40 protein-coding genes, 5 pseudogenes and 1 other annotated feature (1 of these 46 running past the window's edge) are annotated in these 57,671 nt (G+C 59.0%); of the genes and pseudogenes, 35 read left to right on the top strand and 10 right to left on the bottom strand.

Going from position 1 to position 57,671, the window contains the following annotated elements; genetic code table 11:
* The 22 genes and pseudogenes from WS91_RS24125 to WS91_RS38255 all read left to right on the top strand — a co-directional run.
* Positions 1-1,467: the 3' portion of an EscV/YscV/HrcV family type III secretion system export apparatus protein gene (locus WS91_RS24125; RefSeq protein WP_059671182.1), read on the top strand. 612 nt of this gene lie to the left of the window's left edge; only the last 1,467 of its 2,079 coding nucleotides appear in the window; the start codon falls outside the window, past its left edge; it ends in the stop codon at positions 1,465-1,467.
* A gap of 10 nt (positions 1,468-1,477) precedes the next feature.
* Positions 1,478-1,885, top strand: a complete 408-nt coding sequence (locus WS91_RS24120) for a hypothetical protein (RefSeq protein ID WP_059577620.1) — start codon at positions 1,478-1,480, stop codon at positions 1,883-1,885.
* Positions 1,882-3,192, top strand: a complete 1,311-nt coding sequence (gene sctN / locus WS91_RS24115; RefSeq protein WP_059671181.1) for a type III secretion system ATPase SctN — start codon at positions 1,882-1,884, stop codon at positions 3,190-3,192. Before WS91_RS24120 ends, sctN begins: the two co-directional genes overlap by 4 nt.
* Entirely contained in the window at positions 3,189-3,653 is a 465-nt protein-coding gene (locus WS91_RS24110) for a hypothetical protein (RefSeq protein ID WP_059577628.1), read from the top strand. The genes sctN and WS91_RS24110 overlap by 4 nt, the downstream gene beginning before the upstream one ends.
* The gene (locus tag WS91_RS36245; protein ID WP_063889445.1) at positions 3,631-4,716 is read left to right on the top strand and encodes a SpaN/EivJ family type III secretion system needle length determinant; all 1,086 of its coding nucleotides are present in this window, start codon (positions 3,631-3,633) and stop codon (positions 4,714-4,716) included. The genes WS91_RS24110 and WS91_RS36245 overlap by 23 nt, the downstream gene beginning before the upstream one ends.
* Positions 4,713-5,675, top strand: a complete 963-nt coding sequence (gene sctQ, locus WS91_RS24105; RefSeq protein ID WP_059577631.1) for a type III secretion system cytoplasmic ring protein SctQ — start codon at positions 4,713-4,715, stop codon at positions 5,673-5,675. Before WS91_RS36245 ends, sctQ begins: the two co-directional genes overlap by 4 nt.
* Positions 5,665-6,345: an EscR/YscR/HrcR family type III secretion system export apparatus protein gene (locus WS91_RS24100; protein WP_059671180.1), complete on the top strand. Its 681-nt coding sequence runs from the start codon at positions 5,665-5,667 to the stop codon at positions 6,343-6,345. Before sctQ ends, WS91_RS24100 begins: the two co-directional genes overlap by 11 nt.
* Positions 6,346-6,378: 33 nt before the next feature.
* The gene (sctS, locus tag WS91_RS24095; protein ID WP_059577637.1) at positions 6,379-6,633 is read left to right on the top strand and encodes a type III secretion system export apparatus subunit SctS; all 255 of its coding nucleotides are present in this window, start codon (positions 6,379-6,381) and stop codon (positions 6,631-6,633) included.
* A 35-nt stretch (positions 6,634-6,668) separates the two neighbouring features.
* A complete protein-coding gene (gene sctT, locus WS91_RS24090) occupies positions 6,669-7,415 on the top strand; it encodes a type III secretion system export apparatus subunit SctT (RefSeq protein ID WP_059577746.1) in 747 nt (248 codons plus the stop codon).
* Positions 7,416-7,418: 3 nt separating this feature from the next.
* Entirely contained in the window at positions 7,419-8,645 is a 1,227-nt protein-coding gene (locus tag WS91_RS24085) for an EscU/YscU/HrcU family type III secretion system export apparatus switch protein (RefSeq protein ID WP_317135637.1), read from the top strand.
* 124 nt (positions 8,646-8,769) lie between these two features.
* The gene (gene sicA, locus WS91_RS24080; protein WP_059577641.1) at positions 8,770-9,291 is read left to right on the top strand and encodes a type III secretion system translocator chaperone SicA; all 522 of its coding nucleotides are present in this window, start codon (positions 8,770-8,772) and stop codon (positions 9,289-9,291) included.
* 18 nt (positions 9,292-9,309) lie between these two features.
* A complete protein-coding gene (sctE, locus tag WS91_RS24075; protein ID WP_059577644.1) occupies positions 9,310-11,184 on the top strand; it encodes a type III secretion system translocon subunit SctE in 1,875 nt (624 codons plus the stop codon).
* 56 nt (positions 11,185-11,240) lie between these two features.
* Positions 11,241-12,428 carry an IpaC/SipC family type III secretion system effector gene (locus WS91_RS24070; protein WP_059577647.1) on the top strand — a complete coding sequence of 396 codons (1,188 nt, stop codon included), beginning with the start codon at positions 11,241-11,243 and terminating at the stop codon, positions 12,426-12,428.
* A 135-nt stretch (positions 12,429-12,563) separates the two neighbouring features.
* Entirely contained in the window at positions 12,564-12,857 is a 294-nt protein-coding gene (locus WS91_RS24065; RefSeq protein WP_059577751.1) for an H-NS histone family protein, read from the top strand.
* 68 nt (positions 12,858-12,925) lie between these two features.
* Positions 12,926-13,864, top strand: coding sequence for an IpaD/SipD/SspD family type III secretion system needle tip protein (locus tag WS91_RS24060; RefSeq protein ID WP_059577649.1), 939 nt, complete (start codon positions 12,926-12,928; stop codon positions 13,862-13,864).
* A 157-nt stretch (positions 13,865-14,021) separates the two neighbouring features.
* Positions 14,022-14,776 (top strand): annotated as a pseudogene (locus WS91_RS34405) (IS5 family transposase).
* 350 nt (positions 14,777-15,126) lie between these two features.
* Positions 15,127-17,064 carry a hypothetical protein gene (locus WS91_RS36240; protein ID WP_156432459.1) on the top strand — a complete coding sequence of 646 codons (1,938 nt, stop codon included), beginning with the start codon at positions 15,127-15,129 and terminating at the stop codon, positions 17,062-17,064.
* Positions 17,061-17,342 (top strand): phosphopantetheine-binding protein, encoded by a 282-nt coding sequence (locus WS91_RS24055; RefSeq protein ID WP_059577654.1) that lies wholly within the window; start codon positions 17,061-17,063, stop codon positions 17,340-17,342. Before WS91_RS36240 ends, WS91_RS24055 begins: the two co-directional genes overlap by 4 nt.
* Before the next feature lie 98 nt (positions 17,343-17,440).
* Positions 17,441-18,736 (top strand): IS701 family transposase, encoded by a 1,296-nt coding sequence (locus WS91_RS24050; protein WP_059671185.1) that lies wholly within the window; start codon positions 17,441-17,443, stop codon positions 18,734-18,736.
* Positions 18,737-18,855: 119 nt separating this feature from the next.
* Positions 18,856-20,511, top strand: coding sequence for an inositol phosphate phosphatase SopB (locus WS91_RS24045; RefSeq protein ID WP_156432458.1), 1,656 nt, complete (start codon positions 18,856-18,858; stop codon positions 20,509-20,511).
* 13 nt (positions 20,512-20,524) lie between these two features.
* On the top strand, positions 20,525-20,872 hold the full coding sequence (locus WS91_RS24040; RefSeq protein ID WP_059577659.1) for a CesT family type III secretion system chaperone: 348 nt from the start codon (positions 20,525-20,527) through the stop codon (positions 20,870-20,872).
* Between the two features lie 72 nt (positions 20,873-20,944).
* A pseudogene (locus WS91_RS38255) lies at positions 20,945-21,204 on the top strand (IS701 family transposase); the annotation flags it as partial.
* Between the two features lie 456 nt (positions 21,205-21,660).
* On the opposite strand, the gene WS91_RS24035 reads toward WS91_RS38255, so the two are convergent.
* The 3 genes from WS91_RS24035 to WS91_RS24025 all read right to left on the bottom strand — a co-directional run bounded on the left by WS91_RS24035 (position 21,661) and on the right by WS91_RS24025 (position 24,467).
* Positions 21,661-22,134: an RES family NAD+ phosphorylase gene (locus WS91_RS24035; protein WP_059577662.1), complete on the bottom strand. Its 474-nt coding sequence runs from the start codon at positions 22,132-22,134 to the stop codon at positions 21,661-21,663.
* Positions 22,131-22,559 carry an antitoxin Xre/MbcA/ParS toxin-binding domain-containing protein gene (locus tag WS91_RS24030; protein ID WP_059577666.1) on the bottom strand — a complete coding sequence of 143 codons (429 nt, stop codon included), beginning with the start codon at positions 22,557-22,559 and terminating at the stop codon, positions 22,131-22,133. Before WS91_RS24030 ends, WS91_RS24035 begins: the two co-directional genes overlap by 4 nt.
* Positions 22,560-23,042: 483 nt before the next feature.
* Positions 23,043-24,467, bottom strand: a complete 1,425-nt coding sequence (locus WS91_RS24025) for an aminotransferase-like domain-containing protein (RefSeq protein WP_059577670.1) — start codon at positions 24,465-24,467, stop codon at positions 23,043-23,045.
* Between the two features lie 370 nt (positions 24,468-24,837).
* Between WS91_RS24025 and WS91_RS24020 the strand changes: the two genes are divergently transcribed.
* From WS91_RS24020 to WS91_RS24000, 6 genes and pseudogenes are all read left to right on the top strand, one after another.
* Complete coding sequence (locus WS91_RS24020; RefSeq protein WP_082717326.1) at positions 24,838-26,265, top strand: amino acid permease; 1,428 nt, start codon at positions 24,838-24,840, stop codon at positions 26,263-26,265.
* Positions 26,265-27,497, top strand: coding sequence for an NAD(P)/FAD-dependent oxidoreductase (locus WS91_RS24015; RefSeq protein ID WP_059577673.1), 1,233 nt, complete (start codon positions 26,265-26,267; stop codon positions 27,495-27,497). The genes WS91_RS24020 and WS91_RS24015 overlap by 1 nt, the downstream gene beginning before the upstream one ends.
* A 35-nt stretch (positions 27,498-27,532) precedes the next feature.
* Positions 27,533-28,681, top strand: a complete 1,149-nt coding sequence (locus WS91_RS24010; protein ID WP_059671178.1) for a branched-chain amino acid ABC transporter substrate-binding protein — start codon at positions 27,533-27,535, stop codon at positions 28,679-28,681.
* Positions 28,682-28,714: 33 nt separating this feature from the next.
* Complete coding sequence (locus WS91_RS24005; protein ID WP_059671177.1) at positions 28,715-30,094, top strand: ethanolamine ammonia-lyase subunit EutB; 1,380 nt, start codon at positions 28,715-28,717, stop codon at positions 30,092-30,094.
* A pseudogene (locus WS91_RS34395) lies at positions 30,091-30,309 on the top strand (ethanolamine ammonia-lyase light chain EutC); the annotation flags it as partial. The gene WS91_RS24005 and the pseudogene WS91_RS34395, both read left to right, overlap by 4 nt.
* 105 nt (positions 30,310-30,414) lie before the next feature.
* Positions 30,415-30,609: pseudogene (locus tag WS91_RS24000) on the top strand (IS110 family transposase); the annotation flags it as partial.
* Positions 30,579-30,701, bottom strand: a sequence feature (AL1L pseudoknot). It overlaps the preceding pseudogene by 31 nt.
* Here WS91_RS24000 and WS91_RS23995 read toward each other — a convergent pair.
* Positions 30,600-30,978: pseudogene (locus WS91_RS23995) on the bottom strand (transposase); the annotation flags it as partial. Its footprint overlaps the feature before it by 102 nt. The pseudogenes WS91_RS24000 and WS91_RS23995 sit on opposite strands and share 10 nt — an antisense overlap.
* A 355-nt stretch (positions 30,979-31,333) precedes the next feature.
* Here WS91_RS23995 and WS91_RS23990 point away from each other — a divergent pair.
* Positions 31,334-33,001 (top strand): sensor histidine kinase, encoded by a 1,668-nt coding sequence (locus WS91_RS23990; RefSeq protein WP_059577698.1) that lies wholly within the window; start codon positions 31,334-31,336, stop codon positions 32,999-33,001.
* Positions 32,998-33,711, top strand: a complete 714-nt coding sequence (gene btsR, locus WS91_RS23985) for a two-component system response regulator BtsR (protein ID WP_059577701.1) — start codon at positions 32,998-33,000, stop codon at positions 33,709-33,711. Before WS91_RS23990 ends, btsR begins: the two co-directional genes overlap by 4 nt.
* A 63-nt stretch (positions 33,712-33,774) precedes the next feature.
* Here btsR and WS91_RS23980 read toward each other — a convergent pair whose 3' ends face one another.
* The 6 genes from WS91_RS23980 to WS91_RS23955 all read right to left on the bottom strand — a co-directional run bounded on the left by WS91_RS23980 (position 33,775) and on the right by WS91_RS23955 (position 43,160).
* Positions 33,775-34,695 (bottom strand): formate/nitrite transporter family protein, encoded by a 921-nt coding sequence (locus WS91_RS23980; RefSeq protein WP_082758313.1) that lies wholly within the window; start codon positions 34,693-34,695, stop codon positions 33,775-33,777.
* A gap of 21 nt (positions 34,696-34,716) precedes the next feature.
* Positions 34,717-36,858, bottom strand: a complete 2,142-nt coding sequence (pta, locus tag WS91_RS23975; protein WP_059671175.1) for a phosphate acetyltransferase — start codon at positions 36,856-36,858, stop codon at positions 34,717-34,719.
* A 2-nt stretch (positions 36,859-36,860) separates the two neighbouring features.
* Positions 36,861-38,123, bottom strand: coding sequence for an acetate/propionate family kinase (locus tag WS91_RS23970; RefSeq protein WP_082717322.1), 1,263 nt, complete (start codon positions 38,121-38,123; stop codon positions 36,861-36,863).
* Between the two features lie 29 nt (positions 38,124-38,152).
* On the bottom strand, positions 38,153-38,956 hold the full coding sequence (pflA, locus tag WS91_RS23965) for a pyruvate formate-lyase-activating protein (protein ID WP_082717323.1): 804 nt from the start codon (positions 38,954-38,956) through the stop codon (positions 38,153-38,155).
* Positions 38,957-39,043: 87 nt separating this feature from the next.
* Positions 39,044-41,299 (bottom strand): formate C-acetyltransferase, encoded by a 2,256-nt coding sequence (pflB, locus tag WS91_RS23960; RefSeq protein ID WP_059577712.1) that lies wholly within the window; start codon positions 41,297-41,299, stop codon positions 39,044-39,046.
* Positions 41,300-41,348: 49 nt separating this feature from the next.
* Positions 41,349-43,160, bottom strand: coding sequence for a carbon starvation CstA family protein (locus WS91_RS23955; protein ID WP_059671174.1), 1,812 nt, complete (start codon positions 43,158-43,160; stop codon positions 41,349-41,351).
* 579 nt (positions 43,161-43,739) lie between these two features.
* Between WS91_RS23955 and WS91_RS23950 the strand changes: the two genes are divergently transcribed.
* From WS91_RS23950 to WS91_RS23920, 5 genes are all read left to right on the top strand, one after another.
* Positions 43,740-44,051, top strand: a complete 312-nt coding sequence (locus WS91_RS23950; protein ID WP_059577718.1) for a holin — start codon at positions 43,740-43,742, stop codon at positions 44,049-44,051.
* 183 nt (positions 44,052-44,234) lie between these two features.
* Positions 44,235-44,867 carry a glycoside hydrolase family 19 protein gene (locus WS91_RS23945; protein ID WP_059577723.1) on the top strand — a complete coding sequence of 211 codons (633 nt, stop codon included), beginning with the start codon at positions 44,235-44,237 and terminating at the stop codon, positions 44,865-44,867.
* A 557-nt stretch (positions 44,868-45,424) separates the two neighbouring features.
* Entirely contained in the window at positions 45,425-48,442 is a 3,018-nt protein-coding gene (locus WS91_RS34390) for a Tc toxin subunit A (protein ID WP_082717324.1), read from the top strand.
* A 54-nt stretch (positions 48,443-48,496) separates the two neighbouring features.
* A complete protein-coding gene (locus WS91_RS36235) occupies positions 48,497-53,257 on the top strand; it encodes a neuraminidase-like domain-containing protein (protein WP_156432456.1) in 4,761 nt (1,586 codons plus the stop codon).
* 141 nt (positions 53,258-53,398) lie between these two features.
* On the top strand, positions 53,399-57,671 hold a 4,273-nt coding region (locus WS91_RS23920), incomplete at its 3' end, for a SpvB/TcaC N-terminal domain-containing protein (protein ID WP_156432455.1).

The following is a 57,671-nucleotide window of genomic DNA, read 5'->3' as shown; positions in this document are numbered from 1 at the left end:
GTCGTTAACCTGATCGGCGGCATCTCGGTTGGTGTCGCGCAACACGGGATGACGATCTCCGATGCACTTACGACGTACACGATCCTGTCGATCGGCGACGGCCTCGTCGCGCAGATTCCTGCACTGCTGATTGCGATCGGCGCGGGTTTCGTCGTCACACGCGTGAGCGGATCAGGTACCAACCTCGGTGCGAGCATTGTCGGTGAACTGTTCTCAAATCCGTTCGTACTCCTCGTGACGGCAGTGCTCGCGCTCGCGCTTGGCCTGCTGCCCGGTTTTCCGTTTATCGTTTTTTTTCTGATGGCGCTCGCACTCGGCATGTTGTATGTACGCCGCGAATGGCGCAAGCGCGGCGAATCATCCGCGAGCGAAGGTGGGTTCGTCGGCAAGGTCACAGGTGCGCTGACCGGAAGTGGCTCAGCGAAGCTCTCGACGAGTGACGTTACGGTTGACATCGACATCGAAAAGCTGATTCCGGAAACGGTGCCGCTGATGCTGATGGTACCTGAAGCGGTGAAGCCGATTTTCGAACAGGATGACGTGATCGGCGCATTCAGACGACGCGCATTCGTCGATATGGGACTGAGATTGCCCGACATCCATGTCTCGTATTCGCCGCAAATGCACCCGCGTGAGGCGATAGTGCAGATCAATGAGATTCGCGCGGCAACCTTTGCGATCTGTTTCGATCGGCATCGCGTAATTGGTTCGACGCTCGCGCTTGAAGGGCTTTCGCTCGACGTCGTGCAACTGCCAGACGGCGCGGGTGGCGACGCCTTGTGGGTGTCGTCTTCGCAGACCGATGCGCTCGCAAAAATGGATGTACTCACACGCTCGGCGATCGACGACCTATACGGACAATTTCTCGCGGTGATGCTGAGCAACGTGACAGAGTTCTTCGGTGTACAGGAAGCGAAGCGCCTGCTCGACGACATGGAAAAGAAGTATCCGGAGCTCATCAAGGAAAGCTATCGGCACATTTCAGTACAGCGAATTGCCGAGGTGTTTCAACGCCTACTCACCGAGAAGATCTCGATCCGAAACATGAAGCTGGTTCTCGAGTCGCTCGCGCAATGGGGGCCGAGGGAGAAGGATTCGATTTTGCTCGTCGAGCACGTACGCGCAGCGCTTGCGCGCTACATCACGAACCGCTTCGCTGCGGGGGGAAAGTTACGTGCACTCGTTTTGTCTGCCGAATTTGAAGACACGGTCAGCAAGGGGGTGAGGCAGACATCGGGGGGGGCATATCTGAATCTGGAGCCTGCGATGAGCGAGCAACTGCTCGACCGGCTTGCTCTCGAACTTGCGCGTGCTGGCTTTTCCCAACGCGACATGGTGTTACTTGCTTCAATGGAGGTTAGGCGTTTCGTCAAGCGACTCATTGAGAGCCGCTTCCCGGAACTGGAAGTGCTGTCATTCGCCGAAGTGGCCGACAGCGTCGCAATCGATGTGTTGAAAACCATTTGAGGAGAGAACGATGAACGTGGACGTTGTCATGCTCGTCAAGGAAAGCATGGATAAGATGGGCTGCAGTAACGCGATCACCGGCGAGCTCGATGCGCATGCGCCGATTTGCATTGCATTTCATTCGATGCCTGAAATGTTTGTCGAACGAGAAGACGAGCATGTGACATTGTGGAGCCGACTCGACTACTCGGGCGAGAGCCAGCTTGCACGTTGCGCGTTCGATCTGCTCACGTATCAGATGCCGCGCGGATCGGATATGTTTGCATCGCGTCGACCGCTGCTGTCGCTCGTTGATGACGAGCTGATTTTGCATGGCCGCGTCGAGCCGCACTATCTCGCCGATACCGACCGCTTCATCGAGGCGCTCGAATTGTTCTATGAAGACCTGTGTGCGATCAACGGGATTCTTGAGCAATGAGCGCAGCCGGTGACCCTCTGAAATTGCTGAAGCGGCGTGCGCATCCGTGTCGCATACAGGGGCCGATTATAGAGGCGCCGCTGCCGCAGGTGGCTATTGGTGAGCTGTGCATTATCCGCGAGACGGCCGTAAGCGAACATGAGATCGGTCGCGCGCAAGTGGTTGGTTTTGGGCGCGATACTGCGATTTTGAGCACGCTTGGCAGTACGGCTGGCCTTTCGCGACAGATTGCGCTCGCGCCGACGGGCGAGCGAATGACGGTCGATGTGTCACCGATGATGCTCGGCACGGTCGTCGACGCGACTGGCGAGATAGTCGAGACGTTTAGCGCGGCGCGAGTAGCCGGCGATGCGTTACCGAGGCGGATGGCAGTCGATGCTGTACCGCCAGACTACGCGGAGCGGCGGCCGATTGCGAGCCGGCTTGCGACTGGCGTTCGCGCGATCGATGGTCTTCTGACCTGCGGCGTTGGCCAGCGCTTTGGCATTTTCGCTGCGGCGGGATGTGGCAAGACTTCGCTGATGAACATGATGATCGAGCATGCGGGGGCCGATGTTTACGTGGTCGCACTAATCGGTGAGCGCGGGCGCGAGGTGTCGGAGTTCGTTGAGCGACTCAAACACTCAGGGCGTCGGGATCGGACGATCGTTGTGTATGCGACGTCGGATCGATCGTCGGTGGACCGTTGCAACGCGGCGCTCGTCGCAACAACAATTGCGGAGTATTTTCGCGATCGTGGTTGCAACGTGATGCTCTTTCTCGATTCGATGACCCGCTATGCACGCGCGCTGCGCGACGTCGCGCTTGCAACGGGTGAAGCGCCGGCGCGGCGCGGCTATCCGGCGTCGGTGTTCGAGAACTTGCCGCGACTGCTTGAGCGACCGGGACGAACAAGCACGGGCAGTATCACCGCGTTCTATACGGTACTTCTTGAAAACGAAGAGGAACCCGATCCAATCGGAGACGAGATTCGTTCGATAGTTGATGGCCACCTGTATCTGAGCAGAAAGCTCGGTGCCAAGGGACATTACCCAGCGATCGACGTGTTGAAGAGTGCGAGCCGCCTGTTCGATGAGATTACCGACGCGCCGCATCGCGTGATGGCAAAGCAGTTTCGGCAGCACCTCGCACGAATCGACGACATGCAAATTTTCCTCGATCTCGGTGAATACCGTCGCGGTGAGAATCTGGAGAACGATGATGCGCTCGATCGGCGCCCTGTGCTCGATGCATTTCTGCGGCAGGAGATCGCGGAGGCATCGGCGTTCGACGAGATGCTTGAGCGAATGCACGAGGCTGTGTCGTGAAACGGCTCGGCGACGCACGGCGACTGATCGCGGTCCTTGAGCGGCGCGAATGGTCGGTACGCCAGCAGGCGGAGCGGGAGCGCAAAGGGCTATCGAATCTCGACGCGCGGATCGTCGAACATCGTGCCTCGATCGAGCGCTTGCGCGACCGGCTCGCGGCCACCGCGCCGCCAAAGTCATATGCGCGCGCAGAGCTGATGCGCGTGCGCGGAAAGCAGGCGGCGATTCGTTTCGAAATCGCGTGCAAGCAGATCGAAGCAGATGATCTACTCGAGCAGCGTCTGGCGGCTGAGCGGGCATTGCGCGAGAGCCTGGCCGCGGCTCTCGCGCTCGAGCGGCGGCAGAACAAGCATCGCAACTGGCTCGCGCGACGCAGGCTCGAAAACGACCTGCTGCACGAACTGGCTATCGAAGCGGAAATCATAGAAGGAGCTAGTCATGGGTTCAATCAGCGGTACTAACGCTCCGCGCGTATCTAACATCGGGTGTACGGAGGCGGCTGGTGTCGAGCAGACATCTGGCTTGCAGCTCGCGTACCAAGAACAGTGCCGTAAGGTGCTCGATAAGCGCGACGAACGTCGGAATCGCGACGACTCCAATGCGAGCCATGCGCCGGCGAGGAAAAAGGCGGTGAGCAAAGGTGAGCCGCTCGTCGCGGCGATTTGGATGTATGCGCCCTATCAGCAGCAGGATCGGCCGATCGAGCGGTTCGGTAGAAATACGTCGGACGGTGCAGGCGCGACGCGCGCGGATGTAACACAGAAGGAAACTTTCGCGCCGGTTGTATCGAGCATCGCGGACGGCCGAGCGGGAGATACGTCGAACGATGCGACACATGTTTCGCATGCCAATGTGGATCGGACGGTGGCGCCTGCGCATGCCGATCCGATGGCGGCGCACAGAACACGGGACAGCGTTACTCTCATCCCTGCGGAAGCGATGTCATCGTCGTTTTCGCGCCAGCCAGCCAGTGCTCTAAATGCCGGCACAACGCCGATCGTGCCGGCCTCACAAAATCCACGAACAGCGCACGAGTTCGTGTCACAACAGGCGAAGTCAGCGACAGGCGTGATGCGCGCGCCGAATGAGCATGACTCCAGCGTTGACGCGAACGATGTTCCGCTAACGGGATTCGCACGCGTTTCGACGCAGATGCCGATTCGAACCACAGAGCCCCATATACGGACCCTTGAACAGTCGCGCGCAACATATCGTGACGCGGTGGCCGATCCGGCGAATGTGAGCGCGCAAGACATGTCTGAAACTCCTGTTACACAAGTGCGCTACAGCTTCAACACGTGGGACGGGCGGCCTGCCGTCAATTTGCGTTTCAACCTTGATCATGCATCGCAAGTCGTTACCGCACAGCCGAGCCAAGAGCGCGTACAACATGCAATGGAGCGCGGCGTCGATCAGCTCGCGCCGGGATGGATCGTCGAGTTCGATCGACAGCAAGCGGACGATGGCGGCAGTCATTCGTCGCGGCGCCACGCGCGACAGGAATCGGAGGCGGACGAGCAATGAGTGCGCGCTACTTGTCATTGCGCTGCGTCGAGACCACGCAGTTGCCGTTGTACCAAAGCGCACGGGCGCTGAGCGCAGTCGGTCATCACGCGGCGCTGCGCGTAATTGCACCGCCATGCGGCTACGCGGTGCTGCGGGCTTTCTGGAAGGGCATGGAATACGAGGGCTGGGTCGACATCGACGATCTGATGCGCCGCCACTATCCGGCACTCGCCACGCTCGCATGGCGCGCACTCGACAAGCATTACGCGCTGGCTCTGCTGGGCGGAAGAGACGCGGCCACGGATCTGCCCGCGCCTCCGGGCGGTTGGGAGCACGTCCGTCTCGTGGATCTCGTCGAGCGCGAGCTACACGCAGAGCCGCTGCTGTGCTTCGATGCGGTCGACGGAGTACGTTCGATGTTTCGCACGTTTCCGGATGCCGCGCCCGCCGGGCGTGCTGTCGTCGATATGGCCAAGCTGCCGGTTGTTATGTGTTTCGTGATTGGTGTTTCGCGTTTGCCGCACGCGCTTCTGTCCGCCATCGTACCAGGCGACGTGTTGCTCGTTTGTGAGCCGCGCAACGTGGTCAGGATCGGCGCGAAGTCGCTTTGTGAATTTCGCTGGAAAGGAGAGGAAATTATGCTGGACGAACAAATTGTTGAGAACACGTTCGACGATGTAGATGAAGAACGAATCGAGGTGGACGCGCTCGCCGATGCGCCGCCGAAGTCTTTCGAAATTGACGCGTTACCCGTCACGCTGGAGTTTTCGTTGCCCGGCGAGCGCATGACAGTCGCACAGTTAGCCGGCTGCCATGCCGGGACGGTGTTGCCGTTGCGCGGAACGTCCCGCGATGTGACGATCCGTGCCAACGGCCAGCCACTCGGCCAGGGTGAGCTGATTCAGGTCGGCGAACAGCTCGCGGTCGAAGTGAAGACACTTTGGTTCACGAAACCGGCAGCAAGTGATGGCGAATAATGAAATCGCACTGATCGTCCTGCTGACGGCAGCGACGCTCGTACCGTTCGTCGTCGCGGCAGGTTCGTGCTTCATCAAGTTCTCAGTCGTCCTCGTGCTCGTGCGCAATGCGCTCGGCATTCAGCAGGTGCCGTCGAACCTCGCGCTCAACAGCATCGCGTTGATCATGTCGCTGTTCGTGATGATGCCGGTTGCCCAAAGCGCATATCGCTATCTGCAGCATCATCCGCTGGATGTGATGAGCAGCGCGTCGGTCAACGATTTCATAGACGATGGTCTTGGCGATTACAAGCGTTATCTAAGGCGTTATTCAGACCCGGAGCTCGTCGGCTTTTTCGAGCACGCGCAAACTGCGCGCCTGAAAGGCGATGACGCGAACATAGAGAATCACGTCGACGAGCCGGACGGACTCGACAATTCGCTGTTCGCGCTGCTGCCTGCCTACGCGCTCACTGAGATCAAAAGTGCATTCAAGATCGGATTTTACTTGTACCTGCCATTTCTCGTCGTCGACATGGTCGTGTCAACCGTGCTGCTAGCGCTCGGGATGATGATGATGAGCCCCGTGACAATTTCGGTCCCGATCAAGCTTATCCTGTTCGTCGCAATGGACGGTTGGACCCTGATCTGCAAGGGCATGATCGAGCAGTATCTAAATTTGATGAAGTAACAGCGACACGGCATATTTTTAGGAAAGTACAAGATGGCTGAACTCACCTACGCGAGCGACAAGGCGATCCTGCTCGTAATCCTGCTGTCCGCCGCGCCGGTCGTTGTTGCAACCCTCGTGGGTCTGACGATCGGCCTGTTCCAGACGGTCACCCAGCTGCAGGAGCAGACGCTGCCGTTTGGTTTGAAGATGCTCGCGGTGTTTGGTTGCTTGATGATGTTGTCCGGCTGGTTCGGCAGCAAGCTGCTCGCGTTCGCGACTGAAATGCTCACGATTGGCCTTCGCTGATCGGCTTCGCACTGAGCGACACGATGATCATCTCGATGGAAGTGTTCTATCTGCACCTCGGCGCGTTCGCAATCGCCTATGCACGGATCGCGCCGGTATTTTATTTGCTGCCGTTTCTGAATGACCGGACGATCGTCAATGGGATGCTGAAGAACACAATCGTGTTCGCCGTCATCGTCGGTCTTTGGCCGAGTTTTGCACATCCGCATTCATCCAGTGGTGGCGCACTCCTCGGGATTGCGCTTACCGAGGGCGCCGCGGGCCTCGTGTTAGGCGTCGGTTTGTCGTTGCCATTCTGGGTCGCGACCGCTATTGGCGAACTGATCGACAATCAACGCGGCGCTACGATCAGCGATTCGATCGATCCGGCGACTGGCGTCGAGGCGTCCGCGTTCGCTCCTTTCGTTAGCCTGTTTTATGCAGCTGCGTTTTTGCAGCAGGGCGGCATGCTGACGATCGTCGAGCAGCTCGAATCGAGCTACGCGGCCGTGCCGACGGGCGCGCTGTTTAATGTCGACCTCTCGCGCATCGGCACACTGCTGAACGACCTCGTGGCGCACGGGCTTGCGCTCGGAGCGCCCGTACTCATCGTAATGTTTCTGACCGACGCATTGCTAGGTCTCTTTGCGCGTTTCTGCCCGCAGGTCAATGCATTTTCTTTATCACTGACTGTCAAGAGCATCGTCGCGTTTTCGGTATTCCATTTGTATTTCGTGTCCGCAGCACCGCACGAACTGACGGCGCTGCTGCACGTACATTCATTTTCTAAGCTCGTGAAGTGATCGATGGCCGAGAAAACCGAAGAACCGACAGCGAAGAAGCTGCGCGACGCGGCAAAGAAAGGACAAACTTTCAAGTCGAAGGATATCGTCGCGTTTGTCGTGGTTGCGGCGGGCGTGATGTCGATTACCACAATCGTTGATTTGACGCGTGCGATGGCGGAATTCTTGCGGATCGCTTCGATGAACACGTTACCGAATCCCGCCGATTATGTATTCGAGTTGACGAAACTATTTTTGCGAATTGCTATGCCGTTCATGCTGCTCTGTGCGCTCGCGGGCGCATTGCCCGCGCTTATGCAGAGTCGGTTCACGCTGGCCGTCGAATCGATCAAGATCGATTTTACCGCGCTCGATCCTGTCAAGGGGATGAAGAGGCTCTTCAGTTGGCGTTCGGTGAAAGAGACGGTGAAGGCGTTGCTCTACGTCGTGATTTTCGCAGTCACGGTGCAAATGTTCGCCCGCCTATATCACCGCGATGTTTTTGGCTTATTCCGCGCCCAACCGGCACTGCTCGGCCACATGTGGATCGTGATGACGGTGAGGCTTATCTTGCTGTTCCTACTATGTGCGCTACCCGTGATGGTCCTCGATGCTGTCGTCGAGTACTTCCTGTACTACAAGGAATTGAAGATGGCTAAACATGAGGTGAAGCAAGAATACAAAGAGAGTGAAGGTAATCACGAGATAAAAAGCAAGCGGCGTGAAATCCATCATGAACTGCTGTCGGAGGAAATCAAGGCGAACGTCGAGCAGTCGGACTTTATCGTCGCGAATCCTACCCATATCGCGATCGGCATTTACATCAATCTGGATGTTGTGCCAATTCCGTTTGTATCGATCCGTGAGACAAACGCACGCGCTCTGGCAGTCATTCGGCATGCCGAAGCGAATGGTGTGCCGGTGGTACGTAACGTCTTGCTCGCACGCTCGATTTACCGGAACTCTCCGCGCCGATATAGCTTCGTGAGCCACGACGACATCGAAGGCGTGATGCGTGTGTTGACATGGCTCAAGGAAGTCGAGGTGGCAAATCGTTTTGTGGCGGCTGACCTCGATGAGTCGTTCACATCGGCGATGACCGGCGGTGACTTGGAAGAGGACGAGCCGGTTCCGTATCACGATGTGGAGCCGACGCAACACGATCGTGAGGATGGGCTCGACGGAACGGATGCCGCAGGCACATCGGGCAATGGCGTCCCGCCCGCCCCAAAAGATAATCGGAACACTTGACAAGCCAAAAAACTGCTTTGTGAAATCCTTTTGAGCGAACGGCGCGTAATGTTGCACTGTCATTCGATGGCAGTGCATCGAGCGCCGATATCTTTGTAACTGAAATACCGAACGAGGTGAGGGCATGACGCAACGTGACGTGAATATCGATGACATGGAAGCTGAAGAAATGGCCGCGGCGCTGTTGGACGCAGTACAGAACGGCGCGACGCTGAAGGACCTGCATGGCGTGCCGCAGGATCTGATGGACGGAATCTATGCATTCGCATATCGCTTCTATCAACAGGGGCGGCTCGATGACGCAGAGGTGTTCTTCCGCTTTCTGTGCATCTACGATTTCTACAACGCTGAATATGCGATGGGTCTCGCGGCGGTCTGCCAGTTAAAGAAGGAATACGCGAAGGCAATCGATTTGTATGCGCTCGCGTATTCGCTGTCGAAGGACGACTACCGTCCGATGTTTCATACCGGCCAGTGCCATTTGCTGATGGGAAAGGCGGGGCTCGCACGGCGTTGCTTTGGCATCGTCGTCGAATGTTCATCCGACGAGCGCTTGAAGCAGAAGGCAAAGTCCTATCTAGACGGACTCGACGAAGTGGGCGTTGGCGCAGATCCTGCGCCGGACATGACGGGAATTGAAAACTAGCCAACAGGAGCTGAACGTATGTCATCGGGAGTGCTGGGCGGCTCAACCGCCAATGCGAACGCATACCAAAATCATCCGCTGCGCGACGCAGCGAGCACGCTGGGCATGCTGTCGCCGCAGGTTTGCGTTGATGTCATGTCGGTCGCACAACGTAAGTTTCTTGAGCAAATGCTGCATCGTGCGTCCGAGCAGTGCGATGCACCGCAGACTGCTAACGGCGCGCGGCTCGACGACGTGCCCGAGCTGCGCACGCCCGTTGCGAATGATGCATCGTCATCTGATGCGGCAGATGTTCGCACATCCGGTGATGACGTCAACGGCGGGGTGAGTGGCTCGGCAAAGCTTACCAAATTGCTCGGGGACTTGATGAGCATCATCAGCGCGAATAGCTTGCAGGACCTGAAGCAGCGCTCCGACATTTGGAACAAGATGTCGAAGGCCGCGCAGGATAGCCTGAGCCAAGTTTCCGATGCGTTCCGGCAAGCGACGGACGATGCGAAGGCTGCGACCGATGCTGCCGAACAGGCTGCTGCTGCCGCCAAGCAGGCCGCCGCGGACGCGAAAGCGGCGGACGAGGCGGTCGACGCCGCACAGAAGCGGTATGACGATGCGGTGGAGCAGGGCCTTCCTGCTGACCAGCTACAACTGCTAAACAAGGCGCTAGAACAGGCGAAGCAGAAGGCGGACGAGCTACACGGAAAAGCGGACGCGCTGCAGGCGGACGCGACGAAAAAACTTGACACGGCGACTGAACTCGCGACGCGCGCATGCGAATACGAGGAAAAGGTCGACGAAGCAGTGAATCGGGCGATGAAGCAGTACGGTACGAGTGCTCAGCTGCGTGGGGCGATATCGCAGAAACTGAGTGGCGTGGCTGAGTTGACTGCCGTGCTCGGTAAGCTGCAGGAACTCATCTCGTCGGGCAACGTGAAGGAGCTTGAATCGAAGCACAAGCTCTTTATCGAGAAGCAGAAAATGCTCGAAGCCAAGCAGAAAAAGGAGTCCGAAGAGTTTCAGAAGCAGGAGAAAAAAGCCGAGGAAATGCAGAAGACGATGGGCTGCATCGGCAAGATCGTTGGCTGGGCGATCACCGCAGTGAGTTTCGCGGCTGCTGCGTTCACTGGCGGCGCGAGCCTCGCGCTCGCGGCTGTTGGCCTCGCGCTCGCGGTCGGCGACGAGATTAGCCAAGCGACGACCGGCGTGTCGTTCATGGACAAGCTGATGCAACCCGTGATGGACGCGATCCTGAAGCCGCTGATGAACATGATCTCGTCGCTGATCACGAAAGCGCTCGTTGCGTGTGGAGTTGATAAACAGAAAGCCGAGCTCGCGGGTGCGATCCTCGGTGCCATCGTGACGGGTGTGGCACTCGTTGCCGCGGCATTCGTCGGTGCATCGGTCGTGAAGGCCGTTGCGTCGAAGGTGATGGATGCGGTTGCAGGCCAGCTGGCGAAGGTGATGGATTCTGCGATCGGCAAGATGCTCTTGGAGCTGACCGAGAAGGTTTCGGAGAAATCGGGGCTCCAGGCGCTCAGCTCGCGCACCGCGACAGCAATGACGCGGATGCGCCGCGCGATCGGCGTCGAGGCGGAGGAAGACGGGATGCTTCTCGCGAGCCGCTTCGAGAAGGCGAGCACGGTGCTCGACGTCGGCAACCAAGTGTCGCAGGCGGCGGGCGGGATCGTCGTTGGCATCGAGCGGGCGAAGGCGATGGGCCTCCTTGCCGACATCAAGGAGGATATGTATGACATCAAGCTGATCAGTGATCTGCTGAGGAAAGCAGTCGATACGTTTGCTGAGCACAACCGCGTGCTAGTGCGATTGATGCAGGACGTGTCGGATGCGATCAACACAAATATGTTGGCCTGCAAGCAGAGCCTGCGTCCTGTGTGATGCCCGAGCAGTTTAATTAGTACGGGATCACGTTATTTTCAAAGGTAGAGGTGCGTATGTCATTCAGTGTGCAAAACAGCGGCATCAACAGCGCGGAGCTGTCCCGGGTCGCCAATACGGGCATTTCCGAAAGCGGCAACAAGGCGGTCGGCGATGACGAGAAGATGCTGGCTGAGGCGGATGCGGGGCTTGCGGCGGTTGTCGTTGGCCACCCGCAGCAGTATTGTGATGCAGGCATGTCCGTGCAGCGTATTGCGCTCGCAGAGCCGAAGTCTTCGGTCCAAGCACCTGGTGCCGATCGACTGACAGTCACCGGAATGGAGGGCGTGCAGGGTCGGTTGGGCGCGAGTCAGCATCCGACGGTGACGGGTGTGCATGACGCGCTTGTTGAGCAGCATGTGTCGCGCGCCGTCTCCGATGGATTGCGATCGCCGATCTTGAGCGTTGACGAAGCGTTCAACGCAGAACTGATTTTCGAGGACGCGATGCAAAAGGGCGCGGTGGAGGATGACAAGGAGATGGGCAAGGAAATGGAGCGCGCATCTCAAATGGCGAGGAACGCCGCCGAGGAGGATCGCAAAATCGGCTACACACAAATGACGGCCGCGATTGCGGGCGGCGCGCTACAAGCGGCAACTTCGCTTGGCGGCGCGGTCCAGCAGATGAAGGGGCTGAACACGAAATCGATGTCGATCGAAAACGAGATGAAGCCGCAGGCGGAACTCAAACAGTTCCATGCTGAGCAATCGCTTGAGCTACGGGGAGTCAACAAGCCGGTGCTGTCGAATGACGAGGTTTCGCACGTGACGGTCAAGCGCGACACTGGAGAAACCGCACATTATGAGATCGACGGCGGCGGTGATCGGCTGAGCAGCGAGCACGAGGCCGTGCTCGCAAAGGACGCTCCCGCCCGTCAGCAACGGATCGACATGCATGGTTTGCGTCACGAGCAGAATCTCATCGAAGCGAATCGCTACCAGATCAAGGGAAATCTCATCCAATCGGGCGGCCAGATTGGCAAGAATCAGATCGATGCGGTATCGGCGCAGCAGCAGAGTGAAGCTCGTGCGGAGCAGAAAACGGACGAGAGCACGCAGCAGATCTTGACGGCGGCATCGAACGCGCGTCATGAAGCCGCGCAACGCTGTCGCGAGGCTGCGCAGAAGGCGATCGACGCGGCGAAGAGCTTGGTCGCGAACAGCAATGCCGTCGCGGCGCAAGTGACTGGCAACCTGCGAACCTGACGGTTTGCTCAACTGCGAGCGGCGGGCGTCACCCCATCGCTCGCAGCCGTGCGGTTGGCGGGATTGGCAATGGTGTTTTTGTGAAAGCCGGCAGCAATGCTCATCCCTATGATCGGAATTCCGATGATTGATCAAATGGCGAATTACAAAGAACTGAAGGCTCGTGCCGACGCGCTTGCGGCGTCGGCCGAACAGGCTCGGCAGGCCGAATTGCAAGCCGTGATTGACGAAGTGCGTATGAAGGTGCGTGAATACGGTATTTCCGCACGTGAGGTGTTCGGATACCGGGGGAATTCGAACCAACGCAAACGTGCAGCGGTCAAGCCGAAATATCGAGATCCCGTGACGGGTGCGACCTGGACGGGGCGCGGTGTCGCACCGAGATGGATTCGCTGCCAGAACCGCGACGATTTTTTGATTGAGCTTTGATCGAGTGAAGACGGGGCCGCGTATTATGCGCGCCCTTGATTAATCCGACAGCAGGAAGGTGAAATACGATGAGTATCAGCGTGGATATGGGGCGCGTGATGGACGCACGAAATCGTCAGGCGCTTGCGCGGACCGGCGACGTAGCGGTCCGCGATGCGGGTGTACGGGATGTGACGGACGATGTGCGTACGACGGATGTCCATTGCCATGTGACGTTTAATCTGATTCGGAAATTCCGCGCGATGAGCGATGAGGCTTTAGCGATCAGGTATCCCAAATTGATCGCCGGAAAATTCATCGAAGGCAGTCGCGCTAATCTGGCGGTGTTCGACGATGCGCGCGTCGCGGTGCGTGCGTATGCGTGCGGGCTGCACAACCTGCTGGAACGTTCGGAGGCGGAGAATCCGGGTTGTGTGCGCAATGAGTATTCGGATATCCAGCCTGATCCGATTCTGCAGGGACTTATCGACGTGATCAATCAGGGCAAGATCGATGTCGACGCCGAGACGGACATCCTCGAAAAGTTGGTGACCTCCTTCAAGGAGGTCACCGACGCGATGAGCAAGATCCAGGATTACATCTCGGCAAAGAACGATAAGACCATGACCGTCAAGTGTAAGGAGATCCGCGCGCTGCTGCAGAAGGTCATCGATAATTTGCCGTCGTATCAACTGCCGCCAGGCGAGGATCTGGATCGCTGGCGCGAGGAACTCGGCGGTGCCTTCTCGATCAGTGATGACGGCGTGGTGACAATCAAGCCGGACGAGTTGATCAGCATGCGTGATTCGTTACCCGACAAGGACAGTGTGGACTGGGACACTGCACGTGAAAGCGCTTGGTATACCGGATTTCAGGCGGAAGAAAGCAACATTCAGAACGATGTCCAGACGTTCGCTGAAAAGAACCAGCATCAGATTTCGAGTTTCGACAATTTGAACAAGGTGCTGAGCGGCGCCATATCGGCTCTGATGGACGTCGCATCGAGCTTCCTTAAGAACGCAACTTAATCAGGGTGCTGCGCCGGGCTATGTCGACCTCGACAGATACCTCGAAAATCCTCTAAAGGAATGAGCGGCGCTGCGTTCTCATTCTGGCCACTCGCTAGCGTCTATTTACATTCGATGAAATGTGTTTACATCTTGTCTTTTGCACAAGCGGGCCAAGATGATTCGAAGGTCACTGAGCGACGAGGTATGGGCACAAATCGAATCGGTTTTGCCGGGCAAGGAAGGCGATCCAGGGCGAACGGCAGCCGACAATCGTTGGTTTGTCGAAGCCGTTCTCTGGATCGGCCGAACGGGCTGCCCGTGGCGCGATTTGCCGAAGCAGTTGGGCCGATGGCATACGGTGTACATGCGCATCGCGGTGGCGTCGCAAAGGAGTGTGGGAGCGCGTGGCGCACGCAGGGTCCGACGAAACGGAGATCAAACGCGTGCTGATCGACTCGACCATCGTGCGTGCGCACCAACATTCGGCCGGCGCTCGAAAAAAGCGGCCCGCAAGCTCTCGGCCGTTCGCGCGGCGGACTGACGACCAAGCTGCATCTGGCTGTCGATGAAGCCGGACGTCCTCTGCGAATGATCATTACCGAGGGGCCGGTCGCCGATATTTCGTGCGCGCACGAATTGGTCGAGCATCTGCGCACGGGCGCAGTGATGGCCGACAAAGCCTGCGACTCAGATGCCTTCGCGAACACTATCCGTGCTGCGCATGCCGAGGTTGTCATCCCGCCATGTTCGAATCGAAAGACCAAGCGTCGGTACAGCCGAGTGCTGTACCGAACTCGAAACGTCGTCGAACGTTTCTTCAATCGCATCAAACATTTTCGCGGCGTCTCTACTCGATATGACAAGCTCGCGGGCAACTATCTCGCCTTCGCCGCGCCTACCTGCGCCTTTGGGCCGCTGGTGAGAATCTGAACAGAACCTAGTGCAGCCTTCGCTGTCCCATGAACGAATCAATATGGAGAATCTTCGCAATGCCTCCGTCCGATGCTCAATTTCCACGCGTCCCACGAAATGTTAGCGTACGGTCGACGATCGTCGGCTCCGATGTTCGTTTCCCCCGATCCGGCGGTGATCTGGCGACTAGCGTGACGCGCGTGATGAGCACGCGCGGGCATTGCATGCCGAATGTGAGCCTTCGAGGCGACGAGGGCGGTCGAGCCTCGTCGCCGCGACTGCTGTCACAGCAGGTTAATGCCGTGTCCTCGCGCTGCAAGGGCGCACCCACAGGCGAATCACGCGCTATCAACGCACGTGGCGTTGAATTGTACGAGGAGATTTCACTCAAAAAGGCGCACGCGTACCTGAGCGAACTTGTCGGAAATCAAGGCAGCAAGATGACGACGCTCGTCGCGCAGCTGAACGGCCATGATCGTCGCGCACTAGATCATCTTGCACTGACAGTGCATTCACTGCACCTTGCGGTTGGCGACGACGCCTTCTCTGATAATTTCACCGAAATCGGCAAGGCGCTCGCGTCGTTTCTGAAGGCTGCCGCGCAGTCGGGGTCGATGTCGCAGGATCGATGTATCGAGGGTAACAAGAAGTACCGGGAACTATGCGAGTGCATCGCGACATTGGTGATGAAGGATGGGGTCACCGATGAGGTGTTCAAGGGCGCGCTCATGGGGAGCGACGATTGGGCGAAGAATAGCGTGTCCAATGCGCTCGGCGGGCAGATGGAAGGAGGCGTTCGCGACGGCATCGTGAATCGCCACGGTGGCGACAGGCAGCTTGGTATGGCGGACGTCGCTCAACGCTTCGCGCGCTATGCTGGGCACGTAACGAATCTTGTCTACATGGTCGGCACGACGCTCAAGCAAATCGGCCGCACCGACCAGTTGCTTAATAGCGTAACGCAGAAGCAGCCTGTGCCGGCGCCTGCGCCAGATGACTCGCGCGCACCGGGCGGTGATCCGGCGGCCTCGAATGGTGGTCCCGTGCCCGGCGCGATGCCGCAGCAGACCGCACCGATGGTTGTTAACAACATCGACGTTAATGTAGACGTTAGATCGAACGACGCGCAGCCTCGTTCTGGGACTCGATCGAGCGCGGAGGACGCGTCGACGGCGCAGTCGCCAGCGACATCGTCCGCCGAGGCATCGAAGGCGTCGTCGAATTCCGCGTCAGGTGACGCGAACGTTACGCGACAACGTGATCCTCGGAACGCGACGAGCCGGTCGTCGGACGAGTCGCGGGCTGAGCGCCCGATGCCGCGGCCGGCGCAGGATCGCGGAGAGGGAACGGAGGCGCCGACTGGCGCATGGTCGCGCGACGAGAACGGCAAGTGGCGAATGGCGCGCGAGAATCCGATTGCTCGAACGACGGAAGGGGCGATGCGGATCGATCCATTCAGCGGTGTTGGCGCAAATGCAGCGGGTGCGGGCATTCACGGTATGGCGACGCCAGGCGCAACGGCGCTCGGCGTCCGTGCGGTCCGATCGAACGACGCGCAGCCTCGTTCTGGGACTCGATCGAGCGCGGAGGACGCGTCGACGGCGCAGTCGCCAGCGACATCGTCCGCCGAGGCATCGAAGGCGTCGTCGAATTCCGCGTCAGGTGACGCGAACGTTACGCGACAACGTGATCCTCGGAACGCGACGAGCCGGTCGTCGGACGAGTCGCGGGCTGAGCGCCCGATGCCGCGGCCGGCGCAGGATCGCGGAGAGGGAACGGAGGCGCCGACTGGCGCATGGTCGCGCGACGAGAACGGCAAGTGGCGAATGGCGCGCGAGAATCCGATTGCTCGAACGACGGAAGGGGCGATGCGGATCGATCCATTCAGCGGTGTTGGCGCAAATGCAGCGGGTGCGGGCATTCACGGTATGGCGACGCCAGGCGCAACGGCGCTCGGCGTCCGTGCGGTCCGATCGAACGACGCGCAGCCTCGTTCTGGGACTCGATCGAGCGCGGAGGACGCGTCGACGGCGCAGTCGCCAGCGACATCGTCCGCCGAGGCATCGAAGGCGTCGTCGAGTTCCGCGTCAGCCAGCGTTTCGAGACAGGGCACGCCTGTGCAGACCGGAGCATCGATGCAGGTGACCGACACGTTTAATCGCAGCGTTTCACCGCCGCGCCATATTGAATCGTCGACGAAGGATGCGGGGCCGCGATCAGCGAGGACGTTTCCGACCATCACGCCCGCCGACAGAGTCGTGACGACCGAAGGTCCAACGCGGGCCAGCGGGAGCGTGAAGCGATGAGCGTCGGTTCGCATCTGAATGAAACTATCGCGCTCTCAGTGGTGAAGACGATGTTATCCAGCATGCTCGGCGTGCCAAACGCGCAGATCGCGGCCGAGCATCGATTACTGGAGGATCTCTCGATGGATTCGCTCGAGTTGATCGAGCTCGCGATGGAACTCGAGGAGCGCTGGAACATTCGTCTTGATCGAGCGCGATTGAATGACCTGGCGACGGTCGGCAACGTTGCTGAGTTGCTCAGTGAGGTGGTCGTACTGACAGGTAGTCGGGGGCGATAGAGAAGAGTATGCGGTTCATCAGCGACGTCTCTCTAATCTTACTGTGTCAATAAATTCATGCCATTATTGGAACTTCTTCATCCATGGCGTGAGGAATGATGGACTGGGAGACGTCATTCGAGGCGTATCTGGAACATTTGTGCGGGGCGCTTGGACATAACGACCGCGAATCAGGTTTGAAGGGCTATTGCCAAGGGCTAATGCTGCCAATTCGACGCAAGAGCGTCGAGCCGCTGGCCGCACATCTGGAGCCGGAGCATGTGAGCGCGCGGCACCAGTCGCTGCATCATTTTGTGGCGAAGTCGGAATGGTCCGATACAGCGCTGCTCGAGCAGGTGCGGCGCTGGGTGCTTCCGCACATGGACCCAGCGGGCGGGTTGTACTGGATTATCGACGACACGGGTTTTCCCAAGAAGGGCAAGCATTCGGCCGGCGTAGCGCGGCAATACTGCGGCCAGCTGGGCAAGCAGGATAACTGCCAGGTTGCGGTGAGTCTATCGGTGGCGACGGAAGCCGCGAGCTTGCCGGTGTCGTATCGACTGTATCTGCCGCGTGAATGGAGTGACGACCCCGCGCGACGACAGAAAGCCGGCGTGCCTGAGCAAATCGAGTTTGTAACCAAACCCGAGATTGCGGCCGGGCAGTTGCGCGAAGCTCGGCAAAGTGGCGCGCCCGACGGTGTCGTTTTGGCCGATGCTGGCTATGGAGACGACACCTCGTTTCGCGAGGCCGTCAGCGAGCTCAGACTGCAGTATGCGGTGGGCATTCGCTCGAACACACGCGTATGGGCGCCGGGTACGGGTCCTCTGCCGCCCGAACCCTCCGCAGGGAAGTCGGGCCGGCCGCGCAGCTTATTACGGCGCGCGCCGGGGCATGAGCCGATCGGAGTCAAAGATCTGGCCTTGACGCTTGATGCCTCGCACTATCGCACGGTGATATGGCGTGAAGGTACGTGTGCCGCGCTCAGTTCGCGCTTTGCCGCTGTGCGTGTGCGTGCTTCGCACCGCGATTACTGGCGATCCACACTGCGCGATGAGGAATGGCTGCTGATCGAATGGCCCGAAGGTGATGCGGAGCCGCTCAAATATTGGCTTTCGACTTTGCTCCCAGACACGACGCTCGAACGCATGGTTCATGTCGCCAAGATGCGCTGGCGTATCGAGCGAGACTATCGGGATCTCAAGCAGGAATTCGGCCTGGGACACTTCGAAGGACGTGGCTGGCGTGGATTCCATCACCATGCATCGTTGTGCATTGCTGCCTACGGGTTTCTTGTCGCTCAACGCCTCATTCAAGGCGACAGTAAAAAAAACTCCGTGATCCGCGACCCATTTGCCTTACCCTCGGATTACGTGCCACGCGGGTCCCCAGCGCGCGCAGCGCCACGTGGCTGATTCCATCACCACGCTGCGCTGGCGTATCGCTGCCTACATCGCGCGCCGGCTTCAGCGATGTCCGTTTTGTTCAGCTTCCAATGCTGATTTATTGACACAGTAAGATTAGCAGAGCATAGATGAATATTCGAAACCTTTTCCCCTTGCGGCGCAATACGGTGACCAACCGACATCTGGGCAACGCCTCGGATAACCGTCCGACTCCACGCAAGATCGAACGACCGGAAATCAGCTATCCAAAAATGCTCGCGCATGACATGCAGCCCCGGCAATCGCGGCTTTCGGATGGTCGCTCGCTCCATGCGCTTTTTGCGCTGCAATGTCATAAGCTGGATGCCGCCCGCGTGGCACTCGACAAACTTGGATACGGCAACACACCCGATGCGCAGCTGCTAAAGAATATGTCCGCGCAGCTGAGCGCCAGCCGATTCAAAGAAGACCGGCCGGTCCTGCCCAATGACACGGCTTCAATGAAGCGGTTGAACGACGAGTTGGTTCAGATCGTCTCGCGCCACCTGCGCAATATGTTTACAACGCCGAGCACCGCCCTCCCGGAAGCTAGAAAGCTGCTACGTCAGGCCGATACCGAGTTGCTCAATCAGCAGGAGTGGAAAACCATCACCACCACGGTGACATATGACGGTCGCAAATACGGTTGTGAGCTGACGCCGGCTTCACAAATGAAGCTCGGCGCACAGGACATTTTCGAACGCTCGTACAACGACCAGGGAGTATGCAGCGCGTCCACGACGGAAGCGCAGCATGCAACCAACCTATGGCAGTCGGAACTGACTGCCTTGCAAGAAGACGGCTCGAGCAAGCTGCTCTTCAGAGGAATTCGCCACGGCGTGCTATCGCCTTTCGGTCTGGACGATCCCGAGTTGCGCGAGCAAGGAGCGATTCGACGCGCGAAAGAGGTTGTTACCGCCGCCCTTTTTTCTCGGCCAGACGAGTTGCGCAACGCGCTGGCTGGCGAAACCGTCACGCTAAGGCTCGCGTCCTGCTCGCTTCTCACGCCGTTCGGCCAAGAAAAGACGATGCTGCGTGACCAGGCGTCGGCCTGGAAGGCGCTAAGCGGGTGCATTCAACCGATTGCGTTGAGCATTCGCGATCAGAACGGTCAATTGTGTAACATAAAAGTGCGTCTAGATGTAGCCGCGTTCAATTTCGCCGTCAACGAACCTGCGTTAAAGCTTGGGCTCGGTCATCGTGAATCGGACCGAATGAACGAACAGGCTTTGCACACCTTGATCGGGCCCGACTTGAATCCCTCGGCGCCACTCGGAGGCTGGGTCGGCCAGTATCTGATCGGAAGGCCGAAAAATGCGGAATGCATCAGGACGATGGTTACGCAATTGAAGGAAATTTGGGCGCAGCACGCGCACCGCAAAGACGGTGGAGAGCCGTACAAGGCCGCCCAGCGAGTAGCAATGCTCGCGTATGAGATCGGGGCGGTTCCTTGTTGGAACTGCAAGAGCGGCAAAGACCGAACCGGGATGCTGGACGCCGAAATCAAGCGAGAGGCTATCACGCAGCACGAGGGACACCCACCGAGCCGCCCGATGGCCGGGCTGACCGAGCCCATGCAGCGCTTGTTCCGCGCCGTGCTCCTCGACGGCGGCAACCTGGCGGTGCAGGAGAAAAACACAGGCGCATCCGGTAACAAGGTCCTCAAGACGCTGCCGTTCAGGCAGCTGCTCAACCTGTCCTACGCGAAGCGTGTCGGCGATGCCGGCGTGCATCAGCAGGCACGAGGATTATCGTCGCTCGTTTAACAGTGGAAAAGACATGTATAGCTTGTTATCGCCGTTGTATGAAATCATGGGATTGGAATGGGACGACGAAGATCTGGTACTGTTCTTTGACGAGAATCTGGCCGTCCACTTTGACGAATCGCCCACCGGGTTAGAAATGGTCTGCCCGCTGGGCGCGCTGCCGGAAGATCCGGAAACGTTGAAAAGATTGTTGCAATACAACTATGCCGGCAGCGTGATACTGGCGGCAGACGCCGACGAAGCCTTGCTGCTGGCGCTATCGCGCGTATCTGGCGAGCGCAGTGGCGAAGAACTGCACGATGCGTTGAAAGATCTGGTCGGCATCGCGAATCGCTTGAAAAGCGAACTTCGACTCGATTAGGGAAGCGCTGATCAATTTGGCTCGGCAGTCATCGCTGACGCAGCCGAGGGTGTTGTAGAAGATAGTTCACGTACGGCGGAAGAACGTCGTTTCGAGCATTACCTACTGGTACGGCGCAGCCTTGACGAGAAGCGCGAACACGCCTATTACGTCGAGTATGCGCTACGCAGGGCGGCTTCACGACAAACGCTCATCAACGTTGCGGCCCGCCGGCGGGAAATCAAGATCAGCTTCGAGGTGGCCAAGGGCGAATGCGGCCTGGACCACAGTATGGGGTTCGCCGATGGCAGGAAGGAGTTTTCCTTCATGCGAATGGCAGCCATGCCAGCCATCCAGAAAGCCAGCCGCCGCCGAGTGGAACAGCCGGAGCCAATAGCTTCGCTTTCCGCTTGTCGCCGCGGCGCAAGCAAGAAAAGGTGCGGAGCTTCATACGCGTGCCTCATCGCTTTCGGTATTTTAGAGAATGTTATGCACTTTCAAAAATAGGGAACGGCATGAGTCAGCATCAAAGAGAAGAGAGCGCATGCACGCGATCGCAGCAGCGACTGCGGCTGCCTTCGGCTGTGCATCCGAAGTCGCGCTCGAGCGGCAGTATCCAGCGGCGATCAACGATCTCGTGCAGACCGTGATCGCCGTCGACGCGATGTGCCCATCCGGAGCCGGATCGAGGTGGACGGAGCCGAGTTGCTAAGCAAACTACACCTATCCTGCAAGCGGCCTTCGGCTGGGAAAGATGTCCGCAGCGCCCTCGACTATTCATACCCACGAAAACCTCAAGCGTCCACGCATTACGAGGTGCCGCCGGGTGGGGCGACAAAGAGCCGCTCGTCCCACACAACCGACTGTGGATCCGATACTACGATCCGCATGGCGTCCGGATGCGCGGGATTAACCAGCACATTGAACTCGGCGCGTGCGACGACCGAGGGAACGATCAAGATGGCAGTACGGCTTTCAGCCAGCCACGCATCGCCGAACCGCCGTGCGGAATGTTGTGCGGGTGCGTCCCATCCTTCCGGTAGTGTCGCCGCGGTATGGCGTTCGATGACCACTTCGTCGGGTACCGTCGCCTCGACCCATCCATGCGTCTTGGGTACCTTCCCAATGCGCGCATGCACCAGCACCTCGAGCATGGCGCCAGCGAAACTCAACGCCGCATAGATGACAGGGCGTCCGGGACTATTGAATCGGCCGCCAACCAACATCGCACCGGTGCCGCTCCAGATCGAGTGACGTGTATCGGCGATGCGGAACAGCTTCATGCCGGCAGCCCGTAGAACAACTTCCAGAGCAATTCCTCGACGCGACGCGCGCCGAGTTCGGTGAGCGCAACATCGAGCGGCGTACGCCCCTCGAGTTCCGGATGCGGTGTCGCCAGAAACTCCCGCGCATCATCTTCGTCACTCCAGACGTATGATGTGGTTGCGACGATCCGTGCAAGCCGCTCTGTCTTCTCCGATTCGTCTTGAGTGAGCCGGTCACGACGCCGCTTATAGGTGGCCTCGGGGATGATGCGCGCCAGCAACGTGCGTCGAGCATCTGCCCCTTGCGTAGCGTGCTCGACGCCCGCACGCAATGCAGATTTCGGTAGTCCGCTGCGCACGAGCGCTTCAAGTTCCGCGAGCGTATGCGGTACGGGCCGAAGCTCCATAACGTCAGCCACGGCTTCCGGAGTAACAAGCAACATAGCGCCCCCAAAGGTATCACTTGATACCTGATTATAAAACATTTGATACCAATTTCAAGTGATTGCGACAGACGCCCGAACGATGTCGCGCGATTGGATGCTGGCCTCCTACGGCAGCCGTCCGGTTGCATCGTCGATGAACACGGGGTGGCTTCAGAATTCGGAAAAAATCGTACGCTAAGGCTAAGCCGGGTCAGCGCTTATAGCACGTCGCTCTGTGGGTGGATGAGGTCTGTCCCATCGCCGGTCCGCGTCAGGCCGCGGCTGACCGACGAAACGGCCGAGACTCGATCGCACCCGCAGGACGCGCTGCGGTATACCGAGACCGGCAACGGACCCGTATGCGCCGTTGACAAGCGCACATCATGAGCGGCAGCTATCGATCGCTCGTCGGCCTCCCAATGGTGCAACCGCGGAATCCAGATCGCCGGCCAATCCATATCTTCGTGAGCGCGTCACGAGCAACGTATTCAGCACTTGCCACTAGATCGTGCCGAACAGCGCCCGCGGCCGGTCGCGAAGCGTGTGCGCGAGAATCTGCAGCGCGTGCGTCAACTGCTCGCGCGATGCCGCGCAGGCGAGGTTGATCCGCACGCCGTGCTCGACGGTCGAGCGGTCCACCGCAAACGCCGACGCCGGCATCGCATTGACGCCGCGCGCAAGCGCATTCGCCGCGTAATCGTCCGAACGCCAGGGCGGCGGCACGCGCAGCCAGACGAACATGCACGCCGGATCGCTGTGCAGCAACTCGGCCGGCAGCAATTCGCGCGCGATTTCCTGGCGGGCCTGCAGTTCGGTACGCTGCGCCTCGAGGATCGTGTGCGCGGTGCCGTCCTCGATCCAGCGCGTGACGATCAGCGTCGAGAGCGGCGCGGGCATCCACGCCGTCGTGCGCACGGCCTCAGCGGCCAACGCGGCGCCATGCGGCGGCGTATGCAGGTAGCCGATGCGCAGCCCGGGCGCGAGGATCTTCGACGTCGAAGCGACATGGAAGGTCAGCTCGGGGCACAGGCTCGCGATTGTCGGCAGACGCGTGCGCAAGAGCGGACCGTACACGTCATCTTCGATGATCGCGATGTGATGGCGCCGCGCGATATCGACGAGCGCCACGCGGCGCGCGAGGCTCATCGTCACGACAGTCGGATTCTGCAGATTCGGCACGACGAAGATCGCCTTCACGCGCATGCGCTTGCACGCGTCTTCGAGACGGTCCGGCAGCAGCCCTTCGCCGTCGCTCGGAATCCCGACGATCTCGAACTGGAACACGGGCGCAAGCGCCTTGAGCCCGTAGTAGGTCAACTGATCCGAGAGGATCACGCCCTCATGGCCCATCAAGCTGCTCAGCACCGCGTAAAGGCCGTGCTGCGCGCCGCTCGTCACGACCACGTTATCAGCCAGCGGTGCGAAACCCGGCGCGGCGATCCACTGCGCGCCAGCCGCGCGCGCCCAATCGGGCCCCTGCGGCGGCTGGTATTCCTGCGTCTCGGGATAGCGCGGATCGCGCGCGAGATTTGCCATCGTGCGCGCCAGCTGCGTGAGGAATTCGCCGGTCGCGGGGCGATTGACGGTCAGGTCGATTACCGCGTTCACGTCGGCGGCAGCGCTCGGGCTGTTTTCCGCTCGTGCGTGCACCGACGGCATCGCGCCCCCGGTGACGATCGATCCGCGCCGCTTGCTCGCGACGATCAGCCCGCGCGCCTGCAGCTCCTTGTACGCGCGCGACACCGTCGACACGTTTAGGCCAAGCTCCAGCGCGAGGTCGCGTTGCGGCGGCAGGCGGCTGCCCGGCGGGTAGAGCCCGCTGCGCACTTTCTCTTCGAGATTGCGCGACACCTCCAGGTAGGTGGCTTGGCGTCCCTTTGTCTGGAGATTTTCTTCACCATTTGTGTGATTTATTTCGGTATTCATTCAGGTAGAAACTCCATACAAAACTATCGTTCGCCCGCACAAATCTCGCCACGCAGTGCACGGCATACGTCCATGGAACAGATACTAAACCCTTTATCGGGTCGTGAATCAAGGACTCACCCGCCATCCGGCGACAAAGAGCGCTGCGGCATCGGGGAAAACACCTAAGTCCACACAAAGGCAAATCAATTGCGCACAAAAAATCTTTGTGTGAGTATAAGCCCATCGTTTGTACGGCGCCAGCTCAGCGGTGCGATCCCGAACTGTAGTACAGGAGGAGACGCTTGTGGCAGATCGACAGCCCACCACCACCCCAGAGACGCCCGACACGGCCCATCTCGGCACGGCGCTCAGAAAACGCCACGTGACGATGATTTCGCTCGGCGGGATCATCGGCGCCGGCCTCTTTGTCGGCAGCAGCGCCACGATCAGCGCGATGGGACCTGCCGCGTGCCTGTCGTATCTGCTCGCCGGCGTCGTTGTGCTGTTCGTGATGCGCATGCTCGGCGAAATGGCGATCGCCACGCCCGGCATCGGCTCGTTCACCGAATACACGCGCATCGGCCTCGGCAACTGGGCCGGCTTCACCAACGGCTGGCTCTACTGGTACTTCTGGGTGATCGTCGTCGCCGTCGAGGCGGTGGCGGGCGCCGGCATCCTGCAGCGCTGGATACCGGCCCCGGTCTGGGCGATCGGCCTCGTGCTGCTCTCCGTGATCACCGCCATCAATCTGCTGTCGGTGAAGTCGTACGGCGAGTTCGAGTACTGGTTCGCGTCGATCAAGGTCGCGGCGATCATCGTGTTCATCGTCGTCGGCGCGAGCTATCTGTTCGGCTTCTCGTCGTGGCATCAGACGGCGCAGCATCTCGCCAGCGACCGCGGCTTCTTGCCGTTCGGCATGATGTCGATCTTCGCGAGCGTGCCGACCGTGATCTTCGCGGTCGGCGGTGCCGAAATCGCGACGATCGCCGCCGCCGAATCGGACGACCCGAGCAAGAACGTCGCCGCGATGACGCGCTCGGTGATCCTGCGTGTGATCACGTTCTATGTCGGCTCGATGTTCGTGATCGCCTGCATCGTGCCGTGGGCGTCGATCAAGGTCGGCTACTCGCCGTTCGTCGCCGCGCTGGAGACGATGCACATCCCCTGCGCCGCCGACATGATGAACGCGATCGTGCTGGTGGCCGTGCTGTCGGCGCTGAATTCGGGGCTCTACGTGTCGTCGCGCATCATGTTCCGGCTTGCCGAACGCGGCGACGCACCGCATGCGGTCCTCAAGCTATCGCCGAACAAAGTACCGAGCCTCGCGGTGCTGCTCTCGAGCGTGGTCGGCTATGTCGCGATCGTCGCGGCGATCGTCTCGCCGCAGGGCGTGTTCCTATATCTCGTCAACGCGTCCGGCGCGATCATGCTCTTCGTGTATCTCGCGATCGCGGTCTCGCAGATCGTCATCCGGCGGCGCATCGAGGCGAGCGCGCCCGAGCGCCTGACGCTCAAGATGTGGCTGTTTCCGTGGCTCTCCTATGCCGTGGTCGCGGCGATTGCCGGCGTGCTGATCGCGATGGGCTTCGACCATTCGCTCGCGAGCCAGTTGATGGCGAGCCTTGGCAGCGTCGCGGTCGTGTCGGTCGCTTTCGTTCTCACGCGCAAACAGCGCGAACGTGCCGCCGGGGCAATAGGCCACGAGCCTATCGCCTCCAGCGGTGCCACACCGCATGCCCATCGGCGCAATACCTCGTCGCGCCGCGACGCACGCCGCCGCGCGTTCCCGGCCCCTGCCGCAGACTGGAAAAAATAATGGCCGACGTCGCTGTCCTTGGTGCGGGATTCATCGGGTTGTCGAGCGCGTACTGGCTGATGCGCGACGGCCACCGGGTGACGCTCTACGACGCGCTCGGCCCCGGTGAAGCCACGTCGTACGGCAACGCGGGCACGTTCGCGAACTACGCGTGCATCCCCGTCAACAACCCGGACGTGTTCCGCAACCTGCCGCGATTCCTGTTCTCGGCGACGAGCCCGCTCAGGATTCGCTGGGGCTACGTGCCGCACCTCGCACCGTGGCTCGCACGTTTTCTGCTGAACGCGACTCCCAAGCGTTACGAGCACAGCGCGAAAGCGCTGGCGAGCCTGCTGAGGTGCGCGTTCGAGGGGTATCGGGAGATGCTTTCGATCGATGGATTGTCGAGCTTCGTGCGCGAACGCGAATGCCTGTACCTGTACTCGAACGCAGACTCGTTCCAGTCGGCGCAACCGTCACTCGCCTTACGCCGTTCGCTCGGCGTGCGATTCGAAAACTTCGAGCGCGACGGCATTCGCGAACTCGAACCGAACCTCGCGCCGATCTTCGCGCACGGCACGATGTTCAACGACAGCTGGTTCCTGAGCGACCCGCGCGGCTTCTTGCAGGTGCTGTATGAATCGATGGTGCGCCAAGGGCTGCAGCACGAGCGCACCGCGGTCCGCTCGCTCGAGCCGCAGAAGAGCGGCGTACGCATCGTCGACGAAGCCGGCCGCGTGCACGGCGCCGAGCACGCGATCGTCTGCACGGGCGCGCTGTCGGGCCGCTTCGCACGCCAATGCGGCGACCGTGTGCCGCTCGATACCGAGCGCGGCTATCACGTGCGCTTTCCCGGCACGTCGTCGCTGATCTCCCGCCCGTGCGGCTGGGCCGAGCGCGGCTTCTACATGGTGCCGATGGACGGCGGCATCCGCGCGGCGGGCACCGTCGAGCTCGGCGGATTTGGACCACAGAAGAACCCGGAGCTGCTGAACCTGATTACGACTTCCGCGCAGGAAGCGTTGCCGGGCCTGCATCAACCGGACAGCAATTGGCTCGGCTTCAGGCCGAGCTTGCCCGACGGCTTGCCGGTCGTCGGAGCGTCGAGCGCCTCGCCGCGCGTTGTCTACGCGTTCGGGCATCAGCACTTGGGCGTCACGCTGGGCGGCGTGACAGGCAGCATCGTCGCCGACCTGATCGCCGGCCGCATGCCTCCCATCGATCTCGAGCCTTATAGCCCGCGTCGCTTTTAACCACCGCAACTGTCTGCACAAACGAGGACGGAATCATGAAACGCCGAAACGTGGTAGTCGCACTAGCACTTGCACTCCTATGCGCGCATGCGCCGTCATATGGTGCGGAACCAGAGATCGTGAAGATCGGATTCGCCGGTCCGTTGACGGGGCCTGTCGCCCGCGTCGGCAAGGATCTGCAAAACGGCGCGCAGCTCGCGCTCGACGAGGAAAATGCGAAGAACCCGACGATCGGCGGCAAGCCGGTCAAGTTCGTGCTCGATGTGCAGGATGATCAGGCTGACCCGCGCGTCGCGGTCCAGATCGCGCAGAAGATGATCGATGACGGCGTGGTCGGTGTCATCGGCCACTACAACTCGGGCTGCAGCATTCCGGCGTCGGCCGTCTACCATAAAGCAAATATCGCAATGATCACGCCGGGCTCGACCAATCCGGTGCTGACTCACCAGGGGTTCACCAACGTATTCCGCACGATGGGCCACGACGGCATCGGCGGCGTGATCGCGGGCCAGTTCGCGGTCCAGCAGTTGAAGGCGAAGCGCATCGGCATTATCGATGACCGCACCGCATTCGGCCAAGGTCTCGCCGACGCCTTTGAAAAAGGCGCCAAAGAAGCGAACGGCAATGTCGTCGACCGCGAGTTCACGAACGACAAGGCGGTTGATTTCCGTGCGATCTTGACCACGCTGAAGCAGAAGAATGTCGACATGATCTTTTTTGGCGGGCTCGACGAACAAGGGGCGATGCTCGTCAAGCAGATGCGCTCGCTCGGCATGCCGGCGCGCTTGTTCGGCGCCGGAGCGTTGAAGAGCAATGCATTTCTGCAGATCGCCGGCACGGCGGGCGAAGGCACGCGGGATCTGGAGCCGGGCCCGGCGCTCGACAAGCTCCCTGCCGCACAGGAATTCGCGAAGCGCTACAAGGCGCACTTCAACGAGGACGTCGAGCTGTATGCGCCGTTCGCTTATGACGCGGCGCTAGCAATGCACAAGGCGATCCATGACGCCGATTCGCTCGATCGCGCGAAGATCGTCGCGGCCTTCCCGAAGGTGACCTTCACGGGCGTGACAGGCAAGATTGCGTTCGATCCGCAAGGCGATCTGATCAAGCCGCCTTACACCCTGTTCGAAGTCCAGCAGGGGCAATGGAAGAGCCAAAGGACCGTCGGCGGCAACGGCGTCTAGAGCTTTCCGATATCCGCCGGCGAGATCGCAGAAATGAACTTTCGTGAAACCATCGGCGCGCGCACCTATCGTTTTGATGGCCTCGCCGCGCTGCTTGCCAAAGCGAGCCCGCGCCGCTCCGGGGACGAGCTTGCCGGTTTCGCCGCCGCGTCGGAAGAGGAGCGCGTGGCGGCGAAACTGGCGCTTGCGCAGATGCCTCTCGCCGCCTTCCTGAACGAAGCGCTGATCTCTTATGAAAGCGACGAGGTTACGCGCCTCATCATCGATGCGCATTCGGCGGAGGCCTTCGCGGAGATCTCGCATCTCACGGTTGGTGACTTTCGCGACTGGCTGCTGGCCGATACCACCGATACGGCGGCGCTCGTGCGCATCAGCGCGGGGCTCACGCCCGAGATGGTCGCAGCGGTATCGAAGCTAATGCGCAACCAGGATCTGATTCTCGTCGCGCGCAAACGGCCCGTGATCACGCGCTTCAGGAACACGGTGGGATTGTCGGGCCATCTTTCGGTGCGCCTGCAGCCGAACCACCCGACTGACGACGTAAAGGGCATCGCGGCTTCGATGATTGATGGTCTGATGTATGGCTGCGGCGACGCCATGATCGGCATTAACCCGGCGTCTGACTCTCTCGCGGCGATCGCCGCGCTGTTGACGATGATGGACGAGTTCCGCCGCGCCTATGACGTCCCCACCCAGACCTGTGTGCTCACGCATGTGACGAACACCCTCGCCGCAATCGAGAAGGGCGCGCCCGTCGACCTGATCTTCCAGTCGATCGCGGGCACGGAGAAGGCGAACGGGAGCTTCGGCGTATCGCTGTCGCTGCTCGCCGAAGCGTACGACGCGGGGCTGTCGCTCAAGCGCGGTACGGTCGGCCAAAACCTGATGTACTTCGAGACCGGCCAGGGCAGCGCGCTGTCCGCGAACGCGCATCATGGCGTTGACCAGCAGACCTGCGAAGTGCGAGCGTACGCGGTCGCGCGGCACTTCAATCCGTTTCTCACGAATACGGTGGTCGGCTTCATCGGTCCCGAGTATCTGTATGACGGGAAACAGATCATCCGCGCCGGCCTGGAAGATCACTTCTGCGGCAAGCTGCTCGGGGTGCCGATGGGCTGCGACATTTGCTATACGAACCACGCGGAGGCCGACCAAGACGACATGGACACCCTGCTCACGCTGCTCGGCGCCGCCAATATCAACTTCATTATGGGCGTGCCTGGCGCCGACGACATCATGCTCAATTACCAGAGCACGTCTTTTCACGACGCGCTCTATATCCGGCGCCTGCTCGATCTAAAACGCGCGCCGGAGTTCGAGGACTGGCTCAGTGCAATGCAAATCACGGACAAACGCGGGCAGATTCAAGGGCAGTCGCGCAACCCGTTGCTGATCGACTGGATCGAATCATGACGGACGACGCCCTGGACGATAGCGGCGCACGGTCGATCGCCGCCAACCCGTGGAGCGCGTTGCGCCGATTCACCGATGCGCGGATTGCGCTCGGACGCGCGGGCGCCAGCATGCCTACCGCCCCTCTGCTTGCGTTCAACCTGTCTCACGCGCAAGCTCGGGACGCCGTTCACACGCCGCTCGATACTGCGGCGTTCAGGCGCGAACTCGAAAGCGAGCTAATGTCAAATGTAATGGAATGGACGCCCCCACCCGAAGCGGCATCAATGTGCCAAAGTGGAAGTGTCAAAGCAACCACCTGACCGAGGGGAGCGCCCATCATGAAGATTACGACGATTGGCATCGATCTGGCGAAGAATATTTTTGCCGTCCATGGTGTAAATGAGCATGGCCGAACCGTGCTGAAGAAAGTGCTCAAGCGAAATCACGTTGCGGAGTTCTTCGCCAACCTCCCCGCCTGTGTAATCGGGATGGAGGCGTGCGCCAGCGCGCACTACTGGGCTCGCAAACTGCAGATCGGCTCGACCCCGAAGGTGTCGCGATGCTGATCGATAAAGGCCTTCAGGACTTCAGGCGGCGGTCGAGCTCCGCCTGGGCGAAAAATGCGCTCGCTAGCTTCAGAATCTCATTGGCACGGCGCAGTTCCTTGTTCTCACGCTCCAGTGCCTTGAGGCGTTCACGTTCCGACGTGGTGACCCCCTCACGCTCGCCGCAATCGACTTCTTCTCGTTTGACCCACCCCAACAATGTCTGGCTCGTGCAGCCGATCTTGGGGGCGATGGATTCAATCGCCGCCCACTGTGACGGATACTCGTCGCGATGCTCGCGCACCTGCGGACTGCACGTTCTCGGACTTCAGCAGAAAACTTGTTCGACTTGTTCATGGCTCCATTCTCTCAAGAGTTGGAGCCTCCACCAAATCCGGTGCGGTTCACGATTACGCCGCCCCCAGATCGGCTCTAAAACGCCGCCCGCTGACATGCCTGGCTGGATTCCGATAATATCGACGCGAGGCTCACTGCCTGATTGGTCACAAAATTCGCCTCAGATCACTGTTTACATCCGTCGGAAAATGTCTCATTCTGTATTTCCAGGATGAAGAGGATGGTTTCGTCTCGCCGGGTTCCGATGGCCTGGTCGGCCTCTTCGCGCATCTCGCTCCCCGCACTGTAAAGCGAACGTAACCAAGCCCTTCGTCTGGCCATCGTGCTGTCGACCGACACCGCCCACTTGAGCTTTATGCTGATCGTCCAGACCTGCGTCTATCTGGTCATCGCGTACCTGTTCACCCGCACGCGGCTTTTCCTGCCGTTCATGCACGTGAGCATGCGCCTGCCGCATCGCATCGCTTGCTATGTGGTGTTCTCGCTCTTTTGCATCATGGGCACCTACCTCGGCTTCGACATCGACAACTCGATCGCCAACACGCGTGCGATCGGCGCGGTGCTCGGCGGTACGCTCGGCGGGCCCATCGTTGGCTTTGCGGTTGGGTTGACCGGCGGACTGCATCGCTACACGATCGGCGGACCGACTGCGTTCGCCTGCATGGTGTCTACGGTCGCCGAGGGGCTGATCGGCGGGCTCTACCATTTGTGGATGATCCGCCGCGGCCGGCTCAAGCGCCTCTTGCAGCCGATCGGCGTGGCGCTCGTCACGTTTGTCGCGGAGCTCGTTCAGATGGCCATCCTGCTGGTGATGGTGAAGCCCGGGAGCCTCGCTCACCAGCTCGTCGGCCACATCGCGGTGCCGATGCTGCTCGCCAACACACTCGGCGCTGGTATGTTCGTGAGCATCCTGCTCGACCGCCGCCAGGCGCTTGAGCGGCAGTCAAGCCTCTTCTCGGCGCGGGCGCTGAAGATCGCAGCGCGCGCCGAAGGCGCGTTGCGGGGCGGGCTCGACACGGCGAACGCGACGCGCGTAGCACGCATCGTCTATGAGGAAACCGGCGTCGGCGCCGTCACCATCACCGATCGCGATAAGGTGCTCGCCTTCATCGGTATCGGCGACGATCACCATCTCACGGGCACGCCGATCACGTCGCTGCAGACCATCGAGGCGATCGAGCGCAACGTCGTCGTCTACGCGGACGGCAACGAACTCGCCTACCAGTGCCCGATCTGTCCGACGACGTGCCCGCTCGGCGCCGCGCTCGTGATTCCGTTGCTTGGCGAAGAGGAGCGCGTGATCGGCACGATCATTCTTGCGGAACCCAAGACCAAGCTCTTCTCGACGATCAACCGCACGCTCGGTGAAGGGATCGCGCGCCTCTTGTCCGCGCAGATCCTCGCCGGCCGCTACGAAGACCAGAAGCAGATGTTGACGCAGTCGGAATTGAAGCTCCTGCAGGCGCAGATCAATCCACACTTCTTGTTCAACACGCTGAACACGCTCGCCGCCGTCATCGCCAAGGATCCCGAGCGCGCCCGCCAGCTCGTGCAGAACCTGTCGACGTTCTTCCGCAAGAATCTGAAGCGCCCGAGCGAGGAAGTGCCGCTCGAAGACGAGCTCGAGCACGTCGAGGCCTATCTCGAGATCGAAAAGGCGCGCTTTGCGGGCAAGCTCGACGTGCAGATCGACATCCCGCCCGAATTTTCCGGCGTGCGCCTGCCGGCCTTCTCGATCCAGCCGATCGTCGAAAACGCGATCAAGCATGGCACGTCACAATTGATCGGCAAGGGCGCGGTGTTCATCGCCGCCAGACGCGACGGCGATGATCTGCTCATCGAAGTGACCGACAATGCGGGGCTCTACGACGAGCACTTGCCATGTGGCGGACTCGGCATGAATCTCGTCGACAAGCGTCTCAGGAACAGCTTCGGCCCGGGCTACGGCACCACGGTAATGTGCGAAGACGACGTATGGACGCGCGTCACGCTGCGTATCCCGATGGAGAGCACAACGCTATGAACATCATCATCGTCGACGACGAAGCGCCGGCCCGCGACGAGCTGCGACGGCTCCTGGAAGCCTTCGAGGACGTGACGATCGTCGGTGAATGCGGGAACGCGGTCGAAGGGATCGCGGCAATCAACCGCCTCTCACCCGATGTCGTGTTCCTCGATGTCCAGATGCCGCGCGTGACGGGACTTGAAATGCTCACCATGCTCGACCCCGGGCGCAAGCCGAAGGTCGTGTTCCTGACGGCGCACGAGGAATACGCACTCAAGGCGTTCGAGGAGAACGCGTTCGACTATCTGCTGAAACCTGCCGACCACGAGCGGCTCGCGAAAACGATTGAACGCCTGCGCGAAGCGAGCCTCCCGCAGCCTGCGCTGTTCGATCCGAGCCAGATGCTCACGCAGATTCCGTGCTCGGGACAGGACCGCATCTATCTCGTGAAGGTGGCCGATATCGAGTACGTGATCTCGAAGGCGAGCGGCGCATTCGTGGGCGGCCGGGGGGGGCAGGAGCGCTTCACCGAGCTCACGCTGAAGACCTTGGAAGCGCGCACTTCGCTGATTCGCTGCCATCGGCAGGTACTGGTCAATCCGGAAGCCATTCGGGAGATCGTGTTTCAGCAAAACGGGCTTGCCGAGATTGTCACGTTCAGCGATCAGAAGATACCGGTCAGCCGCCGTTTTCTCGGGCCACTTAAGGCGCGGCTCGCGATTGTGTGAGGCCATTGTTTCGATGAAGACGTGCTCCATCCGGCCGCCGCGTCGCACGGCCCGGTCGATGCATCAATGACCGCGCTTTCTGCAAAACACGAACCAGTAGACCGCGCCGACGAGTAGCGCGCCACCGATCCAGTTACCCGCAGTGATCAGCGCGAGATTGCCGAGAAAGTGCTCGAGCGGAATCGGCGGTGCTGCTGCAACGGTCCCGTGACCGAGGTCGAGCCAGAACGACTGTGGCGCCCATTTCACAATCATCAGGCCGAATGGCACGAAGAACATGTCGGCTATGCAGTGCTCGAAGCCCGCGGCGACGAACATGGCAACCGGAAACGCGATAGCGAGCATCTTATCGGTGAGCGAGCGAGCCGCGAGCGACAACCAAACCGCAAGGCAGACCATCACGTTGCAGAGGATCGCGAGGAAGAATGCTTCCATCGGCACGTCGTTGGCCTTGGCCGACGCGAGCGCAAGCGCGCTTGCGCCGAACGCGCCATGGCCGATCTTGTAAGCGCCGCCCAGGAAGAGCAGCACGGCAGTGGCGACGGCCCCGATCCCGTTGCCGACCCAGACCGTCACCCAGACCCGGATCATCTCGCGAAAGCGCAGACGCTTGCTCGCCCAGGCCATCACCATCAGGCAATCGCCCGTGAAGAGCTGTGCGCCGCCACACATGATCAGCACGAGACCGAGCGAAAACACCACGCCGCCGACGAGCCGCGTGATCCCGAACGACATATAGCCGTTGGCTCCCGACATCGCGACGATCGCGAAAAAACCACCGAACGAGATGAACGCGCCGCCGAGAATGGCGAGCACAAAGAGCGTTGCGATGTCGTAGTGGGCCTTCTTGACGCCTAGGTCTTCGGCCGCGCGCGCGATCGCGGGCGGTGTAAGGGCATTGAAGAGCGGCACCTCTGCCGTGCGTTTCTCGGTGCCGGTTGCTGGGTCGGCAGCCCCCGCCGAAATTTCAGTTACTGGCTTCACAGCACTCCTCGCATTTGTAGATTAGGCGGCGACTGCGGCAGGGGCTGGCAGTACCGCGCTCCCGTCGCGAGCAGTTGCCTGGATGGCCGTCAGCGCGATCGTGTAGACGATATCGTCGACGAGCGCGCCACGCGACAAATCGTTCACCGGTTTGCGCAGCCCTTGCAGCATCGGGCCGACCGAGACGACGTTCGCCGAACGCTGCACCGCCTTGTAGGTCGTGTTGCCCGTGTTGAGGTCGGGGAAGATGCAGACGTTGGCACGTCCGGCAACCGGGCTGTCCGGCGCCTTTTGCCTGCCGACGCTCTCCACAGTAGCAGCGTCGTACTGCATCGGGCCGTCAATGATGAGATCGGGTCGGCGTTCGCGCACGAGCGCGGTCGCCTCGCGCACCTTCTCGACGTCGTCGCCGGAGCCCGACGAGCCCGTCGAGTAGGAGATCATCGCAATGCGCGGATCGATGCCGAAAGCCTTCGCGCTGTCGGCCGACTGGATCGCGATTTCAGCGAGCTCAACCGCGTTCGGATCGGGGTTGATCGCGCAGTCGCCGTAGACCAGCACCTGATCTGGCATCAGCATGAAGAACACGCTCGAAACGATGTTCGAGCCCGGCGCGGCCTTGATGAGCTGCAGCGCCGGGCGCACCGTGCTGGCCGTCGTGTGGACGGCGCCGGAAACCAGGCCGTCGACATCGCCCTCGGCCACCATCATCGTGCCGAGCACGACGGTGTCCTCCAACTGCTTCTGTGCCTGCAGCGCGTTTAGCCCCTTCGTACGGCGACGTTCGCACATCGGCTCTACATAGGTGTCACGGATGGTGTCCGGGTCGATGATTTCGACCGATTCCGGCAGCTCGATGCCGTGACCGGCGGCGACCGAGCGGATCGTTTCCGGTTCGCCGAGCAGTACCGGGCGGGCGATGCCCCTCTCGGCGCAGATGGCGGCAGCGGCGATCGTGCGCGGCTCGTCGCCCTCGGGAAGCACGATCCGACGGTTGGCAGCGCGGGCGCTGCCGACAAGACGGTGACGGAACACCGGCGGTGGCATCAGCATCTCGGCTGGCAAGGCCACGCGCGCCGCGAACGGCCGCGTATCGACCTTGCCCGCGATGAAGTCGAGCACGCGGTCCATGCGTACGGCGTCGTCGGCAGGCACATGGGTCGACAGGCTCGAAAGGCGGGCGGCGACCGTGAAGGTATCTTCGTCCGACAGCAGGATCGACAGGCGATCGAGCGGCGGCGCATCGAGCATATTCATCACCTCGCGGGACGGCTTGTCGCCGCAAGTGAGGAGCAGCCCCGCAAGCGGCATCCCGCGCAGCGCGGCGAGAGCGACGGCGAGAACCGCATCAGACCGGTCCGCGGGCGTGACCGCGAGCGTTCCGCTCTTCAGATGCGGGATCATCTTCTCCGGCGAGCGGGCCGCGACCACGAAGCTCTCGACACGCGCCGTTCCGATGTCACCGCGGCGGAGCACTTTCAGATTGAGAGCGTTGGCAACGTCGAGCGTGCGCGGCGCTGACAGGTGGTCGTTGGTCGGCACCGCAGCGAGGATCGGCACATTGCACGCCGAATCCGCGAGCTGCAGGCTACCCGCTTCACCGAGCGCGGCGGCACACGCTTCGCTACAGTGGTTGATCAGCAAGCCGGCAAGCGGCCGCCGGCCGCCGTTGCTGTATTGCTCGGTCGCCGCCGCAGCGATGGCGGCTAGTTCCGGCGTGGTACGCGTGCCTCCGGCCATCACGGGCACCAGATCGGCGCCCATTGAGCGGATCATTTCGATATTGAGGCGTGTCGCGATCTGAAAATCGACATCGGGAATCAAGCCTTCGACGACCATCACGTGACAGCCTTTGCGCGCGCTTTCGACGATAGCGACGACCTCCTCCATTAGGCCGGCGAGTTGTCCCGAGCGCACCATTTCGGCAGCGCGGGCAAACGTGATCGGCGCGGGCGTCGTGGTGCCGCACAGGGTGCGTGCGAAGTGGGGGGACAGATCGCAATCGTTCGTCGCCGCCTCGGGCTGGGAGATAGGCTTGACGAAACCGACGCGCACGCCGGCGAGCTGCAGCGCCCGGACGAGGCCTAGGGTCATCGATGTGAGGCCGGTGTGGCTCGATACCGGAACGAGGTAGTAAGTGCGGGGAAGAGTCGGGAGATTCATGGTTATTGTTCCAGGGCCAGCGGGCGGCGAGTAGTCTTGCAGACGTTCGTGGTTGTGTCGCGCGTTGCCCTGGCGATTCGGGTCGCCTCGCGGGCGATCATCCCTTCTTCATCGGTCGGGATGACCCAGGCCTGTGGGGTGCTGCCGGAATCGATGCGGCCGCACTGGCCGCGCACGGCAAGCCCGTTTGCTGCTTCGTCGAGCACGAAGCCGAACACTTTCAGACGCTCGAGCGTCTTCGCGCGCATACGGACCGAATTCTCGCCGATGCCGCCCGTGAACACGAGCACGTCGAAGCGCGGCAGCGAGGTTGCGAGTGCGCCGATGTAGCAGGCAAGCCGGTGGACGAACACATCGAGCGCAAGCTGCGCGCCTTCGTGCCCGTCAGCCGCCGCGGTCTCGAGGTCGCGGCAGTCGCTTGACAGTTCGGATAGTCCGAGCAGGCCGCTATTCTTGTTGAGCAGCGCTTCCATGTCGGCGAAATCGGAGCCGGTGATGCTGGCGATCTTTGCGACCGCGCCGAAGTCGATGTCGCCCGAACGCGTGCCCATCACGAGGCCTTCGAGCGGTGTGAGGCCCATCGACGTGTCGACGCTCTTGCCGTTTACGACAGCCGTCGCCGACGCGCCGTTGCCGAGGTGGGCGACGACGACACCATGGTTTTCTGGATCGAGCCCGGCGAGGTGCACCACCTCGCCCGACACGTAGCGGTGTGAGGTGCCGTGAAAGCCGTAGCGGCGGATGCCGTGTTCACGATAGAGGCGCTGTGGCACGGCGTACGCGTACGCGGCCTTCGGCATGGTCTGGTGGAACGCAGTGTCGAACACGGCCACTTGCGGCACGAACGGCAATTCTTCGAGGCACGTGTGGATGCCGAGCAGGTTGGCCGGGTTGTGCAGCGGCGCGAGGCCGGACACCCCCTCGATATCTCGAATCACCTCTGGCGTGATCAGCACGGACTCGGTGAAGCGCTCGCCACCATGCACGACACGATGGCCGACGACGGCCACACGGTCGAGCAGATCCGCGTCGTCGAAACGGTCCATCAGCACTTCCAGCGCCCGGCTATGGGCGGCACCGCTGGCAAGTTGCACCGTGGTTTTCTCGCACTCTTTCTTGATGATGAGCCGCGCATCGTCTTGGCCGAGACATTCCGCGATACCGGAGACGAGCGGTTCGCCGCCGTGTGTTGGCAGGACCGTGAATTTCAGCGACGAGGAGCCGCAGTTGATGACTAGAACAAGGTCGAGCGGATGATTGGACATGACGGTATGTTGATTCAGTAGATCGGCTCTCAAACCGCCGAGAGTTGGCGGGAGTGGAAAATTTCGATGGCGGCCGCGACCTGCTCAGACGTGGGGGTCGGCGTGTCGGCTAGCACGTACTCGCGGTCGAGCTGTTCCCATTTGTGAGCGCCTAGTTGGTGAAAAGGCAGGACGTCGACCCGTTCGACGAGAGGGCCCAGACTGGCAAGAAAATCGGCGTGGCGGGCGATATCGCCGGCGTCATCGGTCAGGCCGGGCACCAGCACATAGCGAATCCAGATCGGCTTCCCCAGGCGTACGAGGCGTTGGGCGAAGTCGAGCGTCGGAGCAAGCTCGCAGCTCGTGATCTTGCGATAGCGCTCCGGATTAATGTGCTTGATGTCGAGCAGCACCAGATCGACGGCGTCGAACCAACTGCTGTTGACATTGCGGGCCAGATAGCCTTGCGTGTCGAGCGCGGTGTGAAGACCGTACTCGTTATGCAGGCGGGAAAGCAAAGCACCGACAAACTCTGGCTGCATCAGCGGCTCACCGCCGGAAACCGTCACGCCGCCTGCCATCTTTAGGAACGGGATATAGGGACGGATTTCGGCGATAGCTTTGTCGACTGTCACGGGACGGCCCGACGAGCGCTTCCACGTGTCTGGGTTGTGGCAATAGACGCAGCGGAACGGGCACCCTGCCAAGAAGAATACAAAGCGCATGCCCGGGCCGTCAGTGGCTGCGCCACTTTCCACCGAATGCAGATAGCCGGTCGGACCGTTGATTTTCGCGACCCCGGCCGACGGTACGCAGAGCGGATGTTGGCACGAAGTCTCAATGGCGGCTGTCATGATGTTTATATGAACGTCGTTGCATGGCGCTTGCCTCGTTGGCCGCCGGGACTTCCCGGCGGCCGCTGTCGCCACTCGATTTCAGGATTACAGCGATGCGTGGAACGTCCGCGAGATCACATCGAGCTGCTGCTCACGCGTGAGCTTGATGAAGTTCACGGCATAACCGGAGACGCGCACCGTCAGTTGCGGATACTTTTCCGGATGGCTCATCGCGTCGACCAGCGTGTCGCGATTGAATACGTTCACGTTAACGTGGTGGCCGCCTGCGCTGGTGTAGGCGTCGAGGCACTTCGCGAGGTTGCCTTGGCGTTCGCCGCCGGTGCGGCCAAGCGCATCGGGTGTGGCCGAGGCCGTCCACGAGATGCCGTCGAGTGCGCTTGCATATGGCAGCTTCGCTACCGACGCGCCCGCTGCGACGAAACCCTTCTTGTCGCGGCCGTTCATCGGGTTCGCACCCGGCGAGAATGGTTCGCCCGCGCGTCGTCCGTCCGGCGTGTTGCCGGTCTTCTTGCCATATACGACGTTCGACGTAATCGTCAGCACCGATTGGGTCGGCATTGCGTTGCGGTAGAAGTACGGCTGGCTCGCGACCTTCTTCATGAAGGCCTCGGTGAGCCACACGGCGATACTGTCGGCGCGATCGTCGTTGTTGCCGTAGGCCGGATATTCACCTTCGAGCGCGTAATCGACGGCCAGCCCCAATCCATTGCGCACGACCCGCACCTTCGCGTGCTTGATGGCCGAGAGGCTATCCGCCGCCACCGACAGGCCTGCGATGCCACACGCCATCGTGCGCAGGATGTCGCGATCGTGCAGCGCCATCTCGATGCGCTCGTATGCGTACTTGTCGTGCATGTAGTGGATCGAGTTGAGCGCCTTGACATAGGTCTTGGCGAGCCAATCCATCATCGGGTCGAGCTTGGCCATTACTTCGTCGTAGTCGAGCACGTCGCCGTTGATCGGCTCGAAGCCCTCGGCCACCTTCACTCCGCTTTTTTCGTCGATGCCGCCGTTGATCGCGTAGAGCAATGCCTTCGCGAGATTGGCGCGCGCCCCGAAGAACTGCATCTGTTTGCCGATGCGCATCGCCGACACGCAGCAGGCGATCCCGTAGTCGTCGCCCCAGCGAGGACGCATGATGTCGTCGTTTTCGTACTGGATTGACGAAGTCTCGATCGACACCTTCGCGCAGAAGTCCTTGAAGCCTTCCGGCAGCTTGCCCGACCACAGCACAGTGAGATTCGGTTCCGGTGCCGGGCCAAGGTTGAACAGCGTGTTCAGGATCCGGAAGCTCGATTTCGTGACGAGCGTGCGGCCGTCTTCGCCCATGCCGCCGATCGATTCTGTCACCCAGGTCGGGTCGCCCGAAAACAGCTGATCGTATTCAGGCGTGCGTAGGAAACGCACGATGCGCAGTTTGATGACGAGGTCGTCGAAGAGCTCCTGCGCTTGCTGCTCGGTCAGGATGCCGCGCTCGAAGTCGCGCAGTATATAGATGTCGAGGAAGGTCGAGATTCGGCCAATCGACATCGCCGCACCGTTCTGCTCCTTCACGGCGGCGAGATAGCCGAAGTAGGTCCATTGGATCGCTTCCCGTGCGTTGATCGCCGGACGCGAGATGTCGTAGCCGTACTTGGCGGCCATTTCCCTCAGCTCGTCGAGCGCGCGATATTGCTCCGAAAGCTCTTCGCGCAGGCGCAGCACATCGTCATTGAAGACGGCGTCGTCCAGCTGGTGATACACGCGCTGGCGGTCCGCGCGCAGGAAATCGGTGCCGTACAGCGCGACGCGGCGATAGTCGCCGATAATGCGGCCGCGGCCGTAGGCGTCGGGCAAGCCCGTGATGATGCCCGACTTGCGTGCGGCCAGGATTTCCGGCGAGTACGTGTCGAAGACGCCCTGGTTATGGCTCTTGCGGTACTTAGTCCACACCTCCTTGACCGACGGATCGATCTTGAAGCCGAAGGCCTCGAGGCCGTTTTCCACCATCCGCAGGCCGCCGTTCGGCATGATCGCGCGCTTGAGCGGCGCGTCGGTCTGCAGGCCGACGATCAACTCGGTCTCGCGGTCGATATAACCGGCATCATGCGCGGTGATCGACGAGGCGCGATCGGCCGAGACGTCGAGCACACCCTTTGCGCGCTCTTTCTTTAGCGGCTCGGCGAGCTTTGCCCAGAGCGCCTTGGTACGTTCCGTCGAACCGGCGAGGAACGAGTCGTCGCCTTGATAGGGTACATAGTTGGCCAGGATGAAGCCGCGCACGTCGACAGATGTCTGCCACGGACCCCCGACAAAGCCTGCCCACGGTTCTACGCTCTGGGTCTTCGACATCATGTTCATTATTCAACTCCGTTAATTGCGAAAAGTCAGGAACAGCGCTTCAATTCGTTCATTCAACTTTGGTTAGCGAGGCCGTCGCGCTCATCACCGTGGCGCGCTTGTCGACAAGCGACTTCCAGCGCAGGACCGCGGATCCGATGATCACGACGCCGAGTACCACCATCACGACCGTCAGGAGTCCATTGAAGAGGCTATAACCCTTCGATGCGTTGTTGAAGTACACGTTGGCAGCCATCCAGTAGGCGGCATAGTTCACTGTCACGTAGAGATAGGCCAGCGGAATCAGGCACGTGAGCATGTAACTCCTCTTGACCGACAGGCGCAGGATGATCGTGGCGCCGATGGCAAGGCCGATGGAAGCCATCATCTGGTTCGACACACCGAACAGCGACCACACCGAGTTGATGTCGCCGGACATCAACATGTAGCCCCATGCGGCACAGGCGACGAGGCTCGCGCCCACGGCGCCGGGCACCCAGTCGAGCTTCTTAAGCGGTGCGTAGAAGTCGCCGCCGAGGTCCTGCAGCAGATAGCGGGCGACGCGCGTGCCGGAGTCGACGGCAGTGAGGATGAACACCGCTTCGAACATCACGACGAACTGGAAGAAGTACGCAGCGAGCTGGCTGAACCAGGGCACCTTCGTGAAGATTTCGGTCATGCCGACCGCGAGCGTCACCGCGCCGCCAGTGCGGCCGTAGAGATCGAGGCCGATTTCGCTCGACAGGCGCGGCAGGTCGACGACTGTCATGCCGAGCGTGTGGAACGCGGCGGGTGCTGCGTTAATGGCAAAGTAGTCGGCCGGTTGCAGCGAGATCGCGGCGATCAGTGCCATCACGCCGACCAGGCACTCGGCCAGCATGCCGCCGAACGCGACGGGAAGGATGTCGCTCCACTTGTCGATAAGTTTCGGAGTCGTACCTGAACCGATGAAGGCATGGAAGCCCGAGATCGCACCGCAGGCGATCGTGATCGAGATGAACGGCCACACCGGACCGGAGAGCACCGGGCCGCCGCCGGCAATGAACTTCGTGACAGCTGGGAAATGCACCGCCGGGTTGATGAAGACAACGCCGATAACAAGCGCGCCGAACACGCCGATTTTCATGAAGCTGGAGAGATAGCCGCGCGGCGTGAGCAGCAGCCACACCGGCAGGGCTGAGGCAAAGAATGCATAGATCGGCAGGATCAGCGAGATGGTGTGCGCGTTGAGCGTGAGCCAGTTGCCGAGGGCTGTGCCCTGAATATGGGGACCGGCGAGCACCGAGGCTGCGATCGCCGCGATGCCGACCCAAGTCGCGATCTTCGATGAGCCGAAGCATTTTTCGAACACGCCGAGCGCAATGGCGATCGGCACCGTCATGAATACGGCGAACGTGCCCCAGGCGTTGCGTTCAAGCGCGTGCACGACGACGATGGACAGCCCCGCCATCGTGATTGTGATGATGGAGAGCATTGCGAGACCGGTACACCAGCCGGCGATGGGGCCCAGTTCCGCTTTTGCGACTTCGGAAAGCGACTTGCCCTGGTATTTCATCGACGCGAAGAGCACAACCGTGTCGTGCACCGCACCGCCGATCACACAGCCAACCAGCAGCCAGACGAGACCGGGCAGATAGCCGAACTGCGCAGCGAGCACCGGGCCCACGAGCGGGCCGGCAGCGGCGATGGCCGCGAAGTGTTGGCCCGCGTTGACCCACTTCTTGGTGGGGACGTAGTTTTTGCCGTCGGCGAGGGCATGGGACGGCGTTACCTCGCTGTCGTCGGCGGCAAGCACCTTGCGGACAAAGAAAATGCCATAGAAGCGGTAGGTGATCATCAAGATACATGCCGTCGCTATGACGATGTATAAGGCGTGGGACATTTGCGTTCCTCCGATTCGACTGATGCTTCATGGACTTTATATAGCTGAAGGGGGCACCAGTCAGCGCCTATTTGGCGACCGGTCGAATGCGGGCGCGAGCGGCAATAGAGGCGATTGAGCGGTGCTGTAAAAACGACCGCAGGCCCTTCTCGATGTCCGGCTGGAGTTTGTAAAAAACCGCCGCATCCCGACCCAAGCTGCTGATTTGAAGGCGAAATCGATGAGATGGGCAAGTGGAAGCGACGAGCCGCGACGCATGGCGATAGCGATGCCGTTTGACATCCCGGACGGCTTGTGATGGTAGGTTTCTCCCAGGGTGGCGCCTTTACGTCGCCCATGAGGTGGCTCGATTACGCCGTCCCCAGATTGGCGCTGTAACGCCGCCCGCTGACCCCAATAAATTGCAATGCATTTAATGCATTGGACACTGTAAGAAGGTCGCCGATAATAATCTTCACGTAGGCGAAGCGGAGCGCGAGATGGGCCAATCTCCTGACGACGTTAGGTCATAAAAAGTATCGGAATGTGTCGTAGCTTGCTAGAGCCATCTGTTAACCCGGATTCGGCAGGAGCACGGTTATGCAAATTGGAGTGCACGAAAAGGAACTGCTGGTATTGCTGGGAATTGGCGCCGCTATAGGGTTGGGAAAGCTGTTGACCGGTATCGAGCCGCTTTCGGCGCGGATGATCCTAGGCGGCATGGTTACAGGTGCTGCTTTGTCGGCGAGTGCAGGGGCCGTACTCATTCTGTTTCAAGAGCTCACGCCGACAGCGCTGGTGGGTGTCGCTGCTGCAATCGGCTTGCTGGGACAGCCGATGCTAGAAAAGATCGCACACAGTTTATTGGGAAAAATTCGAGGCGATAAAGAGAAGGATTCGGATACACAATAACGGCGGGCTGCTCGTATCGATAGCCATGCGCGACGAGGAGTCTTGCTGGAATGAGGAGTGAAAATCGAGGCGACGAGGCCAATGGTTGATGGAGTAGCGACCGTTTCTGATTTTCACGTCCAAGCTCGGGTTGCAGGTGCGGAGCGCTCGTTTTACTCGGCGCCTCTTAATTGGGGAAGTTCGATGAATCGACAGACATTTCAGCAAGCAGCGCAATTATCCGATGTGCTCGCGGATCGGTGGTTCCCGCACGTATCGGCCGCGGCCGCCGAATTTGAAATCACGACCTCAAAACGCCTCGCTGCTTGGATTGCGCAGATCGGACACGAGTCGGGTGGCTTCACTCAGCTTGTCGAATCGTTCAACTATAGGGTCGATGCCTTGAAAATTTTCTCGCGCATCCCGGCCGATATGCGTGAGCAGCTCGGTCGTCGATCAAACGAGAGAATCGTCCCAATCGAACGACAGATGACGATCGCCAACCTCGCCTATGGAGGGCGATACGGCAATGGGGATGCGAGCTCGGGCGATGGCTGGCGCTATCGAGGCCGAGGGTTGAAGCAGATCACGTTCAAGGACAACTACCGAATGTGTGGTGTGGCGTTGAGTGTGGATCTGGTCGCGCAACCAGAGTTGCTCGAGCAAGACGAGTACGCCGCGCGGTCGGCGGGCTGGTTCTGGAGGGCCAACGGCTTGAACAAACTGGCGGATGACGGCGATTTTGTGCGAATCACGCGTGTCATCAACGGCGGATTGACTGGACATCCGGAGCGACAGGCGCGGTGGCAAGCGGCGACCGATGTATTTTTGGCCTAAACGATTGATCTCCGCCGAAACCACTATCCAGATGGAGAAAATTCCGATTCTTGATCAGCATGCATGATTTTGAATCATGCCGCATAGCGGATGGGTCTATGCATGAAATAGCGAGCGACATTCAGATTCACATCAATATTGGAATGCGCAAGTTAAATTGCGTGCAGATGGGCCGGAAATTTCGAAGTACACGATCTGCACTCGAATCTTCACGTGATCAAAAAACGCTGTCTAAATTTTTTAAGTTAAATGAGCATGAGCCGTAGGTAAGTTGAACAACTCGTACCACATACTGCGGACCTTGGCGATAGGGCGAGGACATTGAAAAATGAATAGCAATATACCTATGAAGGCTTGCTACAGAGTTGAACAGCCCGGCCGACCAGAAATCTAGTTGTCGCTCTGAGCGGACTCGGAGAAGTTTGTTTGAGCGGAAAGCGCTGAACTCGGGCATTCGAAAATATGGATTTCGCAGGGGGCCACGTACGATGTGACGCTTCTCTCGGAGAAGCGTCTCGGCCTGTTACTCGACTAACTTCAGTGACAAAGGAATTAGCATGACGCCAATCAGCCTTTTGATTAAACACATCGAAGATACACATGGTCTTCCCGACACGCTAACTAAACTCGGTTATCACTCGGTCTTCGATGTCGTGCGCGTTCCCCGCGAACGTTTCGTCCGCAAGCATCGGAACATCCTCGGCCGGCGAGCTGAAAAAATGTATGACCTTGCAATTGGCTATGCCCATCAGGTTAGTCATAAACTTCGCCGAAAGCGTTTAACCAGAGCCATTAATACAGCGTTGCGTGGGCCGTTCTCGAAGCCTGGCCCCGACTATGCAAGCCAGTTCCTGGATGCCGAAACTGGGTGGAAAGATAAGGCGCCGAGCGGCGCAATAGAAGCTAACGATGGTCCTGTTGCGTATCTTACATATATATATCAACTTGCGCTTCAGGAGGAGGAAAACGAGGGGCCTGGGTTGAAGAATAAATTGAAAGGCCGACGTCCGGACATCGGCAAATTAATCGTCGATGATGTGGCGATTAATAAAATAATTCCACAGATCCAGCTGGTCAACGAGGTTCTTGGCTCAGCTATTCAGGATTATAAAAATTTTGATCATCTGGGCGATGTGAACAAGTTGTTGGCGACGACTCGCTTCCCAAATACCTTGCCATTTCATTATGGCTCTCAGCAAATCTGCATCGCAGAGTCCACAGTAGACATATCTCTTTTGGAAACGTTGTTGCTTCAGAAGCCAGGCATGTTGCAGAAATTTTTTGCTGCACAAGCTAAATTTACGGATTCTGACGCAAGTGACCTGATCAGATTGCAGGTTATGAATAGTCGATTGGCTCCAGAGCAGCAGAACATCGTTGTTGAACCGGCTTACTTTGAAAGCCTTGCGAACGACGACAAAGGGGGGGATGCAACGGTACGGGAACAATTCTACGCAGACAACTACGGAGATGGCATGCTCGACGTCCTTCGTTTTGAATCGATGGAGGAGTTGACGTCCAGAACGAACCTGACGGTGCCCGATATAGAGGAAATGCTGTGCTCCACGGCCGGTGGAGAAAATTCGTCTATCATTGTCAAGTCGGATAATTATTTGGTGTCCGGTGATATGTTTGCGAATATATCTTCTAGCCGTCCGGTGTCAAGCGGTATGGCTTTGCAATCGATATACGGCGCGAAATTTATTAATGGCGGATTGGATAAATGTATTTATATTTCGAAGGACAAGAGCGGATCTTTGAGGCTGGTAGAACTAACCGACGATCGTCTGGATAGGATTAATAGAGTTGTTCGAATCAAGAAATGGTCGAGCATGCCGTTTGAAGATATTGATCTGATGATTACATCGGCAATGGAGGCTGAGGGCGATGGCGTACTGCTGATGAACGACAATACTCTGCGCATGTTGGGCGTGTTCAAGCATTATCAGAATACGTACGGTGTTTCTGCTAAGCAATTCGCTTCGTGGTTGCATGTTGTAACGCCATTTGCGATCGCTCCAGGCACCCCGTTTCTAGATCAAATATTCAACAAAAAAGGAAAATTTGATACTCCGTTTTCGATTGATAATCAGGACTTTGTCTATACGCAGACATCAGGAGGCGATGATGTGCGCGTGAAAAAACTCTGCACGGCTCTGGGGTTGAATCATCGCCAATTTCTTACGTTTGCTGATAAAATTGCGCATCAGCAAGGCAAAGCTGACCAACATACGCTGAACTGCAATTTGTTCGTCGTATCGGCGTTTTACCGCTTGGCGTCGCTTGCGCGTGTTTTGGGAGCAAGTCCCGAGGATTTCTGCGCACTGGTCGATCTAATGGATCGAAATACCGATAATGTGTGGAAACAGCTTGCCGGGCGTCCAGTTGTAGTCGCGCCGAAAGAGGGAGGCTCTCTCAGTGATGATTTTCTGACTCTGCTGCAAGCATTGAGTCTAATTTTTCAGTGGCTGCAGAAATGCCAACTGACGGGCCGCGGTATTCAAATCCTAACTACGCAAAGTGAAAAACCGCAGCAAGGTACGAACGATCAGCTAAATGTTATCCAAGATGTCTGGCGACTTCTTCCGAATGCGCTGGTCGACGGAGCGTTGTTGCGGCGCTGTGGCGCACCGCTTGTCGACGATAATCGGGAGCCGATTGAATGGTTGGATTTGCTGTCGAGAGAGGACGCCAAACTGATCGATGCGGGACTCGTTACTGACGCCGTTGTTGATACGATTAGCGCGACGATCGATGGTCAGGTCGTGCAACTGATCAAATTTATTAGCGATGCCGTCGACCGCCAGAAACTGGGTGATGCTGAAAGGAACCAGGCGAAGATTTCGTTGAATGCGGCGGTAGTACAAGCATGGCAAACACAATCAGGTGTTGCAACCAACTTGCTGGCAAAAACGCTGGGAGTGTCGCAATCGCTGTCGGCGTTCGTACTGCACTGGGCGCAACTGACGTCGTATAAATGGTTGAAGAGCACGTGGTCATTGAAGGGGGATGTCCAGACATCCGCCGATATTCCTTCTGGCTATCTGAATAGCCTGGGAGAAATCGCACGACGCGCTCTGCTGTGTCAACAGTTTTCATTAAGCCCGGCCGCGGTTCGACATCTGCTCGAATTCCCTGAACATTTCGGATTGCCATCGCCGTACGACGGGAATGTGTCGATATGGTTGCTGTATTTGCTCAGTCGCTATGACGATCTTCTGCGTCAGATTGGTGCATCAGGAAATGGCACTGAAGACGATGTCTTTGCCTTTTTCCAGGCGGTCAATCGTGATGCGCCGATTAGCGAGTCTGATGCGACTGAACTGCTGGCGTCGCTGTTGGGCTGGGAGCAAGAGGAAGTGGCTGCGGCGTGCAAGGTGCTCGGCGGAACAGCCAGAACCGTGTCGCAGCTCGATGTCGTGATGCGATTGCAACAGGCACAAAGTCAGATCGGACTAACGGTTACGCAGCAGCAGCAAGCATTTGTGTTGGGGCGAAATAGTAGCTATGACGATTGGCAAGCAGTTGGCCAGGCCATGATCGCGGGTGTGAGCCACGTCAAGGGCGCCGACTGATACTTACCCCCGGCCGGCGTTTGCCTGCCGGATCACCTGAACGACGTTCGTTGAGTGATTTTGCTGCCCGACTTCCTTATCGAGGTGATTCCTATGTTACCGGCAATGGAGAAACAACTGAATGAATCCCAGCGCGACGCGCTGGTTACTGGCTATATGAGGTTTGTTGCGCCAAATTTGCAAGGAGTGGGAAGCAACCCACTCACGATCGAAGATCTGTACGAATTTCTGCTGCTCGATCCGCTGATTGCTGATGAAGTTACGACAAGTCGGGTTGCAAGCGTAATCGCGAGCGTTCAGATGTACATGACGCGAATCGTCAACGGATCTGAGCCGGGTTTTGCTGCTGTGGATTCGCCGGTAGCAAAATCGTGGCGCGACGACGAGAACCAATACTCGATTTGGGCAGCCGGAGCTGAGGTTCAGAATTATCCGGAGAATTATATTTCTCCGATAACTCGACTAGAAAAGAGTCACTATTTTGAAGATCTCGAAACGGCACTGAATCAGGCCCGACTGGATCCTGATCATGTACAAGATGCGGCGCTCTCATATCTGAATCAGTTCGAGGCCGTCAGCAACTTAAAAATTCTAAGCGGATATATTCAGGGGCGTGATTTTGCACGGGCCAGCTATTACTTTATTGGCCGGACGACGACCAAGCCATATCAGTATTATTGGAGACAATTGGATCTCGATAAGAATCGTGAGGATTCGCCCGGGAAGCCAGTTACGCCGAATTGCTGGAGTGACTGGCAGGCGATCTCATTGCCGCTTGCTTCCGATGCGGTGCTCGAGCATACGGTTCGACCGGTGTTTTACAACGACAGGCTTTACGTCGCGTGGGTCGAGCGTAATGCTACGTCACTGAAAGACGTGAAAGACAATAAAAATGAAGATGTTCTTGATATGCATGAATATGTCATCAATTTCGGCTACAAGCGCTTCGATGATTCTTGGACTGCGCCAAACAACATTCCTCTGATGACTCGGGTAACAACAGACGAGGGGGATGTACTTCGTTCCAGCCTCGAAATCCGCGATGCTGACGCAGGTTCTGAGTTTCGTGCAGTTAATCTTCTAGCAACCTCCGATTTTAGCGTTGATCCTGGTCAGGGTGGTGATGGTAATCCATATGGTCGTTTGATGCTTGCAGTATTTGTTAACAAATCTGATGGCAATGATGGCATTAATAATCCTGACACTTATGGTTATATATATTGCGATTCGGCATTCAATGTTCATGATCTTGGAGGAATGGCGAAAGAGGCGTTGTTCAAAAGTTATCGGGATGTGGTTGGCGATAAAAATTCACTTCAATTCTCTGTTTATAACAAAGCTTACGTAGTGAAGGGGGTGGAAAATAAGGATCATAAGGATGAAAATAACACTGGCTGGTGGAAAAGAATTTTTGATCTCGAGTCGAGTGATCACGGTTCTAAGTCTTGCGTTTACGTGATTGATGGCTCGACAGTGCGTGTCGAAATGGGGATTAAGGAGGAATTTTCCAATATCTACGAATTTAGCAAGGAGGAAACGGAGAATATTGAACATGGAGCTTGGAGTGACCTATTTGTTCCGATTGGTTTTTGTCGGGCAAATGGCGACTCTGGCGTCACGATAAGATCACTCGGTGATGGTGCATATGTATTTGATGATGCTGCTATTTTATATGATGTGACTCGCTACGGATCAACCAAAATTAAGGATGGGGATTATCAAGCATGGATTGGGCTTGAGTACGACAAACTTACTAAATTGAATTTGAGTTTCAGTGTTAAAGATGGGGGAATTGCGCCCATTGGGTCGGATAAATTTGAATCAAGAATGAATGTGTCTGGTCTCGTTATGCAGATCCCGAAGGAAGCTTATTATGCTAGTGACTTTTCAGGATTTTTTGTGTGTTTGATGGATTCGAGTGTCACCGATGTTGATGATATTGATGAAGATTCAATAATGGGGGTTATGGTAATTGATAATATAAAGAAGATTTATGACTATAATAAATTTAATCAGGTGGTGTCGATTGCCTCTCCCTCAGGGGTGGAGACCGTGGGAAAAGGCGATCCGACAGATTCGATGGATGAAAGCGCAACATGTTTAGTGGAGCATGCTCTATCTGAGGAGGATTTCACGGAAGAAAAGCGATTTATTACGGCGACGCTCGGTGTCGAGTGGAGTGGATATAATATATTTTCGGGAGATGAGAGCGAGGGGTCGAGTGTATCAAAGGCATTTCAAGTTAATCTTGAGCTGGATGATACTAATGCACCAGAAAACGCTCCTCACATCGTATCGCGGTACGACAGCAAGCGTGGGCTGGTTCAGTACCTGGATTTTTCAGATGTAAAAAAATTGCCGGCCAACACCCGTATGAACACGACTTTCGTGCGCACGTTGATCGAAAAAGCAAATATAGGTTTAGACAGTCTGCTCGATTATACCCTCCAGGCAGATGACTCGCTTGAGGCAGATCTCGAGAACGATGGAAGAAGTGAGCCGATGGACTTCAGTGGTGCAAACGGGCTATATTTCTGGGAGCTATTCTTTCATGTGCCTTTCCTGATTGCATCGCGCTTTGCCAGCGAGCGGCAGTTTGATCAGTCGCAGAAATGGCTGCGCTACATTTTTGATCCTGCGGCAGGTCAGAAAGATAACGGGGCCCCCCTTTACTGGAATGTCCGTCCATTAGTTGATGCGGTGGGCCACTTATCGCATTTGCTGGGTGATCCGCTGGATCCGGATACGCAAGCTTATGCACACCCGGACGTATACAGGAAGGCGGTATTTGTAGCCTATGTTAGCAACTTGATCGCGCAAGGCGATCAATGGTATCGCCAACTTACTCGCGATGGGTTAGCCCAAGCGCGCGTGTTCTACAATCTTGCCGCTGAATTGCTGGGAACACGTCCGGATGTCTCGTTGAGCAACACGTGGGCACCGCATGCCCTGGATGAACTGGCCAAAGCTGGAAGTGAAAAGCTGCGTGGTTTTGAGCATGAACAAGCGAAGGCCGACGATGAACAGTTCATCGCCATGGCGGGTCAACACGTTGGTTACCTGCGACTTGTAGATAACGACAACTTCATCGAGCCACTGAATTCGCTGATGCTCGCGCACTGGGACGCGCTGGATGCGCGCCTGTATAACCTGCGTCATAACCTGACGATCGACGGAAAGCCGATGTCGCTCGCCCTCTATGAGGCGCCTGCAGATCCTGTCGCGTTGCTTGTGCAGCGCGCGCAGTCGGGCACGCAGGTCAGCGGAGTGAGCGGCGCGCGACTGACGGTACCGCCGTACCGTTTTATCGCGATCTTGCCCCGCGCCTACAACGCGGTTGCCACGTTGAGCCGATTTGGGGAGACGCTGCTGTCATTGCTTGAGCGTAGTGATAGAGCGAGCCAGGAAGAACTGCAGCAACAGCAATTCCTCGACATGTCGAGCTACGCGATCACGCTGCAACAACAAGCGATTGACGGATTGGCTGCCGACCGACAGTCGCTGGAAGCTAGTCGAGTGGTTGCGCAGAATCGCTACGACAGCTACTACGCCCTCTATCAAGAAAACATCTCCAGTACCGAGCAATCGATAATGGACACACGCGCTAGCGCACAGGGTATATTGATTGGGGCGCAAAGTATGTTGATCGCGACTGGCGCATTGAAACTGATTCCCAACGTTTTTGGTCTTGCGGATGGAGGCTCGCGCTATGAGGGGGCAACCGAAGCGACTGCCAACGTGTTGATGACGGTCTCGCAAGCGATGGAGATCGGCGCGGATCGCTTAGCCACGAGCGAGAACTATCGTCGACGCCGTGAAGAATGGCAGATCCAGTACGAACAGGCGCAGGCTGAAGTCGATGCGCTGGACAAGCAGCTGGATGCACTTACGATTCGCGAGCAAGCGGCACAAACAGAGTTGATGCGTGTGCAGGTGCAGCAGGCGCAGACTCAAGCGACGCTCAATTTTCTGAAGACGCGTTTCACGCAGGCTACCTTGTACCAGTGGCTGAGTGGTCAGTTGGCAGCACTGTATTACCAAGTTTATGACGCGGTGGTGTCGATGTGCCTGTCGGCGCAAGCGTGCTGGCAGTACGAAATGGGAGATTTTGCGACAACCTTTGTTCGAACCGGCGCATGGAACGATCATTATCGTGGCTTGCAGGTTGGCGAGACGCTGCAATTAAACTTGCATCAGATGGAGGCGGCTTACCTTGCCCGGAATGAACGCCGTCTCGAAATCACAAGGACGGTATCGCTCAAGGATCTGCTGAAAAAAGAAGAGTTCGACAGCAAGAGAAAATCAGGCAGCTTCGACTTCGATCTGAATGAAAAATTGTTCGATGAAGATTATCCTGGTCATTACATGCGACAGATCAAGACGGTGTCGATCAGCTTGCCGACGCTGGTTGGCCCCTATCAAGACGTCAAGGCGACGCTGACGCAGACCAAGAGCAGTACGCTTTTGAACGCCAGTGTCAACGGTGTGAAGTACTTGAACAATCCGAATAGCGATAAGGGTGACGCAAATATCGTGACCAACTTGCGTGCGAGTCAGCAGATCGCCATCTCGTCCGGCTTGAATGATGCAGGACAGTTCGAACTGAATTTTGGAGACGAACGTTATTTGCCGTTCGAAGGGACGGGAGCCGTTTCGAGTTGGATACTCTCGTTTCCACGTCATGATAAATCGGCCACGCAGAAAGCGATGCTAGACGCGTTGACTGATGTGATCGTCCACGTGCGTTACACGGCGGTTGATGGCGGGGAGTCGTTTGCGAAGGAGGTCGAAGGCTTGTTGAAGGCAAAGCGGTGACCTGTCTTGCCCGGACCGGTATAGCTGATCCGGGCTTGTCCGGCTACCGCATAACCAGCGTGCTTTTGCACAGACGCCGTCGTGAGCGTTCACGATGTTATCGGTGCCCACGGGCACCGATCCAACAGGATTCGATCTACCATGCAGAATGATGCTTCAGTATCGGTCCAAAGCCTATCGTTGCCCAAAGGCGGAGGCGCGATCGTTGGATTGGGCGATAGCCTCACGCCCATTGGCCCCAGTGGAATGGCTGGGTTTGCGTTGCCGTTGCCGGTCTCCGCAGGGCGGGGATACGCGCCGTCGCTGATGCTGAATTACAGCAGCGGTGCAGGCAACGGCCCATTCGGCCTCGGATGGCAATTGAGTTCAGCGGCCATCCGGCGCCGTACCAACTGTGGCGTGCCGCGTTACGACGGTGGGCCAGAAGACGAGTTTCTCGATCTCGACGGTGAAGTGCTTGTCAGCGAACGCGACGAGCACGGCAAGACGATCACGACCTCCGTCGCGAAGTATGGCGATAAGGATCTGGGGGAAACTTACCAGGTCACCCGCTATTTCCCGCGGGTCGAGAGCGCATTCGACCGCATCGAGCGCTGGCAAGGCTCCGGCGCCGTCGACGATTTTTGGATGAGCCACGGCGCCGATGGCCAGCTTCACTGTTTCGGCAAGACCGCGGCGGCACGGGTGGCGAACCCGAGTGCCCCCGAACAAATTGCGGAATGGTATATCGAAGAGTCGGTCAATCCGACCGGCGAGCATATTTACTACCGCTATGCTGCCGAAACCGACGACGGTGTTGCGGCGGATAACGAAAACAACCGCGATCACGCGGCGAATCGTTACCTCGCCGAAGTCTATTACGGCAATCGAGCTCCGGCGCCCCACTTGTATCTGTGGGACATGCCTGATGCCCGCGATCAAGGCTGGCTGTTCAGCGTTGTGCTGGATTACGGCGAGCGAGGCGTCGATTTCAACAGGCCTCCGACCTATGATGTTCCGAGTGGCCGGGCGTGGTCGATGCGTGCCGACAGCTTTTCCCGCTATCAATACGGCTTCGAAGTGCGTACCCATCGACTGTGTCGGCAGGTGCTGGTGTTTCATCATATTCGCGAGGAGTTAGAGGCTGATCATACGCTGATCCATCGCATGCTCTTCGCGTATGAGGAATCACCCATCGTTAGTCACCTGACGCAGGTGCGATCACTGGCCTATGAACCCGACGGAGCAGTGCAAAGCCTGGCGCCGATCGAGTTCGATTACAGCAAGTTCGATCCGAATGCGCTTGCGGGCAGCGGCACAGTCTTCGACGGTGTGCCCGAATTGAACGATGGCGAGCATTACGAGCTGGTGGACTTGTACGGCGACGGCTTAGCCGGTGTGCTGTTTCGTCATGATGTCGATTGGCGCTACAAGCCACCGATGCGCGGCGAAGCAGGAACCGAGGAGGTTGCCTACGGTGCTTGGCAAGCGCTGCCCGATGTTCCGACGATGCAACCGGTGCGGCTCGCGCTCATGGATATCGATGGCGATGGCCGCCTGGATTGGCTGGTCGCTCAACCGGGTATGAGCGGTTGCTTTTCGCTCAAGGAAGGCAACCAGTGGTCCAGATTCACGCCTTTCAACGCGCTGCCGCCGGAGTTCTTCCATCCGCAGGCGCAACTGGCCGACCTGGTTGGCTCGGGCCTGTCGGATCTGGCATTGATCGGCCCCAAGAGCGTGCGTCTCTATGCTAACCAGCGAGACGGGTTTGCTCGTGCAACCGACGTCGTGCAGTCTGAGGAGACCACGTTGCCGATTGCGGGGCGCGACGCGCGGGAACTGGTCGCCTTCAGCGACGTACTGGGTTCGGGCCAGACGCATCTCGTCCGTATCCGCCACGATGGCGTCATGTGTTGGCCGAATCTAGGGCGCGGCCGTTTCGGTCGGCCGTTCCTGCTCGCCACGCTCAATTTCGCTCGCGACACCTTCAATCCCGACCAGATCTTCTTGGCCGATCTGGACGGCAGCGGCGCGACGGACGTGATCTATCTCGAGCGGGACCACCTGACGCTCTATCTGAACCAGTCCGGCAATGGCTTCGCGGCGCCGGTCACATTGCCGTTGCCCGATGGTCTGACGTTCGACCGGTTATGCCAAGCCAGCTTTGCCGATCTGCAGGGGGTGGGCGTCGCCAGCCTGATTGTTTCGCATCCGCATATGACGCCGAAACATTGGCGATTGGATTTTGCCAAGGCCAAGCCATATCTGCTCACGAGCGTGAACAACAACATGGGGATGCATACGACCTTCGATTACCGCAGTTCGGTGCAATACTGGCTCGACGACAAGCAGGCGGACCCGACGCTGACGTCCGCGTTGCCGATGCCGATCCCCACGGTCGCCCAGGTGACGACGCTCGATGAAATCACCGGCAATTCGATTGTCCAGCAATATGGATATCACCATGGCGTGTACGACGGTGTCGAGCGTGAGTTTCGCGGCTTCGGGCTCGTGACGGCACAAGACGCGCAACAGGTGGCGACGACGATCGTTAGTTCGGTGCCGCTTGCGCCGCCGCTCGTCACCAAGACGTGGTACCACACCGGTCGGGAGACCGATGAAACGGTACTGGCGAATTCGCCTTACCAAGATGCGAGTGCAGTGTCAGTCAATCCTACCCGTCTGACCGAGTTCGATGCCGAACACCAGCAGGACGTCGATCTTGATGCAGTGGATGCCGACACGCGCTACTGGTTGTTCCGAGCACTCAAGGGTGTCCAGCTACGTCAGGAAGTGTATGGCCTGGATGGTAGCGACAAGGAAGCGGTGCCATATACGGTGTCGACGGCGCGGTATCAGGTCCGGCTTCTCCAGGCCGGGGCTGGGCGAGCGAGTCCGGTTGTCATGCCGACTGGGCTCGAGCAGGTCAGCTATAGCTATGAGCGTATCGCGGTCGATCCGTTGGTTAGCCAGCAGGTTCAGTTGCAATTGGACCGCTACGGTAGTGTGACGTGGAATGTTGCCGTGAATTATCCGCGTCGTCCGCGGCCGAACGCTAATCCCTATCCAGCGACGCTGCCCTCAACGAGTTGGGCCAGCAGTTATGACGACCAGCAAGCCAGTCTGATTCTGACCGAGCAGCGCAGCCTGCCGATCCACCTGGATGATGCGCAGGCGTGGCGATTAGGCCTTCCTAGTCAGCAGCGCAGCGACGTGTTGATCTTCGACGGCAGCCAGGCGCCGGTGAACGGATTGAGCTACGAATTGCTGACGCAAGCGGGGGGATGGCTGGATGCCAAAAAGTCGCGCACGTACGCAGGGCAGCAGCAGATCTTTTATACGGACACCCCGGTTGGCTTGACCGCGCTTGTCGACCATGTGGAAACGGCTGAACTCGACGATGCCGCGCTCAAGGCGTTCGATGGCGTGCTGGACGATGACGCACTGACCGCATTGCTTAAGCAGGCCGGGTATCGGTTGGCGGATCGTTTACTGCCGCCGGATGGTCAGGCCAAAGAACCGCAAGTCTGGGTTGCGCCGCGCGGATACACGTCTTATGGATCTGCGGCGGAGTTCTATCGCCCGATCAGCCAGCGTACGAGCGCGCTGACGGGTGAGGTGAAGTATGAGTACGACAACTTCACGTGCGGACTGAAGAAGACCACCGACGCACTGGACAATCAGACGACGGCGGTCTACGACTATCGCTTCTTGCAGCCCAAGCAGATGGTAGACCTCAACGGCAATACCCAGGAAGTGTTGTTCGATGCGCTGGGGCGCGTGTTGGTGAATAGTTTTTACGGTACAGAGGAAGGGCAACCAGTCGGCTTTAGCTCCTTGGCGGATTTCTCTCTCAACGACCTCACGGTCGCCCAAGCGATCCAGAACGCGGGTGTGTCGAAGCAGGAGGTTGCCGGCATTTATCTGGCTGCCCCGCTGAGCTGGATGGGGCAATTGACTCAGGATGCGCTGAAAGTCGTGACGGACGACGTCACGCCAATTTGGAATGCACTGCTGACGCACGCGTTCATTACCCCCGATGGTCGAGTCCTGTCCGTGGGACATGCGTGGGCGGCTGGTGAAGTGTCGATAGCCGACCTTCCGGATGGCGTTCGCCAGATTATTCGGGCACTGCCTCGACAGCCGGTTCAGCAGGCGTCGCTGATCGCGGATCGTTACCCATCCGACTCGGCGCAACAGGTGCGAGTCAGCGTGGGTTGCGTCGATGGTCTTGGCCGGGCATTACAGAGCGCGCAAAAAGTGCCAGGCGGCACCGCCTGGCAACGCGATGCGCGAGGTGAAATCGTCGTAGACGAGGCCGGCAAGCCGATGAGTCAAGAGACGGCGACGCGTTGGGCGGTGTCCGGCAAGGTCGAATACGACAACAAGGGGCAGCCGGTGCGCAGCTATCAGCCGTACTTTATCGACGACTGGC

The sequence above is a fragment of the Burkholderia sp. MSMB1498 genome (genome assembly GCF_001526245.1).
Lineage (GTDB): Bacteria > Pseudomonadota > Gammaproteobacteria > Burkholderiales > Burkholderiaceae > Burkholderia > Burkholderia savannae.
Note: the sequence above shows the minus strand (reverse complement) of the source record. Positions and strands in the feature narration are given on the sequence as shown.

Excerpts from the sequence above, each read along its gene's own strand:
- WS91_RS24120 (WP_059577620.1), top strand. The coding sequence starts at position 1,478 with ATGAACGTGGACGTTGTCATGCTCGTCAAGGAAAGCATGGATAAGATG.
- sctN (WP_059671181.1), top strand. The coding sequence starts at position 1,882 with ATGAGCGCAGCCGGTGACCCTCTGAAATTGCTGAAGCGGCGTGCGCAT.
- WS91_RS36245 (WP_063889445.1), top strand. The coding sequence starts at position 3,631 with ATGGGTTCAATCAGCGGTACTAACGCTCCGCGCGTATCTAACATCGGG.
- sctQ (WP_059577631.1), top strand. The coding sequence starts at position 4,713 with ATGAGTGCGCGCTACTTGTCATTGCGCTGCGTCGAGACCACGCAGTTG.
- WS91_RS24100 (WP_059671180.1), top strand. The coding sequence starts at position 5,665 with ATGGCGAATAATGAAATCGCACTGATCGTCCTGCTGACGGCAGCGACG.
- sctS (WP_059577637.1), top strand. The coding sequence starts at position 6,379 with ATGGCTGAACTCACCTACGCGAGCGACAAGGCGATCCTGCTCGTAATC.
- sctT (WP_059577746.1), top strand. The coding sequence starts at position 6,669 with ATGGAAGTGTTCTATCTGCACCTCGGCGCGTTCGCAATCGCCTATGCA.
- WS91_RS24085 (WP_317135637.1), top strand. The coding sequence starts at position 7,419 with ATGGCCGAGAAAACCGAAGAACCGACAGCGAAGAAGCTGCGCGACGCG.
- sicA (WP_059577641.1), top strand. The coding sequence starts at position 8,770 with ATGACGCAACGTGACGTGAATATCGATGACATGGAAGCTGAAGAAATG.
- sctE (WP_059577644.1), top strand. The coding sequence starts at position 9,310 with ATGTCATCGGGAGTGCTGGGCGGCTCAACCGCCAATGCGAACGCATAC.
- WS91_RS24070 (WP_059577647.1), top strand. The coding sequence starts at position 11,241 with ATGTCATTCAGTGTGCAAAACAGCGGCATCAACAGCGCGGAGCTGTCC.
- WS91_RS24065 (WP_059577751.1), top strand. The coding sequence starts at position 12,564 with ATGGCGAATTACAAAGAACTGAAGGCTCGTGCCGACGCGCTTGCGGCG.
- WS91_RS24060 (WP_059577649.1), top strand. The coding sequence starts at position 12,926 with ATGAGTATCAGCGTGGATATGGGGCGCGTGATGGACGCACGAAATCGT.
- WS91_RS24055 (WP_059577654.1), top strand. The coding sequence starts at position 17,061 with ATGAGCGTCGGTTCGCATCTGAATGAAACTATCGCGCTCTCAGTGGTG.
- WS91_RS24050 (WP_059671185.1), top strand. The coding sequence starts at position 17,441 with ATGGACTGGGAGACGTCATTCGAGGCGTATCTGGAACATTTGTGCGGG.
- WS91_RS24045 (WP_156432458.1), top strand. The coding sequence starts at position 18,856 with ATGAATATTCGAAACCTTTTCCCCTTGCGGCGCAATACGGTGACCAAC.
- WS91_RS24040 (WP_059577659.1), top strand. The coding sequence starts at position 20,525 with ATGTATAGCTTGTTATCGCCGTTGTATGAAATCATGGGATTGGAATGG.
- WS91_RS24035 (WP_059577662.1), bottom strand. The coding sequence starts at position 22,134 with ATGAAGCTGTTCCGCATCGCCGATACACGTCACTCGATCTGGAGCGGC.
- WS91_RS24030 (WP_059577666.1), bottom strand. The coding sequence starts at position 22,559 with ATGTTGCTTGTTACTCCGGAAGCCGTGGCTGACGTTATGGAGCTTCGG.
- WS91_RS24025 (WP_059577670.1), bottom strand. The coding sequence starts at position 24,467 with ATGAATACCGAAATAAATCACACAAATGGTGAAGAAAATCTCCAGACA.
- WS91_RS24020 (WP_082717326.1), top strand. The coding sequence starts at position 24,838 with ATGATTTCGCTCGGCGGGATCATCGGCGCCGGCCTCTTTGTCGGCAGC.
- WS91_RS24015 (WP_059577673.1), top strand. The coding sequence starts at position 26,265 with ATGGCCGACGTCGCTGTCCTTGGTGCGGGATTCATCGGGTTGTCGAGC.
- WS91_RS24010 (WP_059671178.1), top strand. The coding sequence starts at position 27,533 with ATGAAACGCCGAAACGTGGTAGTCGCACTAGCACTTGCACTCCTATGC.
- WS91_RS24005 (WP_059671177.1), top strand. The coding sequence starts at position 28,715 with ATGAACTTTCGTGAAACCATCGGCGCGCGCACCTATCGTTTTGATGGC.
- WS91_RS23990 (WP_059577698.1), top strand. The coding sequence starts at position 31,334 with ATGCTGATCGTCCAGACCTGCGTCTATCTGGTCATCGCGTACCTGTTC.
- btsR (WP_059577701.1), top strand. The coding sequence starts at position 32,998 with ATGAACATCATCATCGTCGACGACGAAGCGCCGGCCCGCGACGAGCTG.
- pta (WP_059671175.1), bottom strand. The coding sequence starts at position 36,858 with ATGAATCTCCCGACTCTTCCCCGCACTTACTACCTCGTTCCGGTATCG.
- WS91_RS23970 (WP_082717322.1), bottom strand. The coding sequence starts at position 38,123 with ATGTCCAATCATCCGCTCGACCTTGTTCTAGTCATCAACTGCGGCTCC.
- pflA (WP_082717323.1), bottom strand. The coding sequence starts at position 38,956 with ATGACAGCCGCCATTGAGACTTCGTGCCAACATCCGCTCTGCGTACCG.
- pflB (WP_059577712.1), bottom strand. The coding sequence starts at position 41,299 with ATGAACATGATGTCGAAGACCCAGAGCGTAGAACCGTGGGCAGGCTTT.
- WS91_RS23955 (WP_059671174.1), bottom strand. The coding sequence starts at position 43,160 with ATGTCCCACGCCTTATACATCGTCATAGCGACGGCATGTATCTTGATG.
- WS91_RS23950 (WP_059577718.1), top strand. The coding sequence starts at position 43,740 with ATGCAAATTGGAGTGCACGAAAAGGAACTGCTGGTATTGCTGGGAATT.
- WS91_RS23945 (WP_059577723.1), top strand. The coding sequence starts at position 44,235 with ATGAATCGACAGACATTTCAGCAAGCAGCGCAATTATCCGATGTGCTC.
- WS91_RS34390 (WP_082717324.1), top strand. The coding sequence starts at position 45,425 with ATGACGCCAATCAGCCTTTTGATTAAACACATCGAAGATACACATGGT.